The following is a 57,671-nucleotide window of genomic DNA, read 5'->3' on the forward strand; positions in this document are numbered from 1 at the left end:
GGAGTGGTAGTTCAGTTGGTTAGAATACCTGCCTGTCACGCAGGGGGTCGCGGGTTCGAGTCCCGTCCATTCCGCCACTATTTTGAAATAGTCACATTTTAATTGTGTTTGTTTCAATTCTTTCTTTTCGAAATGCTGAGAAGATCGTATAAAAGCTAATCTGCTTAGTGGGCGTGTAGCTCAGTTGGGAGAGCGTCGCCCTTACAAGGCGAATGTCGGGAGTTCGAGCCTCTCCACGCCCACCACTTCTTTTATTGTATATATTCATCCTATGTTTTTGTATTTTAAGAACAAAACATGTATATTCTTTATTTTTAGATTAAATTTTGATCAGTTTTTTTCTTTTTTATAGATTAAGCTTTTTATGGTTATTTTTTCTACGTTATAAAAATAAAAGACAAGGATGGTAGTTGGTGAGAAGTGTTGATGGAGCGCTAATAGTATCTTTATGCCCTGACCCTATTATTGGCGTAGATGGTTCTGGGGTGGTTCGGATTTTTAATCCGGCTGCCGAGGCGTTTTTGGGGTATCGCGCTCAGGACGTCGTGGGTTCTTTGAGTATTTCTAAAATCTACCCTAGCTTAGATGATGCTCGGAAGATAAAGAAACTTATATACTCTGACTCTTATGGTGCGCCGGGGTCCATTGAGGGTTTTGAGGCTACCCTGATTTGTAGTGATGGGCGTATTGTGCCAATCCGCTTGTCTGCTGTTGTAGTTGATGAAATTGAAGGAAGTAGTATTGGCTTTTTCCATGATTTAACTGAACGGCATGATTTTGAGCGACAGCTGCAAATTCTTTCGGTTACTGATGAGCTTACAGGTTTATTTAACCAGCGACATTTTTATAGTGTTATGGCTAAAGAGCTGGACCGTGCTAAACGCTATCAGCGCCCTCTGAGTATTATTTGTTTTGATTTAGATGACTTTAAAGGGATTAATGATTCGTTAGGGCATTTGGAGGGTGATCGAGTCCTTCGGACTATAGGTGAGCTCACAAAAGAAACGCTAAGGCAAAATGATATACCTGTTCGCTATGGTGGGGATGAGTTTATGGTGCTTTTGCCTGAAACAGGGATTCATGATGCAGCCCAAACAGCAGAAAGGATTCGAACGATCTTTAATGCTAAATGCCTATATAGTATAGAAAAAGGGGCTTGTGTTAATGCTAAAGTGTCTATGAGTCTTGGTGTGACAGAAACAAATGGGACTGAAAAGCCTGATCAGGTTGTGCAGCGTGCTGATTTGGCTATGTATGAGGCTAAAAGCTCTGGTGGAAACCGAACGGTTTTGATTAAGCAGAACGTTGGGGATCTGGTTCAGGCTGAGCAGGTATAAAGGCGGGTCTCTATCTCAGGTGATGTTATTGCTCTTCTGCATCATCTGAGTAATCCTCATCATCACATTCATCGATGTTTTGATAAAGTAGTTCTTCTGTATAGTCTTCCATTGTTTTCTCCTCTTTTTTAGTTACTTTACGATTTTTTTATGTCTAATTGATGACAAAAGTACTTCAGTTTTATGACTTTGCGTGGTTGTTGTCCTATGTTTGATCAACTCAATGAATTACCTGTTGTTTCATTAAATATGAAGCAAGCTGAGATGCGCGATGTAGGTGTTCATCTATTAAGGTTGGATCAGATAAACCAGCGAGTAAGTGGGAATAAATGGTTTAAGCTGAAATATAACCTTGAGAAAGCTAAAGTTCAGGGGGGCAAAGCCGTACTGAGTTTTGGTGGTGCATATTCAAATCATATTCATGCCTTGGCTTGGGCGGGTCAAGTGTTAGGGATAAAAACCATTGGTATTATTCGAGGAGAGTCGGATTATGCAAGTAATCCTACTTTAACTGATGCTGCGTGTTGGGGAATGGAGCTCCATTTTGTGACACGTGCTGAGTACAAACAACGAAAAGACGCGGATTTTTTACAAGGGTTAAGAGATAGATTTGGTGATCCCTTTATTGTGCCTGAAGGGGGAAGTAATGCTTTAGCAGTCAAAGGGACGGCAGAGATTGTTAATCAATCCCTAATCCAGAAATATGGCATAGATAATATCGTACTTGCATGTGGGACGGGAGGTACCTTAGCGGGCGTCGCCGCATCCCAGCCTAGTGTTAATATAGTCGGTATACCGGTATTGAAAGGTGCTAAATTTTTAAAAGATGATATTTCAATGCTTTTAGAATCAGCCGGTTATTCAGATGTTAATAATTGGGTTTTAGATTACAACGGCCATTTTGGCGGTTATGCTAAAACATCTCCTGAGCTTCTAGCTTTTATTTCTATGATGGATGATGATTATGATCTCCCCTTAGACCAGATTTACACCGGTAAAATGATGCTGCGATTGATAGAGTTAATTGAAGAGGGTTTTTTTACTGAAGGGAGCCAGATTTTAGCATTGCATACAGGGGGACTTCAGGGGTTAAGATCACTTTAATGTTGTAGGGATGCATAGGCTTTATTATAAAAGCGTATTGAAAAAATCAAGAAAAATGAGTTAGATGAAAATATCTATATTTTGGATGTAACCAGCTGATCCGGAGCAAAAATGGATTACTTTCGTAATATCGGCCTTATTGGTCGTTTAGGTAGCAAATCTGTGATTGATACCTTGAAACATATGATCCGTTTTTTAGGGGATCGTGGTCTTAATTGCATATTAGATGAAAAAATTGCTGAAGTGATGCCAGGGCATGGGCAGCAAACCAGTACTCCTAAAATGATGGGAGAGATTTGTGATTTAGTGATTGTCGTTGGCGGTGATGGAAGTTTGCTGGGAGCCGCACGTTCCTTAGCTCAGTACCATGTTCCAGTTTTAGGTGTAAACCGAGGGAATTTGGGTTTTCTTACTGATATAGCTCCTCATGAGATTGAAGAAAAGGTTGCTGAGGTTTTAGAAGGTAAATATACCGTAGATAGCCGCTTTCTACTTGATGTGATTGTAAAAAGAGATGGCGTGCCTATTGGTGAAGCAACCGCATTAAATGACTGTGTGTTACATCCGGGTAAAGCCGCAAGAATGATTGAGTTTGAACTCTATATTGAAGGTCAATTTGTATATACACAAAAATCGGATGGCTTGATAATTTCTACACCTACAGGGTCAACTGCGTATTCTTTGTCTGGTGGTGGACCCATTATGCATCCTAAGCTTGATGCGCTGGTCCTTGTGCCTATGTTTCCTCATACTTTATCTAGTCGACCTATTGTGGTTAATGGTAATAGTGAGCTAAAGCTGGTTATTAGCCCAAATAATAGTGCTTACCCGACTGTGTCTTGTGATGGTCAAAAAGATATTAGTTGTGCGCCTGGCGATACAGTTACAGTGCATAAAAAACCACATAAGTTGAAGTTACTTCATCCTCTTAACTATGACTTTTATAGTACCTGCCGAGAGAAACTTGGTTGGGGTACTAAGCTCGGAGATTAAAGTGACGAGCGAAGTAAAAGGGTATGATCTCATTGGTGATGTGCATGGCTGCTTTTTAAGTTTAGAGCTGCTGCTGAGTAAGCTCGGCTATTCGAAACGTAATGGTGTTTATTCTAATCCTGGGCGCCAAGTTATTTTTTTAGGCGATATTCTTGATCGTGGGCCCCATATTAGGGAATCACTGCACTTAGTTTATGACATGGTTAAAGCGGGTCATGCTCATATAGTTATGGGTAACCATGAATTTAATTACCTAAGTTATGTCACTCGAGGGCGGGAAGGAAGTGGTTTAAGTTATCTACGTGAACATAATCCTCGTCATCACCGCATTGTTGCTGAAACCTTAGAGCAGTTAGCAAACTATCCCGATGAAGAAGAGATGTTTCTACAGTGGATTAGAGAGATGCCGGTCTACTTAGAGTTTGATCGTTTTCGGGTAGTCCATGCGTGCTGGCATCAGAAGCTTATCGACCGTTTTGAAGCTGAATATCCTAATCATGTCATCGATGATCGCTTTCTTCACCGCTCTTCCAAGCGCGGTACTTTTGAATGGGCGTTAATGGATAGGCTTTTGCGGGGAACTCATTTGCGTCTACCTAATGGTGAGGCGATGGTGAGTAAGGATGGTTTTGAACGCCGATTTTTCAGGACCAAATTTTGGACAGAGGAGCCAGAGCTTTATGGTGATGTTGTTTTTCAACCTGATCCGTTGCCTGAGCATATAGCCAGAATGCCCCTGACAGAGCAAGATTATAATGACCTGTTGTACTATGGCCCTGAAGAGAAGATGCTTTTTATTGGTCATTATTGGCGAGAAGGGACTCCCGCACCCATAACATCAAATATCGCTTGTCTAGATTACAGTGCGGTTAAATATGGGAAATTAGTTGCTTACCGTTTAGATAATGAAAAGGTTATTCAGCCCGATAAGTTTATTTTTGTTGATGTCAGAAAAGAGATTGCGGATGAGCCTAATTTCTAATGATTAAAGTATTTACTGTTCCTCTCAACGAAGACCTGACCGAATTCACTCAGTTCCTTTGGCAGTATGAGGTTCCCCATCGGGTTCTTGAGAAAGGTGATTTTCAAGAGTTCTGGGTTGAGCCAAATGTTAACCCTGAAGATATCTTGGCCCTTTATGAGATGTGGAAAAACGGGGGGGGGCTTTCTCAAATGGAGTTTAGGGCTCAACCAACTCCTGTGTTTGAGCACTCGGTGGCTGTACAGCCTAATTTTTTTGTTTTAGCGCAACGGGCTTGGCTTTCAACCTCATTAATTGTGATCAGTATTGTCCTTAGCTTTTTAATTGGTTTTGGGGAAAATTTTGATCTATTAAGATATTTCACTATCACCGAGTTGTTACAAAAGAGTGATGGAATTTATACCAGTGGTCTTATGGGCACTGTTGAGTCAATGGAGTATTGGCGCTTTATTACACCGATTTTTCTGCATTTTAGTGCAGCTCATATCGTCTTCAATGTTCTTTGGATCTGGATTGCAGGCACGCGAATTGAATCTGCACAAGGTCGTTTATCTTTAGTAATGCTTGTGCTTATTTCAGGTGTTACATCTAACTTGGCTCAATATTGGGTCAGTGGCCCGATGTTTGGCGGCCTGTCTGGTGTTGTTTTCGCCTTTCTTGGTTATTGCTGGCTGTGGGATAGGTTATATTCTCCCAAGCTTCGTTTGCCCCCAGCTTTGATGGGATTTATGGTTTTTTGGTTAGCTTTAGGCTACAGCGGTATTCTGAGTAGCGTTGGTTTTGGTTCTATAGCAAATACAGCTCATCTTGCCGGCCTTGTTACAGGCTTAATTTTTGTGCCTCTTGGTAAACGATTGGCGAAAGCCTGAGGAAAGATAGATGGATGCAACTATGTTATCGCTGGATCTTAAGCAGCGTTATGAGCAGCAGGCTGAAAAGGTTGGCACTCTTGTTCCAAATTTAACCGGAGAGTATGTACAAACACCGTTTGGCCAAGTTTGGGTGATGAAGGCGGGAGTTAATGACGCACCGCCTTTATTGTTGCTTCATGGCTTGCATACGAGCGCACCTTTTTGTATCGAGTTTTTTGCTAAGCTGGCTGAAAAATATCATGTTATTTGTCCTGATATTCCTGGCCAGGCTGGTAAAACGCCGGGTATGGCTCCGGTTTCAAGTAATCAGGCTTACGCTATTTGGTTTGAAGGCTTACTTGATAGTTTAAATATAGAGAGCTGTCCTGCGGTTGGATTATCCTTCGGTGGTGCTGTTTTACTTGATCTTGCCACTCGATCACCCAATAGAATAACGATGGCTTCGCTGGTTGTCCCTGCCGGTTTTTTCCGTCCTATTTGGCGCCCACTAAAAAAACTATTTATGCCGTTTTTGAGTTTTAAATTGAATACGGACCAACTACATTTTGATCAGTTGATGAAACCTTTAATGGGTGATAATTGGCCAGAGCTGGAGTCATATTACTTTGCCGTTTTTCAGGCGGGTATCCCCATGACACTCTTGCCACCGGGACCGTTTGAAAAACAAGATTTACAAGCATTTCAGGCACCGGTACAGCTTATTGTTGCTACTGATGATCTCTACTTTGCGCCGAGTAAAGTAGAAAAATGTGCTCGCACTGTTGTACCTAATCTATCTCAAGTTATTGAGATTGAAGATCTACATATGCCGAGTATTAAGAATAGGGAGAGAATTCAAGATCAAGTACTTGAGTTCATGCTGAAAGAAAGCAGGGTGTGATAAACTTTCCCGCTTTCTGATAAACGAGGTTAGTCCTCGTTTTATGTTATCTATGGATGAATTTATGAATTATGAAGAGCTGATTCAGGCGATGACTCCTGATATGCACCAGTCATTAAAACGTGCAGTAGAATTAGGTAAGTGGCCTGATGGACGTAAATTGACCGCCGAGCAACGAGATATTTGTATGCGCGCAGTGATCGCTTATGATTATGAAAATAAGCCAGTCGATGAGCGAGTCGGATTTATTGATCGCACGAAAAAGGATGGTTCTCAGCATGGGAAAGATCCCTTGCAGCCGGACACTATCAAAATCCTTATAGATGATAAAAACTGATGCAGGAAATTGCGTGCGGCGCATTGCAGAAAATGCGTACAGAACTTTCTGACAAGGTTAGTTACTTTTTGCCTGTAGGTGAGCAAGAAGTTGCGATGAACGAACTTATAGGAAAGCCTATACGTCTTCATTACCAAGGTGCTATCAATTGCACTCATTGTGGGCGGAAAACGAATAAGAGCTTTAGCCAGGGTTATTGTTATCCCTGTTTTAAAAGCTTGCCTCAATGTGATCAATGTATTGTTAAACCGGAACTGTGTCATTTTCATGAAGGCAGCTGCCGTGACGAGAGTTGGGGCGAGCAGTTTTGTTTCCAAGATCACTATGTTTATCTGGCTAACTCCTCGGGCGTTAAAGTAGGGATAACCCGTGGCACACAGATTCCTACACGTTGGATGGATCAAGGGGCGGTGCAGGCTTTACCTATTTTCAAAGTCGCTACTCGCCTTCAGTCTGGTAAGGTCGAACGATTATTAGGTGAGCATGTTGCAGATAAAACTAATTGGCGCAAAATGTTGAAAAACGAAGTAGAAAGCTTAGATTTAACAGAAACAAGAGATCTGTTATTTGAAAAGTGCCAAGCGGGTTTGATCGCATTAGAAAATGAATTTGGTTTACAAGCAATACAGCGATTGCCTGAGGCTGAACAGATAGAGATTAATTATCCTGTTTTGAACTATCCGCAAAAGGTTACATCGTTTAATTTTGATAAAACGCCTGAAGTTAGCGGAGTGCTACAAGGGATCAAAGGCCAGTATCTGATTTTAGATACCGGTGTTATTAATATGCGTAAATTTACTGCTTATCAGGTAATGATATCTGCCTGATAACTAAGGTGTTGGAATGTCACAGGAACCTAAAGCGATCTATTTAAAGGACTATAAAGTCCCTGCTTATCTTTTCGAATCCACTGATCTGCGTTTTGAGCTATTTGAAGATGAAGCCTTAGTTCATGCCGTGTTAACTATTAGTAGAAACCCGGCCTGTACCGAGAGTGCTCCCGCTCTAGAGCTTTATGGCCATGAAACAGTGGAGTTAGTGAGCTTATCTATTGATGACGATCTGCTCAGTGATAAGGATTACGTTCGTGAGGGCGAAATGCTTAAGATAGCATCCGTTCCCGATCGCTTCTGTTTAAAGTCGACGACACGTATACACCCTGAATTAAATACCGCATTAGAGGGGTTATATAAGTCTGGTGGTATGTTCTGTACCCAATGTGAGGCGGAAGGCTTTCGCCGAATAACCTTCTTTCCGGATCGTCCCGATGTGATGTCTGTTTTTAGAACGACAGTTGAGGCTGATAAAGCACTCTATCCAGAACTTCTTTCCAATGGTAACCCTGTAGCGCAAGGGTTAGCAGAGAATAATCGTCACTGGGTGACATGGGAAGATCCGTTCCCTAAACCGGCTTACCTTTTTGCTTTAGTTGCAGGGGATCTGCAGCATATTGAGGATTGCTTTACGACTATGTCTGGTCGTGAAGTGAAGCTGCGAATCTTTGCTGAAGAGAAGGACCTAGATAAACTCGACTATGCCATGCTTTCGCTAAAAAATGCGATGAAATGGGATGAAGAGGTTTACGGCCGTGAATATGATCTTGATATCTATATGATTGTTGCGGTCGATTTCTTCAATATGGGCGCAATGGAGAACAAAGGCCTCAACATTTTCAATACCTCATGTGTGTTGGCTAATGCGGCCACCACTACAGACGGTGGTTTTCAGCGTGTCGAAGCGGTGGTTGCCCATGAATACTTCCATAACTGGTCGGGTAACCGTGTTACTTGTCGTGATTGGTTTCAGCTTAGTTTAAAAGAGGGTTTCACTGTATTTCGCGATGCAGAGTTTTCTGCGGATATGAACTCGCGTACCGTTAAACGTGTTGAAGATGTCAGTCTGCTCAGAACTGCTCAGTTTGCTGAAGATGCGGGCCCTATGGCTCACCCCATTCGACCAGAATCTTTTATTGAGATATCTAACTTCTATACCCTAACTATTTATGAAAAAGGGGCTGAAGTGGTGCGAATGGTGCGTACATTATTAGGTGAAGCTCTTTTCCGAAAAGGGTCTGATCTCTATTTTGAACGCCATGATGGGCAAGCGGTTACCACTGAAGACTTTATTCAAGCTATGGAAGATGCGTCAGGAAAAGATCTCTCCCAGTTTAGAGCTTGGTATCATCAAGCGGGTACGCCAGAGCTGCATATTACTGATGAGTATAATTCTGCGACAGGAGAGTATGTACTGAATGTTAAACAGAGCTGCCCACCAAGCCCCGGTCAAGAGAAGAAATCAGCTTTCCATATTCCACTGGCAATGGGGTTATTAGATGAAAGTGGTCAAGGGATTGAGTTACCTAATGGTGAGATGACGCAAATTCTTAATGTAACTGAGTTTGAGCAGTCATTTACCTTTGGTGGTCTAGCCGCTAAACCTGTTCCTTCTCTCTTACGTGGGTTCTCGGCACCAGTGAAGCTCTTCTATCCATATCAGCGTGATGAGCTAATGTTTTTAATGGCTCATGACACAGATGGTTTCTGCCGTTGGGATGCGGCGCAAAAGCTTGCTGTTGATATTATGCAGGCGCTTATCGCCGACTATCATCCAGATAAAACTATGCAGCTGGATGATCGTTTAGTCTCCGCATTCCGCAGTGTTCTCGATGCTGAAGGGTTAGATAAAGCGATGGTTAGTAAAGTGTTGACCTTACCATCGGAAGCTTACCTTTCTGAGCTGGCTGACAGTGTTGATGTGGATGCGATTTATGCTGTTCGTAAGTTTGTTCGCTATTCCATAGCTGAGCAGCTAGAAGATAAACTACGCTCGGTATACCGAGAGAATGATCTTGATATTGCCTACACTCCCGATGCAGATTCTGTCGCGCGTCGAAGTCTTAAAAACTTATGCCTCTCTTATCTAATGAGCCTAGAAACTGAAGAAAGCCTTCAGTTAGCCAAAGCTCAATATGAAAAAGCAGATAATATGACTGATATGCAAGTGGCCTTAGTTTTGGTTGCCCATTCATCTTTTAGGGATGCGGGGCGTGCACTGCTGGTTGATTTCTATGAGCGCTGGAAGTCGGAAAGCTTAGTGGTTAACTTATGGTTATCGATTCAAGCATCGGACCCTCATCAAGGTGCTTTAGCTCGCGTGCTTGAGCTAATGGAACATCCGGCTTTTGATCGTAAGAATCCAAATAAACTTCGTTCTGTTATTTCTGTTTTTTGTGCACAGAATAGCCTTCATTTTCATGCGTTGGATGGTAGTGGTTATCGCTTTTTAGCTGAACGTATTATTGAGCTTAATAGCCAAAACCCTCAAATAGCGGCAAGAATGCTAACACCACTAACACGTTGGAAAAAATTCTCTGTTGCTAGACAAGAGCTAATGAAGGCTGAGTTGGAGCGAATTAGAGATAGTGGCGACCTATCAAAAGATGTTTTTGAAGTTGTTAGTAAAAGTTTAGTGTAAAAATTTGAATATTCTCCGTCAGCTGGGGGGACGTATGGTTTTCCCTCGGCTATACTCGCTGAGGAGTGTATGCCAAATTTTATATTTGGATTTGGTTTTAAATGAAAATAATAAAATATACGTATGACTAAGGATGCAATATGTCACAGTTATTGTCTGCGGAAGATAAGTTCGATATTCAACAAAATTTCAGACGTTACATGCGATTGAAAGATAGTCATGAATTGGCTAACGATACTTACAAAACGGCTAAAGCGAATCGGATATGGATAGCGGGTATTATTCTGCTTCTTTTTGCACTGTCATCGGAGTTCTTTTTAGGGGCCGCTGCTGGCCTTTTTGGAGTGTATTTTTATAATTTAGTCATGAGTTGGCTTGATGTTAATTCCAGTGATGAAAGTATTGAAGAGCTTGATCGTTGGTTCGCAACAAAGCGCTTAAAGTTTGAAGGGCGGATTTTATATTTTAATAATGATGAGTTATTAGAAAACCCGCTCGATCCATTTAATGAAGCTAGCTTCTCAACTGCCGAAGAATAGTCTTCTATAGAATATTTTATAATTAAGTGCCGAAATGTTAATTCCTTTCGGCATTTTTATGTGAGCATGAATTTAAAATGGTTAGTCTAGCGCATAAGCGTTATTGGATTTTTGATCTTGATGGCACCCTAACTAAGCCTGTGCATGACTTTGTACATATTCGCAATGAATTAGGCTTGGCGCCGAATACCGATATTCTTTCTGCTATAGCCCTCCAGCCTGAAGAGAAAAGGCGCACAATGTTAACGCATTTAGATGAGCTTGAGCGTTATTATGCTGCACAAGCACAACCAGCGGAGGGTGCCGTTGAGTTATTAACTAAGCTTGATAAAAAAGGATGCTGTTTAGGTATTTTGACACGGAATGCTCATGAATTTGCTCTTTTATCTTTGCAGGCTATTGGCGCCGCAGATTTTTTTGCTAGCAAAGATATTTTAGGACGAGATGAAGCGAAACCTAAACCTTCACCTGAAGGTATAAATATTCTTTTAAATCAGTGGGCTGGGGATAATGAAGAAGCGGTAATGGTCGGGGACTTTCATTTTGACCTTCTTTCTGGGCGTGCGGCTTCAGTAACAACGGTTCATGTTGATATGGCTGATCGCCATTGGCCTGAAGAGACGGATGTTAGAGTAAAAAATTTATTTGAGCTATTTTATCGGCTTGATGAATAAGTTGGCCTAGCGTTTGCTTTAAGATAAGTGAGGAAAGCGTTTGCTTTTACTCTTGGCCTAAGCATTAGTGATATCTATCCAGATTATTTTTAATGCAACTTTTGAGACCAAAGTGTTTTTCACTTTGGTCTTTTTTTATCTAAACGAATCTAGCCTGTCGTTTTATTTCCCACTCACCGGTTTGATGTTAGTCATCCGGAGCTACATCAGTGTTGCGCTGCAATATTTTTCTATCTAACCTCGTCTAAATTGATCTTTATCATGCGCACTTGCTCGTTTTCTCTATATTTTATTTATAGTGATCGGCTTTTATGTACCCAAAGATAATACAAGTTGTATGTTCATTTCAGTTTCCTGAGTTGCGTATTACCACGTTTTGTGAGGAGCTTTACTTATGACAATACTTACTGAGTTACATCAAGACCATGTGAATCTTAATAAGTTGCTCGTTATATTAGGACTTAAGATAGACAAACTTAGAGCGGGTGACTCGCCTAATTTTAATTTGATGGCAGATGTTATCAATTATATCGCTTCTTATGCTGATGGTTATCATCATCCGAGAGAAGATAAGCTCTATGACTACTTCTCCGGGCGCTCCGAAGCATTAGACACGCATTTGTTGCACTGTGCTGTAGAGCATCAGAAACTTAAAGCGTCCAGTATTCAGCTTATAGAGGCCATTGATGGGGTCCTTCATGATGCTGTTATGCCTATGACTGAGTTTGTTAATCTCTTAGATGGGTTTGTGATTTTACAAACGGCTCATCTGGATTCTGAAGAGGGGTATCTGTTCCCACTTATTCAAGGTGTAGCTTCTGAGGAAGATTGGGCAATTATTGATGGGTTATTACCGCAAGAGAGTGACCCGCTATTTGGAGAGAATAAAGCAACAGAGTATATAGATATTTATCGTGAACTTATTGTCGATATGAATAAGGCTTAGGTTGAATTTAGCCTTGATCAATTTGGTTATGTGGTGATTCAAGGTCTGGAAATGGCATAAATGAAACTTGGTTTCGGCCAGCGTCTTTTGAACTATAAACAGCTTTGTCTGCGGCTTGGATCAGTTGATAGGCAATATCGTCTAGTTTTACCGATGGGTTTTTCTCAGGATGACATAAAGATACGCCTATAGATGTTGTCATCCTGAAAGGCCTAGATAGTTCGTCACGAAAAATCAGATTAGCTAATTTCTTTCTAAGCGTTTCAGCTATGCTTAAAGCGCGGTCTTTGTCGCAGTTCGGCAATAATATGGCAAATTCTTCACCACCATACCGAGCAACGGTATCTGTTTTACGCAGCTGCTTATTGAGAAACAAGCCTATTGTGCGTAGTACTCTATCGCCTGTTTGGTGTCCGTAAGTATCATTCACCGTTTTAAAGTGGTCTAGATCAATAAATAAACAAGCTAAAGAGTGTGCCGATCGGCTAGCTCGAGATAATTCACGAACAATCTCTTCTTCAAATGAACGGCGATTATGAACTTTCGTCAGCATATCAATACTGCTGAGTCGGTGGAGGTTTTCTTGGTTAATGCAGTTTTCTATACATACGGATACCACAGAGGCTAAGTGTTGAATATAATCATATCTCACATGCTCCGTGTATCGGCTAGCGTCGCAGCTCCCTAAGTGAAGGCTACCTATTAAGCAGTTGTGTCTAACTAAAGGTAATAAAGCGCAAGATTCTACTGGGCTATCTGCGACAGGGAAGGCTTCAGCTTTTAGGGAGGGGCTAAGTGTTCCTACAATCATCCCTTGATTAGGGTAAATTGATTTTAACAGTCGTTGGCTTTGGACAAACCTTAAGGTATTACCTGTTGCCGGAGGTACATATTCATTCAGTAAACTACGTGCCGCATGTTCAGGGTCAAATAAGATCAGATTGACACTGCTTAGTCGGAAGAGCGCTTTAAAATCAACCAAGATAAGATCTAATAATTCAGACAAGCGTCCACAAGAAAGTAAGCGAAGCTCCACTTCAAAAAAACTATTCAGAACCGACTCATTTTGTTCTGCTTTATTGATCATCAGTCGCAGGGTACGTTTGAGTTCCTGATTCTCTTTTTCTAATGGATCCAGCCCCATCTTATTTCCTTTTAAGACATGTGCATAATGTATCGGCCAACTCTAAGATCAATGCAGCTTTTTTTACTAATTTAGTGCGATTAAAATGTGATTAATCAATGTGCGTTAACGGTTGCCTAAATATTGTTCTACAGTGTCCACAACCGCTTGGGTATGGGCATCAATTTCCATATTAACCTTATCTCCTTTTTCAAGATTACCAAAGGTCGTTATTGATAAAGTTTCAGGGATAAGAAATACATTAAACTGATCCTCTAAAACTTCGCCGATGGTCAGGCTACAGCCGTTAAGCGCAACAAAGCCTTTTGGAAATATATACTTTCGCCACTCGGGAGTAATGTTAAACCAAAGAATCCAGTTGTTTTCTGGCTTTTCAATACGATTGATTGAAACCTGTTGATGGACATGCCCAGATAATAAGTGCCCACCTATTTCGTCACCAAACTTTGCAGCTCTTTCAAAATTAACCAAATCCCCTAGGTTTATTTCGCTAAGGTTAGTGACGCGTAAGGTTTCCATAATGAGATCAAAACTGACAATATTTTCTTTAAACGAAGTGACCGTAAGGCAGGTGCCATTGAGCGCAATACTTGCGCCTAATTGGATATCTTTGCAATGTTGTGGGGGAAGCTCTACCTTTAGATGTATAAAATCTGCTTTTTTCTCGAGGGCGCGGATGACCCCTTTGCCTTGCACTATGCCTGTAAACATTTGAGTACTCTTAAAAATTAACTCATAAGACTGCTAATCTAAACAATGCTTAGCATCGTATCAATATTGTAGGCTGAGTGCAGCGCTTATTATTGCAGGATTAAAAGGAGCTCCCATGAAAATATTGATTACCGGAGGCACTGGCTTTATCGGCCAGCACTTCATCCGTAGACGCTTAGCTGTTAATGATGAAATTTACTGTTTAACTCGAGATCAAGATAGAGCCCAGCATCTATTTCAAGGGACGGTTGAGGTTATTAGCGCTTTGTCAGAGTTGGAGGGAATTCCTCTTGATGCGGTGATCAATCTAGCGGGAGAACCTATTTTAGATAAGCGTTGGTCGAAAGAGCGTAAAGAGCTGCTTTATAGCAGTCGAGTGGAGCTAACAAATGATATTGTTAAGTGGTTGGCTCAACTATCAGTTAAGCCCAAGGTGCTAATAAGTGGGTCGGCTATTGGTTATTACGGCAGTCAATTAGATGAAGAGTTAGGCGAGGAAAGCCCATGCAATTCGGGCTTTACTCATCAGTTGTGTTTAGCGTGGGAGAACGCCGCATTGCAGGCTGAGCGCTTAGGTATCCGAGTGTGCTTGTTACGTACAGGCATAGTTTTAGGGGAGGGTGGCGCTTTAGCTAAAATGGAAATGCCGTTTAAATTGGGTTTAGGTGGTGCTATAGGTGCTGGAAAGCAATGGATGTCATGGATACATATTGATGATCAGATTGAAATTATTGAGATGTTGTTAACGCATGAGCAATTTTCTGGAGCGTTTAATTTAACAGCCCCTGAGACGGTAACAAATAAAGAGTTTAGCTCTACTTTAGGCCATGTTTTGCATCGCCCTACAGTTTTGCCTATGCCTGTATGTATTCTGAAGCTTATTTTAGGAGAAGGTGCTGAGTTGTTAACTGAGGGGCAGCGTGTAGTGCCGAAAAATCTTTTAGATAGCGGTTATAAATTTAACTATCCTAAATTGGAGCAGGCATTAGCATCTATTTATCGTAATTGAGTTAAGGGTTTTGATAGCTCAGATGGTTATCGCCAGCTTGCATATCGAGTCTTTTTTGTTGTCGTTTCCGGAGTTTGTCTATAGCGTCAAGTAGTAGGTCTCCTCGCCATAACTCAGGACTTTCACTATATAAATGTTGCTCTAAATCCACTATAAGAAAGTTGAGAGTTTGGTTCTTGGCGTTCTCGCAGACCTGTTCTAGCGAGAGTAGTAGTGGGTCGTTCCAAAAACTTTGTGCCCATTCAATTAATCGTAATTGCGTTATGGCTGGATTGTTCTGGTTACAGGCCATAGATAAGGCTTGAAAGGTATTTCTTTCTGCTATTTCAGTTGCAACCTGTTTGCGCATTGTCTGTTCTTGAGCGAGTTGTTCTTCGTTGTGTTTAGAGATGTTTTGTAATAGTCGTAGTTTATTAAAAGAGTAAATCCAGCCTAATACCGACACTATACTGATAGCAGTAAGTAACCAGATAAGTAGCTCAGAAGTATCTTTAGGTCGATCCCCTTCATTATTAATAGAGTCATTACTTTGTAGCTCGTTTGATACTTTAGGCTTTGCTTGAATACTTGTAGAAATTACTTTTGATGCCAGGCTTGCGGTTTGACCTTGATCAGTTTGAGTGTTCCACCAAGGAATATCGATTGCAGGTAGTGTTACCTCACCTGTTTCTAAGGGGGTAATGAGGAGCTCTTCTGTGCGTTGACTGACTACCCCATGCTCTGTCATCTGCTCTTCTAATACGACATTGAGTAATTTTATATCGGCTAATTCATTTTTGAGAACAGATAATGAAGGTAGAGCTGATGCAGGTATACCCTCAGCTTCCATAGAGATAATCCGAGTGAAGCTATCACCTACTGCAATATGATTAAGGTCGGGCACATTATCTTCAAGATGAACACTCTGTGCTGGAAGCCAAAGAGTATTACTGCTGCTAAAAGTAGGAGGTAGTACAGAAATAATTTGAGGAGGGCTGTTTAGCTCTAATAGATTACCGTTTGTTAATGTTGCGCTTAAAAATAAAGGGGAAATTTCAATGCTTCCCTCTTCTCTAGGAAATATAGCGTAATTATTTTCGGTCACGGTGTAGCGTTGGCCACTCACAACAGTCGAATACTTTTTCTGTTCTTCCAATGGTTTGATTAAAGCATCGATAGATTCAGGTTGGCTCAAATTCATATTGTCAGGAAGAGGCGATAGGTGAAATATCCGAGCACTGAGAATCACTTGAGCATTGATATAAGCTTCATCTTTATCAAGTTCAACGTCTAAATAGATTGGCCGTAATGCACCCTCGCTAGGATGAGGGTTTTGCTCAGCAGGTAACACGAATAGAGAAACTTCAGGGCTAATTTCGGTCCCGACTTTTATGGGTGGGATTATCTTCTCTCCATCTCCAATAGGACGTAGTGAAAGGACCCAGCGATTTTTTGTGATGATGGTATTTGTGCTATGGCTAGACAGGGTGACCTGTTTTGTACTTAAAAGCACATAATCTTTTTGTAATGCACGAAGGTCTGGACGGTCTTGATTCGTTTGATCGGTTTCTATTGTTAGCGTTAGCTTTTCACCTTGATAAATGGTGGACTGATCTAGTTTAGCGGTAACTGCAGCGTGTATAGAAAATGATACAAAAAATAAGACGCTTAACAGTTTTGTTGGGTGAATTAGCAACACAAAGTCCTTTGTTAATACTTCAAAGGTGCAGATCTAAAACCTTAACACGTTATTAATAAATCCCATATTTTCTTGATTATGAGTAATGTTAGTGGCCATAGCAATGATTCTTGAAGGAGAAACATTTTTTTTACGACTACAGTAGGTTTTTTTTTAATAGTGAGTGCCGCTTAGTTAGTATATTAGGAAATGTTTAATAAAAAGCCTGAGCGTATCTTTAGTTTCTATCTATACTGTTGATAAACGGGCTTATTTTTGAGTGTATTATGAATAATTATAGAGTAGATGATAAAGAGAACCTTCTTGCGCTTCTTTGTGAGGAGATAGAAAAGAGATTGATTGCTGAACAAGCAGAAGGTTTGATCGAATTTGCCAAGCTTTATTACTCATCAGCCTCGTTAATCGATCTGAATGAATGGAAGTTAGAAGATCTCTATGGATCAACATTAGCATGTTGGCAGTTCATTCAATGCCGTATAAGAGCGCAAGCTAAAGTCCGAGTTTTTAATCCAGATTATGAACAACATGGTTGGCAATCAACACATACCATCATTGAGGTATTACAAGAGGATATGCCGTTTGTTGTTGATTCTTTACGTATGGAGTTGAATCGAAGAAATTTAACCATACACGCTATTCACAATGCTGTGCTCACTATGAAAAGAGATGATAGCGGTGAGTTGATTGATGCATTTAATAAAGATGATTGTGCTAGCAACCTGCACTCTAAAAACACCCACCGTGAAACATTAGTATCAATCCAAGTGGACCGTCACACGGGAGCTGAAGAGTTAACCTCCTTAGAAAACGATCTTCTGAATGTGCTTGAAGATGTCACTATGGTGGTGGAAGACTTTACACCTATGTTGGAGCAGTGCGACCGGTTGAGTGCTCTTTTCTCAGAACCAGTGAATGGGTTTGAAGAGAGGATTTCTACTGAAGCACATGACTTTATTGTTTGGCTTAAAAGTCATTTCACATTCTTAGGTTATGATGAGTATCAGCTGGTTTCAAAAGAAGGTAAACAATTACTTGAAGCGGTACCCGGTAGTCAGTTAGGTTTGTTGAAGTTTTGTGATGAGCATTGCCGGTCAGCTTTGGTAAATCAAAACTCACGGGATGCAGATGGCTTTGTTCTAATTCCAGATATCCTGTCATTCACAAAATCTAACCATAAATCGACAGTTCATCGCCCGATCTATCCTGATTATATTAGTATTAAGCGTTATGACCGAGATGGGGTTTTAGTAGGTGAGAGCCGTTTTCTTGGTTTGTATACATCTAGCGTTTATATTCAAAGCTCGCGTCAAATCCCAATTATACGCCGTAAGGTCGATGCTATTATGGATAAGTCTGGGTTACATCGTCAGGGACATGATTGGAAAGAGCTGTTACAGATTTTAGAAATTCATCCAAGAGATGACCTATTTCAGGTGAGTGTTGATGATTTGTACCGTACAGTTGTTGGCATCTTGCAGATACATGAGCGTCGGCAGATTCGTCTATTTCTTCGAAGGGATTATTTCGGTCAATTTTATTCATGTCTTATCTATTCTCCAAGAGACATCTACAGCACTGAATTTAGACGAAAAGTTGAATCACTCTTATGTCGAGAACTTAGTTGCGATCAAGCTGATTTCACCACTTACTTTTCTGAATCTATCTTGACGCGAACGCAATTTATTTTGCGTGGTGAAGCTATCGCAGAAGAGGTTGATGAAGCAAAACTTGAGGCCCTGATAAGGCAAGCAGGGAGAAGCTGGTCTGAGGATCTACGTGATGCTTTAGTTGAAGCGCTTGGTGAGGAGAAGGGAACAGCTACCTATAACCTATATGGCGATTCATTCTCTACAAGCTATAGTTCAGATTTTATGCCACGTACTGCGGTAGTAGACCTGCAGCGTATAGCTAAACTTAATAATGAGAATCCGATACAGCTAAGTTTTTATAAGGCCTTTGAGCGGGGTGATGCAAACCTTAATTTTAAGCTTTTCTGTTTAGGTGCCTCATTGCCTCTTTCTGATGTTATTCCTGTACTGGAAAACTTTGGCCTAAGAGTGCTGGATGAACACCCTTATCAGATTGATGGGAAAACCCAACAGATCTGGATTCACGATTTCAGCCTGCAATATATAGGTAATGGAACCGTTTCACCTGATACATTGAAGCACTTCTTTGAAGAGGCTTTTTTACATGTGTGGACAGGAAAAGCTGCCAGTGATGAATTCAACCGTTTAGTCTTAGGTGGTGAAGTTAATTGGCGCGAAGTCTCTATGCTTAGAGCTTACGCTTCTTATATGAAGCAGATTGGCTTTCCTATTAGTCCTGAAGCAATAAGCAACACCTTAAACTCATATGTTGATATCGCGGCTAAGTTAGTCAAGCTATTTACCGCTCGTTTCGATCCTGAAAATCGAGGTGATGAGGAGGTATTAGAACAACAGCTACTCACGAGCTTAGATCAAGTAGTGAGTTTAAATGATGATAGGGTTATTCGAGAATATTTGGCCTTAATTAAGGCTACGTTACGGACAAATTATTATCAGGAAAAAGAGGGGGAATATAAGTGCTATTTCTCTTTTAAACTGGCCCCAGAGCAAATTCCTGATGTCCCGCTGCCAAGACCAAAATTTGAAATATTTGTTTTTTCACCTCAAGTTGAAGGGGTTCATTTACGAGGTGGTAAGGTCGCTCGCGGCGGATTGCGTTGGTCAGATCGTTTCGAGGATTATCGAACAGAGGTGTTAGGCTTAGTTAAAGCACAACAGGTTAAAAATGCAGTTATCGTACCGGTGGGCGCAAAAGGTGGCTTTGTTGCCAAGCAATTATCTGATGGAATGAGTCGAGATGCCTGGCTGGCGGAAGGTATCAGTTGTTATAAAACATTCATTAGTGGATTGCTTGATATCACCGATAACTTAATCGATGGTGAAGTTGTACCACCAGAATCAGTGGTTCGCCATGATGAAGATGATACCTATTTAGTGGTGGCTGCGGATAAAGGGACTGCTGCTTTTTCAGATATAGCGAATGAGATAGCGGAAAATTACGGTTTCTGGTTGGGTGATGCCTTTGCATCGGGTGGTAGCTTAGGTTATGACCATAAAAAGATGGGGATCACCGCGCGAGGTGCTTGGGTATCAGTAGAGCGCCATTTCCGTGAAATGGGTATCAATACTGATAAGCAAAATTTCACGGTGGTTGGCATTGGCGATATGTCAGGGGATGTATTTGGCAACGGTATGTTGTTGTCAAAACATATTCAGTTGGTGGCAGCGTTTAACCATCAGCATATATTTATAGATCCTCAGCCTGATGCCGGTAAAAGTTGGTTAGAGAGGCAGCGGCTTTTTGAATTGTCTCGTTCCTCTTGGTCTGATTATGATTCGTCCCTAATATCAAAAGGGGGTGGGATTTTTAGTCGGAGCAGTAAGTCCATAAAACTTACACCTGAGATACAAGCATTAACAGGAATAACTAGCGCAGCGGTTCCACCTAATGAATTAATCAGTGCTTTGTTAAAGGCACCGGTCGATCTGTTATGGAATGGCGGGATTGGTACTTATGTTAAAGCGACAACAGAGAGTGATGGGGATATAGGTGATAAGACAAACGATGCACTTAGGGTTAATGGTAATGAGCTTCGCTGTAAAGTTGTTGGTGAAGGCGGTAACTTAGGCTTAAGCCAACGGGCACGCATGGAATATGCCCTATCAGGAGGACGGGTTAATACGGACTTTATTGATAATGCGGGTGGCGTTGATTGTTCAGACCATGAGGTGAATATAAAAATTCTACTTAACCAGCTTGTTGATAATGGTGATATGACACGGAAGCAGCGCAACCTGCTATTGGCACAGATGACTGAAGATATTTCTGAATTAGTGTTGCAGAACAACTATCGGCAAGTACAAGCAATCTCTATGGCTGAATCGCGCTCATTAGACAATATGTCTGAATATCAGCGCTATATATCGAATATGGAAAGTGCTGGAAAGCTTAATCGTGCGCTTGAGTTTTTGCCTGATGATGAAGCTCTTAATGAACGTTTTAATATGAAACTTGGGTTTACACGTCCAGAGCTTTCTATTCTGATCTCTTACAGTAAGGCCGAGTTAAAACAAACCTTAAGTGTATCCAGTGTGCCTGATGATCCTTATTTATGTCATGAGCTTAATAGCGCTTTTCCTGAGTTGTTAGTGGAGCAGTTTCCAGAAGAATTAACAGCACACCGTTTAAGGCGTGAGATTATAGGGACGCAGATTGCGAATCATATGATCAATATGATGGGCATCAATTTTGTTGACCGTTTACGCATATCAACCGGCACTGATGATGCCTCAATTGCTCGCGCTTACATTCTCGCCAGGGATGTGTTTGATATAGAACCGCTGTGGCAGCAGATCGAGAAGCTAGATCATAAGGTAAGTAATGAAGTTCAAATCAAAATGATGCATGAGTTACAGCATTTAATCAGGAGAGCAACCCGTTGGTTTGTGCGTAATCGTCGTTTGGAATTAGACTGCAGTGTTGAGGTTGAACGCTTTAGAAGTGAATTGGTAAAAATATTAAATAAACAAGAAAAAATTCTCTCTGGTGACCCCTTAAAGCGTTGGGAAAGTTCAAAAGAGTATTATCAAGCAGAGGGCGTGCCTGTTAAGTTGGCCAAAATGGTATCGGGTGCACGTTTTCTATATTCATCGTTAGGAATTATTGAGGCAGCAGAGTTGACTGAGCTATCTACCGACAAAGTCGCTCAGATGTATTTTGGATTGGGGGAGAGGCTGGAATTAGACTGGCTTTCACAAAAATTAAATACACTTCGTGTTGATAATTATTGGCAGGCGCTCGCACGCGAAGCTTTTAGAGATGATCTTGATTGGCAGCAAAGGGCTATTGTCGCGATTGCTATTAAGGGGCAGCACTCAGGCTGTTCAGTGCAGCATGCAATTGACAAATGGTGTGCTGAAAATGAGTGGTTAGTGCAGCGTTGGGAAAATGTGTTGGTTGAGCTAAAGAGTGCAAAAAAACAAGAGTATGCAATGTACACAGTGGCTTTGAGGGAGCTTTTTGATTTAGCAAAAATCTGCCAATACAGTGCATAAAAATTTGAGCCAATGATGACAGGACTATAAGTTATGTTTTATTGTTGCGCTCTTTGTTTTATAGCTTTTGTTAAGTAGTTATGAAATCTATACTTGTTGACTTACATATCTCTGCTGATAAATATATTTTGATGTATCAAGGTGTTGCGCAAAACGTTTTTGCGCACGCACTTGATGGACGGAGCGTACAGTTTCCCGCCAAAATTTTAAAACCTTTTCTATTGAAAGATGGTGTGAAGGGCCGTTTTCGTATCACCTTTGATGATCAGGGCAAATATAAAGGGATAGATAAAATTAAGTAAAGATAGGTCTTATTCTTCTAATGAAACTATTGTTTTATAACTTTATGTTTTTATTATGAAAAAGCCTAACTTATCAATTTGATCAGCTTTGCCCTATGTTATTCTGATTACGCCTCGCCTATAATCGTGCAAATTTTGTTATTTGGTATCTGTATGTTGTATTCACTGACTCGATCTTTAATGTTTCAGCTTGATCCCGAACTTTCACACAACCTAGCCTTGCATTCAATGAATCTAGCGTCTGCATTAGGTGTGAATAAGTTACTGGGTGCTGAAAAATTATCTGATCCGGTTCAGGTTATGGGTATTAATTTTCCTAACCGTGTAGGGTTGGCTGCTGGATTAGATAAAAACGGCATTGCCGTTGATGGTATGGCAGCGATGGGTTTTGGTTTTGTTGAGGTCGGTACCGTAACGCCTCGTCCTCAGGATGGAAATCCCAAGCCTCGAATTTTTCGTTTACCTGAGCAAGGCGCAATTATTAATCGTATGGGCTTTAATAATGACGGTGTAGATAGATTGTTATCTAATCTAGATAAAAGTCGTTATAAAGGCGTACTGGGCATTAATATAGGTAAAAATAAAGATACGCCTAATGAAGATGCTAATGACGATTATCTTTATTGCTTACGTAAAGTTTATAATCGAGCAAGTTATATAACCGTTAATGTTTCTTCGCCGAATACTCCAGGGTTACGGACACTACAATACGGTGAGGCATTAAATAGTTTGTTAGATGCACTTAAATCTGAACAGGCAAAACTAGCGAAGTTTCATGATCGTTATGTGCCTATCGCCGTTAAAATTGCACCGGATATGACTGATGAGGAGCTAGTTTTAGTTGCGGCATCCCTAAAGTCTTATGAAATTGATGGGGTTATAGCAACGAATACGACCTTATCCCGTGACGGTGTTGAAGGGTTGTCATACGCGGATGAAGTTGGTGGCCTTTCTGGTGCGCCTTTGCGTAATAAATCGACTAAAGTGATTCGGACTCTCGCGAAAGAGTTAGATGGAGCGCTACCTATTATAGGTGTCGGTGGAATTACTGAAGGGTTTGATGCGGCAGAAAAGATAGAAGCGGGTGCAAGCCTAGTTCAAATATACAGTGGGTTTATCTACCGTGGACCTAAGTTAGTAACTGAATCGGTTCGTGCAATAGAGCAGATATCTGCATAAATTATTAGATATAACCCTCCATTATGAGGCTCCCTAGTAGGGAGCCTTTTTAAATAAGTTTAATGAAATGCTGGGTCGGCTTGTATTGCTGATACTCCATCCATGCCGCTCCAGTGAGCTTCTCGTCCCTGTCGCCAACCACTCATCCAGTGACTTCTAAGGTCTGATGTGTTGACCGGGCAGAGATCCCGGGATTTTCCATTTATGCCGGCTTGAAAGCCTCGGTTGAAAAGTGTGTTACTACGATCACGTTTTTGTCTCTTCATGTAGTTGAGCCTCTCTTGATGTTTTAGTTGTGAGAGCAGCGGTTCCTTGAGACATGGTATCCGCTTAAAATCTACCTAGTAGTTATTTGAAATTACATAGTAGACCTCTATTGATAACGGAAAAAACGCAAGAACGCGATTGAATATGTTTATCGAGCGTATAGACTTGATAGTACAACTTATTACGTGGATGCAAAAAAATGAGTGCATTCATCAAGTTAGTTAATGAATAAGCATTTGTGATTGGTAATGATTTTTTTTCATTGCAATCGCAAGTTGAATGAAATACTTACAGAGTAAATGATTGCTATGAAACTGTTTTTGACATGCCCTAAAGGCCTTGAGTTGCTGCTTGAGGAGGAGTTACACCAGCTCGGTGTTGAGGATACCAAGCAAACAGTGGCGGGTGTGCAGTGTCATGGTGATCTTGAAGATGCTTACCGCATCTGTCTTTGGTCGCGTTTAGCTAACCGTGTATTGATGCCTGTTTATCAAGGGGATGCTGAAACGACAGAAGATCTTTATGGTGCCGTCCAGCAAGTGAGTTGGTTGGATCATATGCGTAGTGAAGGCACTTTGTTGATCGATTTTACGGGGCAGACTCGCGCAATTAATAATACCCATTTTGGTGCGCTAAAGGTTAAAGACGCTATTGTGGATCAGATACGTGATTTGACGGGCGCGCGCCCTAGTGTCGATAAGGTTGCTCCGGACTTGCGTATTAACGTGCGTATGCATCGTGGCAAAGTGACGGTGGCAATTGATCTTTCAGGTGATAGTTTGCATCGTCGTGCCTATAGATTACAGGCGGGACAAGCGCCGATGAAGGAGAACTTAGCGGCGGCTGTTTTACTTCGAAGTGGTTGGCCTACGCGTATCGCTGACTTTGATCTCTTACTGGACCCCATGTGTGGTTCAGGGACGTTACTGATTGAAGCGGCAATGATGGCTGCTGATATTGCGCCGGGCTTGCAGCGGAAGCGTTATGGCTTTTCCCGCTGGACGGGTCATCAAAAAGGGATATGGGATGAACTGGTTGCGGAAGCGAATGGGCGAAAAGCTAAGGGTTTATCTCAATTAGAGATCAGCTTAGTGGGCCGCGATGAAGATAAATCTGTATTAAGGTCCGCCCGACAAAATGCGGAACGAGCTGGAGTTGCTGGATTTATCGATTTTGCGGCCTGTCGAGTGGAAGACCTTGAACGCGAACAGTTGCCTCAGGGGGTAGGGTTGTTAGTTACTAATCCGCCTTACGGGGAGCGCTTAGGTGAAACCCAGCAGTTAATGTTTCTCTATCGTCACTTGGGTGACAAGTTAAAAGAGCAGTTTGCTGGTTGGACTGCCGCTATTTTCACGTCTAATCCTGACCTGTGTAAGGTGATGGGGATGCGTGCAGATAAACAATATAAGTTGTTTAATGGTGCGTTAGAAAGTCGCCTGTTTGTTTACCCAATCTCCGAGCATCGACCAGAGCAAAGGGAGCGCGAAGAGGAGGAAGTGGTGCCGTTGAGTGGTGGTGCTCAAATGTTTGCAAATCGTTTATTAAAAAACAGAAAACAGTTAGCTAAATGGGTTAAGAAAGAGCAGATAGAGTGCTACCGGCTCTATGATGCGGATATGCCGGAATATTCGGTGGCGATCGATATTTATGGTGATGAAGTGCATGTTCAGGAATATGTTGCACCGAAAAAAATTGATCCAGTTAAAACCTTCTCACGATTACAGGAAGTGATGGCTGCGATCCCTGTTGCCTTAGATATCCCTGCTAATAAAGTGATTTTAAAGCAGCGTAAAAAGCAGCAAGGTTCAAATCAATATGAAAAACAGTCAGAGACTCATCGTTTTAAAGAGGTGAATGAGTACGGTTGTCGCTTATTAGTCAACCTACATGATTACCTTGATACGGGACTGTTTCTCGATCACCGCCCCATCCGCTATCGTATTCAGCAAGAATCAGCGGGTAAAGACGTTTTAAATCTGTTTTGTTATACCGGCACTGCATCAGTGCATGCTGCAAAAGGGGGCGCAAAAACGACGACCAGTATTGATATGTCTGCGACCTATCTAAATTGGGCAAAGCGCAATCTTGACCTTAACGGCTTTGATCAGGACGCGCATCAACAGGTGCAGGGTGATTGCCTTAAATGGCTGCGCATGCAGCGGCAGCCTGCTTATGATCTTATTTTTATGGACCCGCCTACCTTTTCGAATTCAAAGCGTATGGAGGGGGTGCTTGATGTGCAGCGAGATCATGTGGATATGGTTGATGCTGCAATGCGGTTATTGCGTAAAGAGGGTGTATTGTACTTTTCCAATAATTATAGACGCTTCAAAATAGATCACGATGCGTTAAGTGATTATGTTGTTGAAGATATAACTTACAGTACTTTAGATCCGGATTTTAAACGAAATCAGCGTATACATAGCTGCTTTAGAATTACTCATAAGCTGTAAGCTGTTTTTTAGTGCGATTGATCCTGTTTGGCATACTTAATGCTTTTAAATGGTGCATAAAAGCGTTGATTAATTGGCGACTAATGAGTTGGAAGCCCTGTGAAATAGGGGTTTTAGCTTATTTGGTCATAAATTCTATTCAATTAAAAGTATAAAAAAAATGCTGATCTTGCATTGTATTGGTGCTAGCTAACTTATAGCGCACAGGTGCGGTGCATTTGCCGGATAAAAAACAGGAGACTGTCAGTGGAAAACGTCAATAGCGCTGTAGAGACGCTAGTCCAAAGTTCGAATACTTTATTTATCTTAATGGGCGCGATCATGGTGTTTGCCATGCATGCGGGTTTTGCCTTTTTAGAGGTAGGAACGGTTCGTCATAAAAACCAAGTGAATGCGCTGGTTAAAATTTTGACTGACTTTGCTTTCTCGGCGATGGCCTATTTCTTTATCGGCTATTGGGTTGCTTACGGTGTTACCTTTTTCTCTCCTGCATCTGAGCTGGCAACAAATAACGGTTATGAGCTGGTTAAGTTCTTCTTTTTGATGACTTTTGCTGCGGCTATTCCTGCAATCGTCTCTGGTGGTATTGCAGAGCGCGCTAAATTTTGGCCTTTCTTGTTGGCATCTTCGTTGATTGTTGCGTTTGTCTATCCGTTTTTTGAAGGGGTTATTTGGAACGGTAATTTTGGTTTTCAGGATTGGCTAGAGGCTAGTTTTGGTGCTGCTTTCCATGATTTTGCTGGGTCTGTGGTCGTGCATGGTATGGGTGGCTGGTTAGCGCTTGTTGCTGTCGTGATGTTGGGTATACGTAATGGGCGTTACAAAGGCGGGCGTTTAGTGGCCTTTCCTCCATCGAATATCCCCTTTTTGGCCTTGGGTTCTTGGATTTTATGTATTGGTTGGTTTGGTTTTAATGTGATGTCGGCCCAGACAATGGATGGTATTTCAGGACTGGTTGCTGTAAATACCTTGATGGCTATGGTGGGTGGCATCATTACGGCTCTGATTTTTGGTCGGAATGACCCTGGTTTTATTCATAACGGCCCCTTGGCAGGCTTAGTTGCCGTTTGTGCTGGGTCTGATGTTCTGCATCCTATGGGTTCTTTGGTTGTAGGGGCGATTGCAGGGGTTATTTTTGTGGGTTTATTTACCATTCAGCAGAATAAGTGGAAGATTGATGATGTGCTGGGTGTATGGCCGCTTCATGGCGTTTGTGGTGCTTGGGGTGGTATCGCTGTCGGTATTTTGGGGTCTGAGTCGCTGGGAGGGCTAGGTGGTGTGAGTTTGACCTCTCAAGTGATTGGTACTGGGGCGGGTATTTTGGTTGCTGTTGTTGGTGGTGTTGTTGTTTATGGTGCTATTAAGTTGCTGTTAGGACTTCGGCTGACGCAAGAGGAAGAGTATAACGGTGCAGATTTGAGTATTCATAAGATTGAATCTACGTCTGATGCTTGAGTTGTGTGTGTCGTTCGCTGAGATGTGGTTAATTGGTCTAATTTAGAGTGGCACGTACTGTGTTGAATAAAAAACCGAGCCTAGGCTCGGTTTTTTTGTGTCATCATGATGCTTGTCTCTTTGCTTATCTGTGTCTTGGGTGATGTTGTGATACTAAATCATGTATCGCGTCTTTTGTCAGGGTTGTACTGGGTTTTCTATCGACAGCTTGGCTGTCCATATTGTTCGGCTAGAAAGCAGAGAAGGGTGGCTTGGTGAAGGTGCTGGTGGGTTTGTTGCTACGGGGTGAGCTCTTTTGTGCGTTCGGGTCTATGTGTTGGGGTAGGAGAGTGCGTTGGTTCTGTGTAGATAGTGTAGATACAAAAAAGCCGCATATATGCGGCTTTTGTTAAGTGGCTGTGCGCGTTAGGGTTTAGCCTGGGTATTTGCGCTGCACGGGGCCGGTATATAATTGGCGTGGGCGACCAATTTTGTTCGGGCTGCTGTGGAACTCGCTCCAGTGGGAGATCCAGCCGATTGTACGAGACAATGCGAAGATAACAGTGAACATGTTGGTTGGGATGCCAATCGCTTTTAAAATGATGCCAGAATAGAAGTCTACGTTTGGATAGAGTTTACGTTCTACAAAGTATTCATCTTCTAGGGCGATCTGCTCTAAGCGTTTGGCGATGCGTAGTAACGGATCGTTTTCGATACCGAGTTCTGCAAGTACTTCGTCACATGCTTTCTTCATAACTTTGGCGCGAGGGTCGAAGTTACGGTAAACACGGTGGCCGAAGCCCATTAGGCGGAACGGATCGTTCGGATCTTTCGCTTTAGCAACAAATTCTTCGATGTTAGATTCATCACCAATTTCTTCAAGCATTGTTAGTACGGCTTCGTTGGCACCGCCGTGAGCAGGCCCCCAAAGTGCTGCGATGCCTGATGCGATACATGCAAATGGGTTAGCACCGGATGAGCCAGCAAGGCGAACAGTAGACGTAGAGGCATTTTGCTCATGGTCTGCATGAAGTACGAAGATGCGATCCATTGCTTTTTCAAGGACAGGATTTACTTGGTACTCTTCGCAAGGTGTGCCAAACATCATTTGCAGGAAGTTGCCTGCATAGCTCAAGTCGTTACGTGGGTACATAAACGGCTGGCCATTCGAATATTTGAAACACATAGCTGCGATGGTTGGCATTTTTGCGATTAGGCGGTATGCACAAACTTCGCGATGGTGCTGATTATCGATATCAAGAGAATCGTGATAAAACGATGATAACGCGCCTACAACACCGCACATGATCGCCATTGGGTGGGCGTCGCGGCGGAAACCATTATAGAAATGGTTAAGTTGTTCGTGAACCATAGTATGGCTCTTGACCGTTTTAACAAAAGTCTCTTTTTGCTCAGGTGTTGGTAGTTCACCATTAAGAAGCAGGAAGCACACTTCCATGTAGTCAGATTTTTCTGCTAATTCATCAATTGGGTAGCCGCCGTGCAGAAGCACGCCTTTGCCGCCATCAATAAATGTAATGCTGGAGTCGCACGCTGCGGTAGATACAAAACCAGGATCGTAGGTAAACAAGCCTTTACCGGTCAGTGGACGGACATCAATTACATCAGGACCTAAAGTGCCGGAGTAAACTGGCAATTCAATAGTTCCTTCCATGCCATCGACCGTCAAATGTGCTTTCTTATCAGCCATTAAAAGGCTCCTATCATTATGTTTTAGTTCTATTCTGATTTACTGCTAACCAGATCTAAGAGTCTTGGCCCGATAAATTGGACCCCCACAATATAGAGTGTGAAAAAAGTTTGTCAATCCGATCAAGCGGGATAATTATCGCAATGCAGCAAATTGTAAGCGTTTTTAACAGGAAACGGGTTGTGACTGAATTATCATTTGGTTGTACGACTTTTTATATGCCTGTTTTTGCTAGACAAAAGGCGAAGGTTGCCGTGTTTGCATTGTAATATCGAGGTGAAATGCTTATACTCTCGCCCCGAAGTTTGTCTCTACATTGTACTTCTAGTGGAGTTGATATGTAGGTTTAAGCTTGTGGAGCGAGGTACTTATCTTCAACACTTCCGAGCAACCGAGCCCTGCAAAGGGGCCGCAAAGTGTGAACAAGAGCCGTGAATAAGAAAAGACCTGTAAACTTAGATCTTCGAACAATCAAACAGCCGCTTCCGGCGATTACTTCTATTCTGCATCGTGCAACAGGTGTGGCGCTATTTTTTGGTGCCGTGTTTGCGATCTATGCATTAGGGTTATCCTTGGAATCTGAAGCTGGCTTCAATGAAGCAGTTGATATGTTTGAAAATGGCTTCATTGCGAAGCTTATTGCGTGGGGAAGTGTATCAGCTCTGCTGTATCACTTCTTCGCGGGCATAAAACACCTGGTAATGGACTTTGGCTACTGTGAAGAATTAGACAGTGGTTTATTGGCAGCAAAAGTGACCTTAGGTCTAGCTGCAGCAGCAGTCCTCATTTCGGGAGTATGGATATGGTAACTAGTATTACTAGCTTTGGTCGTAGCGGCCTTTATGATTGGATGGTACAGCGTGTAACTGCTGTAATCCTAGCGTGCTACACCGTATTTATGATTGGTTATCTGGCGTTTGGCGCTGAATTGACTTACGACATGTGGACGGAGCTTTTTCAGTGTACAGCGATGCGTATCTTTACCCTGCTAACACTGTTGTCCTTTGCCGCACATGTTTGGATTGGTATGTGGTCAGTGTCTACTGATTATATTAAACCGACCGGTATGCGTTTTGTGTTTCAGTCTGTTACTGGCCTGCTGACGTTTGTATACGTTGCGTGGGGCATCCAGATTTTGTGGGGTATTTAAACTATGTCTAAACTACGTACGCTTACTTTCGACGCAATTGTTGTCGGTGGCGGTGGTGCAGGCATGCGTGCCGCACTTCAGCTTGCACAGAGTGGCTTGAACACTGCTTGTGTAACAAAAGTATTCCCAACGCGTTCTCACACTGTGTCTGCACAGGGTGGTATTACTTGTGCTATCGCAAGTAATGATCCAAATGATGATTGGCGTTGGCACATGTACGATACCGTTAAAGGTTCTGATTATATCGGTGACCAAGACGCGATCGAATATATGTGTTCTGTTGGCCCTCAGGCGGTATTTGAGTTAGACCATATGGGTCTGCCTTTTTCTCGTACTGAAACAGGTCGTATTTATCAGCGTCCATTCGGTGGTCAATCCAAAAATTTTGGTGAAGGTGGTCAGGCTGCTCGTACATGTGCTGCAGCAGACCGTACAGGTCATGCACTGCTTCATGCGCTTTATCAGGGCAATATGAAAGCAGGTACTACCTTTTTAAACGAATGGTATGCGGTTGATCTTGTTAAAAATGATGACGGTGCGGTTGTTGGTTGTATCGCTATCTGTATTGAAACAGGTGAAACTGTTTATATTAAGGCTAAAGCTACCGTTCTAGCGACCGGTGGTGCAGGCCGTATCTATTCTTCTACTACTAACGCTCTTATCAATACTGGTGACGGTATGGGTATGTCTCTGCGTGCAGGTGTTCCTGCCCAAGACATGGAGATGTGGCAGTTCCATCCAACCGGTATTGCGGGCGCAGGTGTGCTAGTAACTGAAGGTTGTCGTGGTGAAGGTGGGTACCTGATCAACAAAGACGGCGAGCGATTTATGGAGCGTTATGCACCAAATGCTAAAGATTTAGCAGGTCGTGATGTTGTTGCACGCTCCATGATTCTAGAAATTCTAGAAGGTCGTGGTTGTGGTGAAGATGGTGATCACGTTTACCTTAAAATGGATCACTTGGGTGAAGAGGTTCTTCATTCTCGTCTTCCTGGTATCTGTGAGTTGTCCAAAACGTTTGCGGCGACAGATCCTGTTGTTAAGCCAATTCCGGTTGTGCCAACTTGTCACTACCAGATGGGTGGTGTAGCTACCAATATCGGTGGTCAAGCAATTGCGCCGGATGCTGAGGGTAATGACCATATTGTTGACGGTCTTTATGCTTGTGGTGAAGTTGCATGTGTATCTGTGCATGGTGCAAACCGCCTAGGTGGTAACTCTCTACTTGATCTGGTTGTCTTTGGTCGTGCTGCTGGTATGCAGATCGAACAACAGATGCGCGATGGCTATGAAGTTAAGAATGCTACTGAAGAAAATATCGAAGAAGCTATGGCTCGTTTGAATCGCCTGAACAATTCAACAGGTGGTGAGAGTGTTGCTGATGTTCGTAAAGAACTACAGAGCACGATGCAGCTATACTTCGGTGTATTCCGTGATGGCGAAAGTATGCAGAAAGGTCTGAAGCTGCTTGAAGGAATTCGAGAGAAGATCAATAACTTGCATCTTGAAGATAAGAGTCAGGCATTTAATACGGCGCGTATTGAAGCACTTGAATTGGAAAACCTATTTGAAGTTGCTGAAGCTACAGCTATTGCTGCAGAGATCCGTAAAGAATCTCGTGGCGCGCATGCGCGTAACGATTATACTGAACGTGATGATGAGAACTGGCTGTGTCACTCGGTTTATTTCCCGGGTGAGAAAGAGGTTCGTAAGCGTGCAGTAAACTTTGCGCCTAAGACAATGGAACCATTCCCACCTAAAATTCGTACTTACTAAGGAGCTTCTATCATGTTGGTTAGTGTATATCGCTACAATCCTGAGACAGATGATGCTCCTTACATGCAGGATATCCATATCGATATTCCTGGTGGTAAGGACATCATGGTTCTTGATCTTTTGCAGTTGTTGAAAGATAAAGATCCATCAATGGCTTATCGTCGCTCATGCCGTGAAGGTGTGTGTGGTTCTGATGGTATGAACATGAATGGCGTTAATGGCCTTGCATGTATCACGCCGTTGTCTGCTGTTGTTAAAGATGACAAGTTGGTATTGCGCCCACTTCCAGGTCTTCCGGTTATTCGTGATTTGGTTGTTGATATGGGTCAGTTCTACAAAGCATATGAGAAGATCAAGCCTTTCTTGATCAACGATACACCACCGCCAGCAATCGAGCGCTTACAGTCGCCCGAAGATCGTGCTGAGCTGGATGGTTTGTATGAATGTATTCTTTGTGCCTGCTGTTCTACTGCTTGCCCATCTTTTTGGTGGAATCCAGATAAATTCATTGGTCCATCGGGTTTGCTTCAGGCATACCGCTTCTTGGCTGATAGCCGAGATACTGCGACCCGTGAACGTTTGGCTGATTTGGATGATCCGTTCAGCGTATTCCGCTGCCACGGTATCATGAACTGTGTTGCGGTTTGTCCTAAAGGGCTTAACCCAACTAAGGCAATCGGAAAAATCCGGAATATGTTGCTCTCTCAGGCGACTTAAGTCTAAGAAAACGGTGCCATTGGGCACCGTTTTTTTTGTTCAGACAAAAAAATAATATTTTTGTAAAAAAATTACTATATTCGCATAAAGAATTATTAAAGGTTGAGCATAAAAGCTTTACTATAGTACTCCCGAGACAGTAGTTACTGTTTGATCGGGTGAATGAAGGTAACTCAAAGAGGGGCGATATCTCGTCGGATGATCCCGACAGAATCGACAGAGCCTCCAGAGCCAGGGTGATCAAGAATGCAAGAAAGCATCATGGATCTCATGTGGAAGAATGCACATCTATATGGTGGCAATCTTTCCTACGTTGAAGAACTGTATGAAACATACCTAATGGACCCTAATGGGGTTCCTCAGGAGTGGAGAGAAGAGTTTGATCGTTTACCTAAGGTAGGCGATAACCTAACGCAGGATGTACCCCATTCGGCTATTAGGGAACATTTTCTTTACTTATCAAAAAACCAGAAGCGAGCAGCACCGGTTTCTGCGAGTTCAGTGAGTTCTGAACACGAGAAAAAGCAGGTCCGTGTGTTGCGAATGATTAACGCATACCGTGTACGAGGACATCAGATTGCGAACATCGATCCGTTAGGGATGATGCAACGTGAAGATGTGCCCGATTTGGATCTGCGCTTTCATGAGCTTTCAGAAGCAGATTACGACACAACTTTCCAGCTGGGATCTCTGTTCTTCGGACCAGAAGAGGCGCCCCTTAAAGATATTGTTGCGGATCTAAAGAAAACTTACTGTTCAACAGTAGGTGCTGAGTATATGCATATTGTTGATACTCAGGAAAAACGTTGGTTGCAGTCTCGGATAGAACCTGTGCGTTCCCATCCAGAAGCGCCGATCGAAAAGAAAAAGATGATTCTAGAGCGCTTAACAGCGGCTGAAGGTCTAGAAAAGTATTTAGGTTCACGCTATGCCGGGGCTAAACGCTTCGGTCTTGAAGGTGGTGAATCAATGATCGTTGCCTTAAATACGTTGATACAACGTGCAGGTAAGCAAGGCGCGAAAGAGGTTGTTATTGGGATGGCTCACCGTGGCCGTCTTAATACCTTGGTGAACATTTTTGGTAAGAGCCCCTCTGAACTTTTTGACGAATTTGAAGGCAAGAAAACCTTAGATACATCAGGTGATGTAAAGTACCACCAAGGTTTTTCCTCAAATGTTGAGACGGGTGGAGGGGAGGTGCACATTGCGATGGCCTTTAACCCATCCCATCTTGAGATCTCTGCGCCTGTTGTCGAAGGGTCTGTACGTGCACGTCAAGATCGCCGCGAAGACCTTATAGGTAACACTGTTGTGCCCGTAAACATCCATGGTGACCAAGCATTCTGTGGTCAAGGTGTTGTTATGGAGACATTCCAAATGTCTCAGACCCGTGCTTATAAAACGGGTGGTACAATTCACATTGTTGTCAATAACCAAGTTGGTTTTACAACATCGAAGCAAGAAGATTCTCGTTCTACTGAATATTCTACTGATGTAGCGAAGATGATTCAGGCACCTATTTTCCATGTTAATGGTGATGATCCTGAAGCGGTTCGTTTTGTAACTCAGTTAGCGGTTGATTACCGTAACGAATTTAAGAAAGACGTGGTTATCGATCTTTTCTGCTACCGTCGTCGTGGTCATAACGAAGCGGATGAGCCATCTGGTACTCAGCCGTTGATGTATGCACAGATTAAGAAACAAGCGACGACACGTGAACTTTATGCTCAAAAACTTATTTCTGAAGGTGTTGTTACATCTGAAGAAAGTAAAGCATTGGAAAAAGAGTATCGTAAGCTGCTAGAAAACGGTGAGCATACAGTTAAGTCTCTTATTCATGAGCCTAATACTGAGTTGTTTGTAGACTGGAAGCCTTATCTTGGACATGCGTGGTCTTTTGACTGTGAAACTAAGGTGGATTATAAGTTACTGCAGGAGCTGGGCGATAAGATTTGCGTAATTCCTGAAGGCTTTGTGGTTCAGCGCCAAGTCCAGAAAATCATAGATGACCGCAAGCGCATGGCGCATGGCGCTATGGAGCTGAACTGGGGTATGGCTGAATCTTTGGCTTATGCAACGATCTTGGCTGAAGGTCACCCTGTTCGTCTTACTGGTCAAGATGTTGGGCGTGGTACATTCTCACATCGACATGCTGTACTACATGACCAGAAAACGGCAGATACCTTCCTGCCTTTGCAAAACCTTTCTGAAGAGCAGCCTTCATTAACCTTGCATGATTCTTTCTTGTCTGAGGAAGCGGTGCTTGCGTTTGAATATGGTTATTCAACGACTATGCCGAATGCGTTAGTCATTTGGGAAGCTCAGTTTGGTGATTTTGCCAATGGCGCACAAGTTGTAATTGATCAGTTTATTACATCAGGTGAGCATAAGTGGCAGCGTTTGTGTGGTTTGACAATGCTTCTGCCCCATGGCTTTGAAGGTCAAGGGCCTGAGCATTCATCCGCACGTTTAGAACGTTATCTGCAGCTTTGTGCTGAGCACAATATTCAGGTTTGTACGCCAACGACACCGGCACAAATTTTCCATCTGCTACGTCGTCAGGTGATACGCCCTCTACGTAAGCCACTAATTATTATGTCTCCGAAAAGTTTGCTTAGGCATAAACAGGCTACATCTACACTTGAAGAACTTTCCGAAGGTAGTTTCTTACCGGTTATCAGTGAAACAGATTCGCTTGATCCAAAGAAAGTTAAGCGTTTGGTTCTTTGTGGAGGTAAGGTTTATTACGATCTTTATAACCGTCGTGCGGAACTGGAAAAAGACGATGTGGCAATTGTTCGTATCGAGCAGCTATATCCATTCCCTGAAGATGCGTTGAAAGAAGCGATGGCTCCTTTTACAAACCTTGAGACTGCTGTTTGGTGTCAGGAAGAGCCAATGAACCAAGGTGCATGGTACTCAATGCAGCATCATATGCGCCACGTTCTTAATATTCATGATAGTAAATTGCACCTGGAAGGCGTTGCTCGTCCAGCGTCTGCGGCACCAGCAGTTGGATATCTATCTGTCCATGCTGAGCAGCAAGAAGCATTAGTAAATGAAGCTATTAACGGTTGATCAGGCGATTAACCATAATTTTTAATCGCCTGACGGTGATAACGATAAAGGAAAAAATATGTCCATCGAAATCAAAGCGCCGACGTTCCCTGAATCAGTAGCAGACGGCACAATTGCAACTTGGCACAAACAACCTGGTGAAGCGTGCTCTGCTGATGATCTGATTGTAGATATCGAAACTGATAAAGTTGTTTTAGAAGTTGTAGCACCTGAAGATGGTGTAATCGCTGACATCCTAAAAGGTGAAGGTGAGACAGTTTTAAGTGATGAAGTAATCGCTCATTTCACGGCGGGTGCTGCGGGTAGCGCAGCTCCTGCTACTGAAGCAGTAGCTGAATCTACGGGTGATGCAGATAAAGTAGGGCCTGCAGCGCGTAAGTTGATTGAAGAGAACGGCTTAGATGCTTCTGCTATCCCAGGTACTGGGAAAAACGGTGGTATCACTAAAGAAGATGTTCAAAACTTTATGAAAAATGGTGTTCCTGCACCAGCCCCAGCAGCTGCCGCGCCTGCTCCAGCGGCCGCAGCTCCAGCAGCACCAAGCGTGAATGTCGCTGTAGGTGAGCGTGTAGAGAAGCGAGTTCCTATGACGCGTCTACGTGCGACAATCGCTAAACGTCTTGTTGAAGCTCAGCAAAATGCAGCGATGTTGACGACGTATAACGAAGTTAATATGAAGCCTGTTATGGAACTTCGTAAACAGTATAAAGATCTGTTTGAGAAAACTCATAATGGAACACGTTTAGGTTTTATGTCTTTCTTTGTGAAAGCAGCAACCGAAGCGCTTAAAAAATTCCCAGCTGTAAACGCGTCAATCGATGGGAACGATATGGTTTACCACGGATATCAGGATATTGGTGTTGCCGTATCAACTGAACGTGGTCTTATGGTTCCTGTTCTTCGTGATACTGATGCTATGAGCTTAGCTGATGTAGAAAGCACGATTGCCGATTTTGGTAAGCGTGGCAGAGACGGTAAATTGGGAATGGATGATATGCAAGGTGGTACATTCACTATTACCAATGGTGGCGTGTTTGGATCCTTGATGTCTACACCTATCCTGAACCCACCACAGACTGCGATCTTGGGTATGCATAAAATTCAAGAGCGTCCTATGGCGGTGAATGGCCAGGTTGAAATCTTACCAATGATGTATCTAGCTCTGTCATATGATCACCGTATGATTGATGGTAAGGAAGCTGTACAATTCCTAGTGACTATTAAAGATCTCCTGGAAGATCCTGCACGTATGCTCCTGGAAGTCTAAAGTCAGTCCTTAACAAGTATAGAGTGAAGATAGGGTAAAACATGTCTGATAAATTTGACGTTATTGTTATTGGTGCAGGTCCTGGCGGTTACGTAGCTGCTATTCGTGCAGCTCAGCTTGGTTTAAAAACTGCTTGTGTTGAAAAGTGGATAGATGAAAAAGGTGCCGCAGTTTTAGGCGGAACATGCCTGAACGTTGGTTGTATCCCTTCAAAAGCTTTACTAGAGTCTACGCACCAGTTTCATAATGCCCAGCACGCTGATGTGCATGGGATTATGACTAGCGATGTAACCATGGATGTTAAAAAAATGGTTGCGCGTAAGGACTCCATCGTTAAAAACCTAACGGGTGGTATTGCCGGTCTGTTTAAAGCGAACGGTGTTACTGTTCTTCAGGGGATGGGTAAGCTACAGGGCAATAAGCAGGTTGAAGTAACGGCTGCGGATGGCTCTACTAGTACTTATGCCGCTGACAATGTGATTTTGGCAACAGGTTCTGTTCCTGTTGAGATTCCTCCTGCTCCTTTAACAGAAGGTTTGATTCTTGATAACGAAGGCGCACTAAATATCGATGAAACACCTAAACGTTTAGGTGTTATTGGTGCCGGTGTTATCGGTCTTGAAATGGGTTCTGTTTGGGCGCGTTTAGGTACTGAAGTTACCGTACTTGAAGCAATGGATGATTTTCTGGCTCTGACAGATAAAGACGTTGCTAAAGAAGCGGCTAAACTTTTTAAGAAACAGAAGCTAGATATTAAGCTAGGTGCCCGTTGTACAGGTACTGAGATCATTGACGGTAAAGAAGTGAAAGTTAAGTTCGCTGATGCCGAAGGTGATAAAGAGATTGTCGTTGATAAGCTGATTGTTGCTGTTGGCCGTAAGCCTCAGACTCAAGGTCTATTAGCTGATGACTCTGGCGTGAACTTAGATGAGCGTGGTTTCATCTTTGTGAACGAGCAGTGTGAAACGGGTGTTCCAGGTGTTTACGCTATTGGTGACTCTGTGCGTGGTCCAATGTTGGCGCATAAAGCATCAGAAGAGGGCATCATGGTTGCAGATATTATTGCAGGTCATCATGCCCAGCTTAATTATGATGTTATTCCTAATATTATTTACACGCACCCTGAATTGGCGTGGGTAGGTAAAACAGAGCAGGAACTTAAAGCTGAAGGCGTAAAAGTGAAAGTGGGTAAATTCCCATTTGCTGCCTCTGGCCGTGCAATGGCTGCTAACGAAACTGAAGGTTTTGTTAAAATTATTGCATGTGAAGAGACTGATCGTATTTTGGGCGTTCATATGGTTGGCGCTATTGCGTCCGAATTGATCGGCCAAGCGGCAATTGCTATGGAATTCTGCTCTAGTGCAGAAGATCTGCAATTGACTGTCTTTGCTCACCCAACAGTGAGTGAAGCCATTCATGAAGCAGCCTTAGCGGTTGATGGTCACGCCATTCATATGGCGAACCGCAAAAAACGCTAATAATTTAGTGTTTTGACTCGGCTAGCTGCAACGGCGCAGCTAGCTGTTTAGCAATACTTGTTGTTGAACCCAACAGGGCTGTTACGAAAGCGTATTTAGACTTTCGATACAGAAAAATCATATAGTGACAACACAACGGATTAGAGCATGAATCTTCATGAGTACCAGGGCAAACAGCTGTTTGCCGAATATGGTCTGCCGGTTTCTAAAGGAATCGCGGTAGATACTCCGGAAGCTGCTGCGGCAGCGGCTGAGAAAATTGGCGGTGATAAGTGGGTTGTTAAAACGCAGGTTCACGCAGGTGGCCGCGGTAAGGCTGGCGGCGTAAAGCTGGTTGATTCTCCTGCTGAAGCATCTGAATTTGCAGCTAACTGGCTTGGTAAAAACCTTGTTACTTATCAGACTGATGCTAATGGTCAGCCGGTAGCAAAAATTTTGGTTGAAGACTGTACTGATATCGCTAATGAGCTTTATCTTGGCGCAGTAGTTGACCGTTCTTCTCGTCGTATTATTTTCATGGCATCTACTGAAGGTGGCGTTGAAATTGAGAAGGTTGCTGAAGAAACTCCTGAGAAAATCCTGAAAGCTGAAATTGATCCTTTAACGGGTGCTCAGCCATATCAGGGTCGTGAACTAGCGTTTAAATTAGGTCTACAAGGTGACCAGATTAAGCAGTTCGTTCATATTTTTCTTGGTCTAGCAAAAATGTTCGAAGAGAAAGATCTTGCATTACTTGAGATCAACCCTCTTGTTATTACTGATGCAGGTAACCTGCACTGCCTAGACGCTAAAGTAGCGATTGATGGTAATGCTGTATACCGTCATAAAGATCTTCAGGCGATGCATGATCCATCTCAAGAAGATGAGCGTGAAGCACATGCTGCTGAGTGGGATCTGAACTATGTTGCTCTAGATGGCACTATTGGCTGCATGGTTAACGGTGCAGGCCTAGCAATGGGTACGATGGATATCGTTGCGTTGCACGGAGGCTTCCCAGCTAACTTCCTTGATGTTGGCGGCGGTGCGACTAAAGAACGTGTTACTGAAGCGTTCAAATTGATCCTTGCTGATGACAAAGTTAAAACAGTATTAGTTAATATCTTTGGTGGTATCGTGCGTTGCGACCTAATTGCTGAAGGTATTATTGGTGCTGTTAAAGAAGTTGGGGTAAACGTACCGGTTGTAGTACGTCTGGAAGGTAACAATGCTGAACTAGGTTCTAAATTATTAGCTGAATCTGGTCTTGATATCATCGCAGCTACTAGCTTGACTGACGCAGCACAGCAGGCAGTAAACGCAGCGGAGGGTAAATAATGTCCGTTTTGATTAATAAAGACACCAAAGTAATCTGTCAGGGTTTCACTGGTGGTCAGGGTACCTTCCACTCTGAACAAGCAATTGCCTATGGCACTAAAATGGTTGGCGGTGTTACACCAGGTAAAGGTGGTTCTACTCACCTAGGTCTACCTGTATTTAACACGGTTGCTGAAGCTGTTGCTGAAACAGGTGCCGAAGCGTCTGTTATCTATGTTCCTGCTCCTTTTTGTAAGGATTCTATCCTTGAAGCAGCGAATAGTGGAATTAAGCTGATCGTTTGTATCACTGAACATATTCCTGTTATGGATATGCTTCAGTGTAAAGTTAAATGTGACGAGCTAGGCGTGCGCCTAATCGGCCCTAACTGCCCAGGTGTTATTACGCCAGGCGAATGTAAAATTGGTATTATGCCAGGTCACATTCACTTACCGGGTAAAGTTGGTATCGTTTCTCGTTCAGGTACGTTGACTTACGAAGCTGTGAAGCAGACTACAGATGCTGGCTTTGGTCAGTCTACCTGTGTAGGTATTGGTGGTGACCCAATTCCAGGTTCTAACTTCATTGATATTTTGGAAATGTTCCAGAATGATCCACAGACTGAAGCGATTGTTATGATCGGTGAAATCGGTGGTACAGCTGAAGAAGAAGCGGCTGCTTATATCAAAGCAAATGTAACTAAGCCTGTTGTATCTTACATTGCTGGTGTTACTGCACCTGCAGGTAAGCGTATGGGTCATGCCGGTGCAATTATCTCTGGCGGTAAAGGTACTGCTGATGAGAAATTTGCAGCCCTAGAGGATGCAGGTGTTAAGACTGTACGTTCTTTGGCTCAAATCGGTGATGCTTTGAAAGAACTTACAGGCTGGTAAGCTACCTCCTGTCAAGAAAAAGGCAGCTTCGGCTGCCTTTTTTTGTTTTAGCTTATTGCTGTTTAGTTTGACGACTGGATAATTCAGCAACTATTGTGATGTTAACCGTAATTAGACGATTGTTGATTGATGCTTATGAATAAAACTATTGTATTAGGTGGTGTAGCTGCGGCGGCTGTTCTTGTTGCTGCGGGGGTTGGCTTTTATTGCTATATGCTTAAAGCTGAATTGTCAGAGTACAAAAAGCTTGGTGATCTAGCGTCTATGCAGCAATTTAGTCAAGAGAACTATGATTTAACAAAAGAAAATAAAACATTACAGGGCTCGATTGATAAGATCCAAAAAGGGTTTCTTAACTATCGAAAAAACGAGTTGCTTGAGGCTGAGCGTCGTACAGAAAGACGTGTTGAAACGGCTATCGCTTCTTTTACGCCTATTTCAGGACCTTATGTGTTCACGGCTATAGCTGCGTTAGAGCAGCGAGAGTTATGTGCACATACTCAGCAGTTGGTTCAGTTAGAGGCTGAGCTTTTTGAGAGTTCAGATCCAGCTGTTGTGATGCAGCAGAATAAAGTTTGCTCTGTTCGTTTAGAGCGGAAATTAATTCCTTTGTTTAAATATCAAATGCTTAGGGTTCGGGCTGGAATGACTGGATCACTGCAACATTTAAGAATTGATGCAGAAAAGAAATTTGTTAGTGCACGAGAGCTATTATCTAAGTGGCAAATTCCAGTCGAGAAAGAGTTAGACTCCTACACTAAGTTTTAACTGTCTGTATTTTCATATGTCTAAGGAGGAAGATTATTTATAGTCTGATACAGAGAGTTTTATTTCTTTGGTCTGTTTATTGCTTTAATTCGTAATCGAGCTGTTTTGAAAAAAATAGTGATATCAAAAGGACCGGTCTTATGGCGCATGGAGCTTTGAGCAACCCCTATAAAGGGAAAGGCGTTATAACTATTGTTATATGCTTCTTTTTGGTGCTTGATTGCACTGCTTTGGGCATAAATTTCTTCATTACTCAGCAAGTTGAAGATGATGCATTGGCCATAAATATAGCTGGCAGACAGAGAATGTTGTCGCAGCGAATGACGAAAGTTTTACTTTTGATGTCCGATGATCAGATGAGTTCAGTTACCTATAAAAAAGAGTTGGAGTATGTCTATAAATTATTCCTCTCTACATTGGTTGTTTTTGAAGAGGGTGGCGATTCTGTTGGCGGTTTAGGTGATAGTAAAAAATTTCCAGGTTTGTCAGACCCTATTGCTCTGCAGTTTGTATCTGAAACCCGTGGGTTGATTGATAAGTTAGGTTTACATATAGAAAAGCTGCTTGAGAATCCTGAAGATCAAGTCGCTTTTAATAGCGCATTAGAGATCAGTAAAAACAGTAATTTAAAAATGCTGGGTCTTATGAATGCCTTAACTTTTCGTATTGAGCAGATGGCGGCAGAGAAGACAACGAGCCTGCGCTGGGTTCAGGCATTTGCTTTTGTGTTAGCGTTATTGAATTTTGCGATCATTGTTAGGCTCTATAACAAACGTTCGGAAGAGACAGAAATGTTAATGCAAAGCTTCATGCATTTAGTCAATAGTGCTGCAGCTTGTTTGATTGTCTTTAATGAAAAAGGTGAAGTTCAGTTTGCCAATGCTATGAGCTTGGAAAAGTTTGGTTATTCAAAAAAGGGCTTTTTGACGCTGACCGAGAGTCAGCTTTTTCGAGTCGAGAATGATGAAACCTTTGCTATTACTGCAACCGGTGAGGCTATAAAAATTGAATTATTAAAACGTAGCTTTGTCTTAAATGGAAAGAAGTTTTTGATAACGACGATCAATGATATTAGCCACCATATGAAGGTCCAGGAACATTTATCTTATCTTGCCAGCCATGATCTTCTTACGGGGATTGGTAATAGACGAGGCTTGTTAGATAGATTGGAACTCGAGGTGGCTAGAGCTGAGCGATATGAAGGTAAGTTAGGGGTTTTCTTTATTGATCTTGATAAGTTTAAGCCAGTAAATGACCTGTTTGGGCATGGGGTTGGTGATATGCTTTTGAAGAAATTTTCTAATCGATTAAAAAATGCTGTTAGGAAATCAGATTTTGTTGCTCGTTATGGTGGGGATGAATTTGTAGTTTTAATGATAGATGTAAAAGATGATGAGGCTTTTGAAAGTTGTCGTAAGGCGATAGGCGATGTTTTTCAAAGACCTTTTGATTGGGAGGGAGAAGAGATCTTTTTGGATTGTAGTGTGGGTGTATCAACTTATCCTGCAGATTCTAAAGATAGTTACGATCTTCTATTGCTTGCTGATCAACGTATGTATGAATCTAAAAAAAATAAACGCAAAGTTAGTTCAGTATCTTCGTGAATTTCAATTATTGATTTGGGATTAAGTGTTCCAAATTGGTTTAGAGTTAAGTAAGAGTAGAGTTTTATATATGAGCGTTACAGTTTTTCCTTATTTTCAGCCTATTATTGAAACGGCTACAGGGCGTATAGCCGGTTATGAAGCTCTAGCGCGCATGGAGGATGCTGCGGGTAACGTTGTTTCAGCAGGTGGTCTGTTTTCGGATCATACGATTGACGTTAAAGAGCGTATTATGTTGGATAGGGATGTTCGCCTAAAAGCGTTAAAGCAGCTTGAAAATCTTCCGGATGATACGTTTTTAAGCATAAACATCTCTCCCGAATGGCTGCAGTATTTAGAGTCTTTAGATAATCTACCAACCCTTGAGATGATTAAGTCGCTTGCGGCGGATAGCTCAAAAGTTGTTATAGAAATTACAGAGCTTGATGGTGACCTTGATGTGATTGAGCGTTTAGTGGATCGCTATCGTGAACAAGGGTTTAGAGTTGCTATAGATGATTTTGGTACCGGTTTCTCTCAACTTGATCGAATAGCGTTGTTAAAACCCGATATTATTAAGCTTGATATGACGCTTATAAAGAGCGGTGCTGAAGATAATCGTAGGTCATCCATGATACAGATGTTGGGTGAATTAGCGTCTAAACTTGGTAGTAAAGTACTGTGTGAAGGCGTGGAAACGGAAGATGAGTATTACTTAGCATTGAGTTGTAATGCGGTTTACGTTCAAGGTTTTTTGTTTTCAGCTGCCACTGAGAAAATGGAAGCGCCAGATAGTACAGTCGTAAAGGTAAGCAACTTATTAAGCCACTACCGTGATCGTGCTATAGAGGCAACCTCACGTAGTCATTGGCGAGCGGATAAAATAAAAGCGGAGCTATTATCTCTTCGCGAGGTGCTAAGGGCTGCAAATGATGATGGGGGTTTAGAGCATTTTGTTGCTGCAGACCACCTGTTACGTTTTTATCTTTGTGACCGGTTAGGGAATCAGATCTCACCCAACTATGAAAATAGTGATAAAGGTTGGATCAAGGATAATAGCCATAACGGATATAATTGGAGTTGGCGGCCATACTTTTTTGAGCTATTAGGCTCTACTGATACACAAAGTCGTTTGGTTTTTTCTGAACCTTATCAAGATATCCATACGGGTCTTAGAGCTCAAACGGCTGTTTTATTTCTAGATAATTCCAGAATTCTATTGGCCGATTTGAGAGATGAGCAGCGGGAATCAGATCTGTTTAGCCGGTTTAGTGCAATGCCTGCAGGCTGGATTCCTGAAATAGATTAATTAGAGTTTAGCTCTTTCAGTAATAGAGTATAAGCTTTATCTTTTTTCTCTATTTGTTTGAGCTTAATTATTTGATAGTTGAGTTCTGGGGCAAACCAGATGTAGGTTTGCCTTGGGCTGTTTGCTTCACGAACCCGCTTTACTCTAATCGTTTTATAGATGCCTATAGGGGCTTCAATTACCTCTTGGCCATCTACTTGGAATTTATACTCTTTTAAAATACCGCCATCGGCAACTTGATAGGTAAAACTGGTTTCCCCTTTAGCTAGCTCCTGCTGGAGTAGCATTTGATAACTTATTTTATCTTGTACGCCGGGGGTCACATCCATCTGCCAAGGTTTATCGTCTACTTCATTGGTAACACGATTATTTTCCCAGTCAAAGCTGATTTCTGCGTTACGTTTTTTACCAAAAACGCTGCGCTTAAATGTGTAATGAATAGGGGAGAGGGCTTTGTTATTCCATTGAAAGTGGCTTTTTTCGAATATGCTGGCAAACATCGAGTTGGCTTTAGATTCGAACGTCCAACTATCATCGGATGACTTTTTTAGTTGGCGAATTGTGTCTCCACTCACTGAGATAGGCCCATCCCAATCTAATTCATAAGATGCTGTAAAAGGTTTAAATACAGATACGTCAGCATGAAGAGGGGTAGTTAAGAAGAAAAGAGAGGCTAAAAGTATAAGTGGCGTCCTCAATGAAATTCTAAACATAATTATATCCTCTTAATCTAATGGAGCCACTTGATAGCCTTGCGATGGCAGGGTATTACCATCCATAAGTATCCCGCTTTGAGTCCAGATTAACTTATTAGCACAGTATAACTCAACGGCAAGTGGATATATTACATGCTCAATAGCATGTACTTTTTGCTGTAAGCTCTCTTCATTATCATCCATAGTGACACTGACTTTACCCTGAACAGCAAGGGGTCCCCCATCAAGCTCTTCAGTTACAAAATGTACAGTGCAGCCGTGTTCTTTGTCACCCGCTTCAATCGCACGCTTATGTGTATGTAAGCCTTTATACTTAGGGAGTAAGGATGGGTGGATATTAAGCATCCGTCCTTGATAATGACGAACAAAGTCCGGTGTTAGAATCCGCATGAAACCAGCAAGTACAATAAGGTCAGGTTGATACTGATCTATCTCTTTAATCATCGCTTGATCAAAGCTGAGGCGATCTTCAAAGTCAGTATGTTTTAACGTGATTGCTGGAATATTAGCATTTTGGGCGCGCTGCAAGCCAAAAGCCTCGGCTTTATTGCTAAGAACAGCTTCGATACGGCCATTGATCTGGCCTGTATCGATAGCGTCCATTATAGCTTGCAGATTCGAACCACTACCTGAAATCAGGACAACGATTCTTTTGGTCATAGGCTGGATTAAACTCCCATGCCTGCAAGTTCAACCTGTTCTTCGCCATTGTTTGCTTCAGCAATAGAACCTATTACCCAAGCCTCTTCATTGGCATCAGCCAGAATAGAAAGGGCTTCTTCTTGTTTCTCAGCAGGTACACAGATCACCATGCCTACGCCGCAGTTAAATGTGCGGTACATTTCAGTTGTTGCTACATTTCCTTGTTCTTGCAACCATGTGAAAACAGGAGGCAAGGTCCAAGACTGCGTATTAATTACCGCTTTTGCGTTAGCCGGAAGTACGCGTGGGATATTCTCAAGTAAACCGCCGCCAGTAATGTGAGATAGCGCATTAACTTGTGACTCTTTAATGAGCTTAAGCAGAGACTTAACATAGATCCGCGTTGGTGCCATTAAAGCATCAGCCAGAGGTTTGCCATCTAATTCAGCAGTTAATTCAGTGCCGCTTACTTCTAAGATTTTACGAATCAAAGAGTAACCGTTTGAATGGGGACCTGAAGAGGCTAAACCGATCAGTACGTCACCGACTTTAACTTGGCTACCATCTATAATGTCATCTTCTTCTACTACGCCTGTACAGAATCCGGCTAAGTCGTAATCTTCGCCTTCGTACATGCCTGGCATTTCTGCTGTTTCACCGCCGACTAAAGCGGCTCCGGCAAGCTCGCAACCTTTGCCTATGCCTGTTACAACATCTGCTGCAGTATCAACGTTAAGTTTACCTGTCGCGTAATAATCTAAGAAAAGTAGAGGTTCTGCGCCGGCTACAATCAAGTCGTTGACACACATAGCGACTAAATCGATACCAATAGTGTCGTGTTTACCTAAATCCATAGCTAAACGTAGTTTAGTACCGACACCGTCAGTACCTGAAACAAGTACAGGTTTACGATAGCCTTCAGGGATACGACATAATGCGCCGAAACCACCTAAGCCTCCCATTACTTCTGGGCGGGTGGTGCTTTTTGCTACGCCTTTAATACGATCAACTAGGGCATTGCCAGCGTCGATATCGACACCCGCATCTTTATAGCTCAGTGAGCTGCTATCAGAACCGGTAGACATGGATCAGTTAACCTTTCATGTGCAAGGGAAAATATGGAAGAAAATTATTGCGCGTATTCTACCGTTTCTTGGCATTTAATACACTCATATCCTGATGCAAAATTAACAAAATGTCATAAGAAACCATCTAAAAAGCATTATCAGCTTGTGGTACAGTTACGCCATCTTCCTGTTTGCAAATTTTGAGGCAGCTTAATGGACGTCTTGCGGACTTATTGCATTACCTTGCTTGTATTTGTTTTTGCTGTTGTTACACCTGTTGCCTATGCAGGCACTATGAGTAACCTTTACAGCGTCGAACTACCCGTTAACGCAGAAACGCAGGCGCCGACTGATGCACAAATTACTGAAGGTCTAAAGCAGGTCTTGGTAAAAGTATCAGGTAAGCGGTCATTAAATACCCACCCGGCTATTCGTCAGCAATTACAGGCGCCATCGACTTTTTTACAGCAGTTTAGTTTTACGAGTCGAATCATTGCGGGGCAAAATGTTACAAGATTGCTTCTTGATTATAACAGTGCTGCCGTTGACCATTTGATTACCCAAACTGGAGTGAAGCCATTAGGTATTCAGCGTCCTACCTTGTTGGTATGGTTGGTCTCCGATCAGCAGGGTTATCAAGACTTCGTTTCTGCCGACAGCGTTGAGATTAATCTTTTAAATTCAACTGCTCGTGCTCGGGGTCTACCTATCCAACTGCCTTTGTTAGATTTACAGGATCAGACAGCAATACAGGTGAGTGATGTATGGGGGTTATTTGAAGATGCAGTACAATCCTCCTCGACACGCTATCGTCCAGATGCGGTGATTGCTGCTCGGTTGCAAAAATCAACTTCGGGCATGATTCAGTTGAATGCTATCTTTTTAAAGGATGGAAAGGTTGAGCGACTATCCTATTCAGGTAACGCAGAATCTGTCTTGACTCAAATGGTAGATACTATATCCGATCAGTTGTTTAATCCCGTTGTTAGCCATGATTTGAGCTATTTTCAATCAGGGGTTGCTGTTAAGGTTAGTAATATCAATAGTTTAAGTGATTATGTGCAGATAACTGATTTTTTAAAATCCCTTCCGATCGTACGTACACTAAAGCCTGAGAGGGTGATGAGTGGTGACGTTGTTTTGAGATTGGAGCTAGATGGAAGTGAACAGCAGCTGCAGCAAGCAATTGGCGTTGAACCTCGTATTCAAGCGATGGATCAGCAATTAGACCTTAATGGCCTCAATATATTGAGCTACCGTTGGCAAGGTTAAAACAAATAGGTATAGGGATATGACGGAATCACAACGCTGGTTTTTTTTAATAATAGCTTTAGTGCTATCAGGTGTGATCTATCTGTTAGCTCCGATCCTATCACCGTTTTTGATCGGAGCTTTATTGGCATATCTGTCTGACCCTATTGCCGATCGCCTCGAGGCTTCTGGTTTATCAAGAACTGTTTCAGTAGTCATTGTTTTTATCGCTATGACTGCATTAGTTGCACTGTTGTTTCTAATCTTCATTCCGAAAATTGGTTATCAGATTCAGACCTTATTAGAACGGGTTCCTCAAGCAATAGTTTTGTTTGAAGAGCAGATTTTTCCTTGGATTCTGAGTACTTTTAGCCTTGAAGCTTCTGTTTTTGATTTTGCCCATCTTAAAAAACTTTTAGTGGGTGATCTGCAAAAAACGAGCGATATTATGGCGCAATTAGTGGGTGGTATAACGAAGTCCGGCCTAGCTATTGTTGCATGGGTCGCGAATCTCGTTTTGATTCCTGTCGTTACATTTTATCTGTTACGTGATTGGGATGTTATGGTTGATAAGATCAAACATCTATTGCCTCGTAATCTAGAGACAAAAGTCTCTCTATGGGCATCTGAATGCGATGAGGTGTTGGGTGCTTTTATGAAAGGGCAGCTATTGGTCATGTTGGCGCTAGGTATTGTTTATGCGTCAGGTTTATGGATTGTAGGGCTTGATCTAGCGCTTTTGGTTGGTATGATCGCAGGCCTTGCGAGTATAGTTCCCTATATGGGATTTATTATTGGTATTGTTGTAGCCAGTGTTGCGGCTTTTATGCAGTTCCAAGATCCTATGGTGCTGGCTTTTGTGGGTGTGGTATTTATTGTTGGTCAACTATTAGAGGGGATGTTGTTAACACCGCTTCTGGTTGGTGATCGTATTGGATTGCACCCAGTTGCTGTTATTTTTGCTATTATGGCCGGCGGCCAGCTTTTTGGTTTTGTCGGGATTTTATTGGCACTGCCTGTTGCAGCTGTGGTTATGGTGTTACTGCGTCACCTAAATGAAGGGTATAAGAGTAGTGCTTTATACGCGCATGACTCTTCGAGTGATCTTGAACAATCTGAATCGTTAACAAATGACAACTAACCATCCATTTCAAATTCCATTATCCGTTGGGTTGCACGACGATGCTCGTTTTGAGAATTTTTATTCTCAAGGTAACGAATTAATATGTGCCAGCTTAAAAGCTGCAGCTCATGCCGAGGGTGAACAGTTCATCTATATTTGGGGTGGGGAGGGTGTTGGGTGTACGCATTTACTGCAAGCGGTTTGTCATGAAGCTGATCCTGCGGGCACAACGGCTGCTTATCTGCCTCTGGATGAGCTAAAACATATGGGTGGCGGTATTCTTGATGGTATGGAATATCTTGATCTTGTTTGCTTAGATAGTATCGATGTAGTGGTAGGTGACAAGCAATGGGAAGAGGCGTTATTCCATTTCTTCAATCGTATTCGTGAACAAGGCAATATATTAATTATTGCCGCAAGTTCTGCGCCGCGATATTTAGGAATTAACTTACCCGATTTAGCGTCTCGTCTAAGTTGGGGGGTCGTTTTCCAGGTTCAGGCTTTAGATGATGCCACTAAGCTTAAAGCAATTCAGATGCGAGCTACTGCACGAGGGCTTGAGTTCTCTGAAGATGTTGCCCGGTACCTCCTTCATCGTGCAAGTCGTAATATGAATGATTTAACGTCGTTACTTGATACCTTAGATCAAGCCTCGTTGAGTGCTAAACGTAAGGTTACTATTCCTTTTATTAAAGAAGTAACTGGGTTGTAAACTGGCTTTTAGAGCAGGCCACGATTGGTAATTTCCCTCCCCCTTTTTTGCTCTAGCTTTCCTAATTTCTTTCTGGCTTTTCATAAAGCTGTCATTATTATCTGTGAAGCTCCTTTATGTAGAGTTCTAATTTCATTAGGGCGCTTTTCTTGGAGGTTATATGGCGAAGAATCATCTTTCTGAAAAATTGCAGAAAAAGATAGACAAAGAAAAGGTGTTGATTAAAGAGAACAATGTTCGTTTTACGGTGACACACCTGAGTCCTAAAGGAAAAGTACTAGGCCGTGAATGGTATAAAGGTTTTACGGCGGTGACGGATAAGCGTTTAATATTGGTTTCAAATAGTGTTAAGTTTCTCAATCTAAAAGGCGGTGATGATCGTTTTTCTACTGCAAAGTTTATTGAAGATAATGTTGCATGTTTAGAGGTTGAGTATTTTAAAGAGATTGGTAGTCATCGTTGCGTTGAATTTCATATATATACAGATAAAGTCGATAAGTTTTTAAAGCAGATCGAGAAATTATCTTAAGTATTATCTAGGCGGGGTCTCTTCCTGCCTATATTTTCCCTGCTTCCTCAAGTAAACAACTCCCTTCCTTGATAAATATAATCAACTCCCGCATTATTCCGCTTTTTTATGGGGCTTTGCGTGTATCAGATCATTGATCAAACAGACGATCTTCTTGTGATTAACAAATCTCAGGGGGTTAGTGTCCATAAAGACCAGAATGACACTGGTTTAACTATGCAGTTAAAAGATGATCTTAAATTAGATGAACTTTATCTCATACATCGATTAGATAAAGTCACATCAGGCCTTTTGCTCTTTGCGAAACAGGCGAAAGCTGCGGCGGCACTCTCTGCGCTATTCCGGGAGCGTAAAGTCACTAAGTATTATCTTGCGATATCCGCAAAAAAGCCTCGCCGAAAGCAAGGTGCTATCATTGGCGATATGGTCAAGGCGAGACGGGGCAGCTGGAAGCTTTTGTTGAGCAAAGAAAACCCCGCGATTACCCAGTTTTTTAGTACCTCACTAGCTCCGGGGTTCCGTCTGTTTATCATAAAACCATATACAGGAAAGACCCACCAAATTCGTGTAGCTTTAAAAAGTGAAGGTTCACCAATATTAGGTGATCAGCTTTATGCGGGTTTGGAATCTGATCGGGTTTATCTACATGCTTTTAGTTTGAGTTTTAGCTACGACAATCAACAGTATAATTACTCCTGCTTGCCTAACGAAGGAGAGCTGTTTGGCAGTGATTTTAAACGAGTAGTTAGTGATTTTTTCGAGCACCCAGACCAATTAAAATGGCCAAAAATAACGACTAATAAAAGGTAATAATGATGAGTGATAATGAACGCATTGAACGTGATTTTAACCTTCGCGATGAAGATGAGAAAAAGGCTTTCCTTGAGGAAACTTGGTGTGATAACTGCCAAGAGGTCAATCTTGGAATGAAAAATCCAATAGAGTATGAGCAAAACGATATTATCTTTATTGAAGGTAAATGTCGTAAATGTGGAAATATTATTCTGACTGAGATTACAGAAGAAGAGTTTTAAGTTAATTAAGTGTTTGAACTGCGTTTTAGATTTAGCACAAGTTAGGGGAAGATTGTTGTCCAGCGATTTTGAGAATAGATTTGGTGGTACGCGTCGCTTATACGGTACTGATGTTGTCGATATGTTTAGTCGTGCGCATATCTGCGTTATTGGTATTGGTGGAGTCGGCTCCTGGGTTGCTGAAGCGCTTGCACGCACTGCGGTTGGGAAGATAACACTGATCGATTTAGATGATATCTGTATTACTAATGTTAATCGCCAGATTCATGCATTAGATGGCAATATTGGTCGTTCTAAAGTTGAAGCTATGGCTGAGCGGATTAAGCTGATTAATCCTGCATGTCATGTGAATGAGGTTGATGATTTTATTACCCTTGAAAATATTCCCGAGCTGATTACTAGTGATTTCGACTATGTGATCGATGCCATTGATAGCGTGAAAGAAAAAGCCGCTTTAATCTCCCATTGTGGCTATCGAAAGATCCCTATTATTACTGTAGGCGGAGCGGGTGGACAAACAGATCCGACGAGAATTGAGATCTGCGACCTATCCAAAACCAGCCATGACCCACTTGCCGCTAAAGTACGTTCACTATTACGTAGGAACTATCAGTTTAGTAAAAGCGGTAGACGCTTTTCGGTGGACTGCGTGTATTCGACTGAGCAGCTAGTATATCCACAGCCTGACGGTTCCGTTTGTGCACAAAAAAGTATTACGGATGGAAATACCCGTTTAGATTGCTCGGGCGGTTTTGGCGCATCAACCTGTGTGACAGCCAGCTTCGGTTTTGCGGCAGTTGCTAGAGTGTTGGATAAAATGAAAAAACGTTGGGAGAGGGATCAAGCTCGCTTGCATGATGTGTAATGTGAAGGGGTGGGTGAGTTAAAGCGTAGCCCATATTACAAAAGGGGGTTACGCTGGCTTAGATTTTTTGAGTGTTAGATGTTCGGAGCTTATATGCTCTAGGAGTACAGCTTATTCAATAATCTGATCATCACGTAGACGGAATGGATGCCAAGGGTAAGTTCCCATAATACGTACTTCCTTAGCAAAGAAATCTAACTCTTGAAGAGCATATTTCATAGACTCTTGATAAGGGTGTCCTTCAACGTCAAGGTGAAAACTGGTGGCGGTCATCGTATCTGATGCCATATAGCTTTCAAGTTTCAACATATTAACGCCGTTAGTTGAAAACCCTCCTAGCGCCTTATAAAGGGCGGCGGGGATGTTTCTGACGGTAAACATGATTGAGGTCATGAAGCGTACATCTGGTTTTAACTCAGGCATATGACTATCGCGTGCCAAAATCATAAAACGTGTAGTGTTACCCGATTTATCCTGAAAATTATCACGCAGAATATTAAGGTCGTAAAGTTCTGCGGCTAGGCTAGATGCGATGGCAGCTAGACCTTTGTTATTCGGATTTACACTGAGGTCAGCAGCGGCTCCTGCCGTATCAAGGCTGGCAATCGGTTCTATGCCAAGCTCGGCAATATTGCCGTAACATTGTGCGAGAGCTTGGGGGTGAGATGATACCGCTGTAATTTCACTTATTTTGCTGCCTTTGGGCGCAAGCAAGCAGTGATTGACCGGTTCGAAATGTTCACCAACAATGTGAAGTTTCGTTTGTGGCATTAAGCGATAGATCTCTTCTACTCGCCCCGCAGTAGAGTTCTCTAATGGGATCATTGCAAATCGCGCTTTTCCGCTATCCACCATAAACATCGCATCAGCAAAGGTATGGCATGCTTTTGCTTCTAGCTCTGGGTAAGCTTTACGACAGGATAAGTGGGAATAGGCTCCTGGGACACCTTGGTAAGCGATTATTGCTGGTAGATCGGTCATAGTATTTAATCTATCAATGTAAAACGAGGTGCGTATTATTACACAGAGACAAGCTCTCTGTTACTGTTCAAATGGGTTTAATTACGTGTTTCTGTTCCTTTGTATAGGTAAATAGCACAACCTTATGATCGCTTTTAATCTATTATGCCCTTTTATTTTAAATGTATTGGCTAAATCACAATTAATGGGCCATTGCTGTTTATTCTGATGAGTACCTCTTTAATGATACATCGATTACTGATGGCACTAATTTTTCTAGTATTTACTTTATTGTTCACTTGGCAAGTGGTTAATGTGACTCGTGACTGGACGTTACAGCGTTTACATGACCAAGGTTCTGCTGAGTTACTCAAGGTGATTACCGAGCTTCGAGTCGCTTTAGGCGAGTATCGTTACTTACCGTTTCTTATTTCACAAAATGTGAGCGTGAAAGAGTTACTTACTTTTTCTAAATCCGAAAAAAGCGCTGAAGTGAGTTTATACCTTGAGCAAACGAATCTTGTTGCAGGTTCCTCCTCACTTTTTTTATTAAACACTGAAGGTAGGGCGCTGGCTTATAGTCATTGGCGAGATGAAGAGGATTTTTTTCAGCGCTCCCATAATAATCAAGCTTATTTTCAACAGGCGAGTGATGGCCATCGGGGCAGACAATTTAGTTTAAATGTAGATACAAAACGTCCTGCCTATTTTTTGTCTTCCCCTATTTATGAGGGCACCCGTTTTATTGGCGCAGCAGTCGTCCGAATTGAGTTGCAAAACTTAGTGCAAAAGCTTCGTTCGGTTGAAACTGTGCTTATTACTGATAACAAAGGAACCTTATTTTTCTCTACGGGTTCTTTTCAACGTTTTGAAAACCTCCAAGCTCAAGCGCGTATATATCCACATGAATTAAGCAATGGTGTAACTACCACTTTGTGGGAGAAAGAGAAACACCATTGGCTTGCACGCTCTGTCGCACTTGACGACTTAGCGTGGGAGGTGACGGTTTTAAATGATACCGATGTGGTTAATAAAAATATTCGTAATGCAACGCTGTTTTCATTTGGTGGTTGTGTCGCTTTTGGTTTGCTTATGCTGTTGTTTAGAGAACGGCAGTTAAAGCTACGATCTCAGAATGAAACGAGACAAGCATTAGCGCGAAATGAAGCGCAGCAGAAAGCGATTATTAACCATGCTCAAGTTGGTTTACTGTTAATCGATAGTCAGGGTTTAATACGCTTTGCAAATAAAATGGCGTTACAGCAGTTTGCGGTAATGATGAAGGTGATTATCAACCGTCCCATTGCGGAGATGGTGGTAGCTGACGGTGATCCGTTAGTGAATCGGCTTCTGACTAATTTAGATTGGGATAGTTTCTCGCCATTGATTGGCTACGAATCGGTAGGCGTTAGAGGAGACGGTACTGAATTCCCCTTAATGATCTCTGTCCGAAAAATGTTGCCAGAACAGTCTCCCTCTTTACGTGACTTAGCGCTTGAAAAAGATGAAGCAAAGCGGTTTTTGGTAACGGTTATTGATATATCCCGCCGTAAAGGCTTAGAAATGGAACTTAAACGGGCCAATAATTCGTTAGAAACTAAGGTTGAAGAGCGGACAAAGGCCTTAAGCGAAGCGCAAAATGAATTGATTCAGGCCGGAAAAATGGCTGCATTAGGGCGTATGTCCACGGCCGTTGCTCATGAACTTAACCAGCCTTTAACAGCGATTCGGAATTATGTGGCGATCTGTAAGCAGCTGTTGAACCAACCAGAGATGTTAACCGAAAATCTATCTGAAATTGATCTACTAACACAGCATATGGCTCAAATTACCTCCCAATTAAAAACCTATGCTTATAAAAAACCTGAGGATAAAAAGCCGGTTTCTATTCAGATGGTGGTTGAGCATTCATTGCTACTGTTTAAGCAACGTATTGTCGATGATCAAGTTGAATTAACGACGCAACTGCCGGGAAATACATTATACGTCTTGGGCGACAATGCTCGTTTAGAGCAAGTGATAGTTAATCTGGTTAATAATGCTTTAGATGCTATGGGTACAAGCGCTGAGCGGAAGTTGAGTATAGAGGTGACCTATGGCGATAAGGTTATTATTTCGATCAGTGATTCGGGAATGGGTATTGCTGCTGATTTATTGGATAGCTTATTTGATCCATTTGTTACCTCTAAAAAGATTGGTGATGGATTAGGGTTAGGGCTAGCTATTGTGAAATCTATTATTCGTGATCTAGAAGGTGATATAGAAGTAGGGGAGAGCCCGCTAGGTGGAGCCTCTTTTACGGTGAAATTACCTCTTTTCTCGGTTTCGGAAGATCATTAAAAGGTTATGGGCGAAATGAGTGTAAACGGAAATAATTTCAGAGGTACCGTTCTTCTTGTTGATGATGAAGCGATGGTACGCAAGTCAACGGAAAAGTGGCTAACCATGGCTGGCTTTGAGGTGATTGGCTGCGATAGTGGCGCTGAAGCACTTAAACATATTTCTGAATCTTTCCGAGGGATTGTCGTTAGTGATGTGAAAATGCCGGAGATGAGCGGTTTAGAGTTTATGGCATTAGCATTGACTGAGGTGCCAGGTCTTCCTGTCGTGTTGGTGACCGGGCATGGGGATGTAGATATGGCGATCTCCGCCATGCGGAAAGGGGCCTATGATTTTATCGAAAAGCCCTTTAACCCAGAACGGTTAGTGGAAACGATTCAGCGCGCCTGTGAAAAACGGCGCCTCATGTTAGATAATCTTCGGTTGCAGCAGCACTTAGCAAGCTCAACGGGTATAGATAAGCGGTTGATTGGTATATCACCTGTTATACAACGTTTAAAGCAGGAGATTATTACCTTAGCTGATTTAGATACCAATGTGATTATTTATGGAGAAACAGGTACGGGAAAGGAGCTTGTAGCCCAGTCTTTGCATGAGTTTAGTACCCGAAATAAAGCCCATTTCGTTCCTATTAATTGTGGCGCTATCCCTGAAGCGTTAATAGAGAGTGAGTTGTTTGGTCATGAAGCGGGTGCGTTTACTGGGGCGAGTAAGCGCCGTATCGGCAAATTTGAATATGCGAGTGGTGGTACGCTGTTTCTTGATGAGATTGAGAGTATGCCTTTGCATCTGCAAATTAAGTTATTGCGAGCATTGCAGGAGGGCGTGATTGAAAGGCTAGGTGGTAATGCACCTATAGCGGTGGATCTGCGAGTGATTGCTGCAGCAAAAACGGATCTGAGAGTGGATGATAATTTCCGCGAAGATCTATTTTATCGTCTTAATGTCACCCAATTACATATCCCCCCCTTACGGGAACGTTTGGAGGATGCCCCTTTACTGTTTGAACATTATTTGAGGATGACAGCGCAAAGCCATGAGTGTGAGCCGCGTATATTACCAGAGCAAGATATAAGAGCACTGCATAGTTATCAATGGCCTGGTAATGTGCGAGAGCTTAAAAATGTGGCGATGAGATACGCATTGGATAAGCGGGTGTCTGTATCCGCTATATTGTTTCCAGATGATCAGCCTATGCAACTAAGCGAGTTAAGTGGGGATATCTCTCAGCCATTAGCGATTCAGGTCGCAGCTTTTGAGGCCGAAGTGATTAAACGCTCGTTGGCTGAGCATGAGGGTAATATTAAAGCTGTAATGGATATGCTTGATCTGCCGCGTCGTACGTTGAATCAGAAGATGGCTAAATATGGCCTTCATCGCTCCGACTTTACCCCAGATTAATTTTTACTATCTGATTTATAAGGTTATTTTAAATAGGCGGTTTTTTGCTTATTGTGCGTATCTATCCTCTTATTTGATGTGATTTCCATACTTTTGAATTTCTTCCACTTTTACCGATAGCCCCAAGTCAGTGGCTATGCGCCTATTTTTATATGCTTCTACTTGTTTTGCTCTTAGCTTTTATCGTCTTTAACTTAAATAAGCTATTTTTTGCTTATATAGCTTGATTTTGATAAGCGTAATTTTGCCTATTTTAATTGCTCTTAATGTTAATGATTATTAACTTATTGAAAGTTATGGTAAATATTTTGTTTTTTAAGGTGGCATTATGCTTGCTTGTTATAAATCGTGTAATAGATTTAATAATAAAACACCAAATGAAGAAGGGTTACAGGATGACAATAACAAAACGTACTTTTATCAAGGGTATGGGCTTAGCGCTTGCAGCGAGCACTGCAGTAGGAACAGCAGGCTTAGTACAGGCTGCTGATGAGAGACGCTCTTATATATTGGCAACAGCATCAACAGGTGGAACTTATTATCCGGTAGGTGTTGCGCTTGCAACGTTGACTAAAATTAAACTTGAGC

General features: G+C 42.3%; 49 protein-coding genes and 2 tRNA genes (1 of these 51 running past the window's edge). 42 read left to right on the plus strand and 9 right to left on the minus strand.

Going from position 1 to position 57,671, the window contains the following annotated elements; genetic code table 11:
- The 14 genes from A3774_RS10440 to A3774_RS10505 all read left to right on the plus strand — a co-directional run bounded on the left by A3774_RS10440 (position 1) and on the right by A3774_RS10505 (position 12,138).
- Positions 1–77, plus strand: a tRNA-Asp gene (locus A3774_RS10440).
- A gap of 92 nt (positions 78–169) precedes the next feature.
- Positions 170–245, plus strand: a tRNA-Val gene (locus A3774_RS10445).
- Positions 246–413: 168 nt separating this feature from the next.
- Positions 414–1,337 (plus strand): sensor domain-containing diguanylate cyclase, encoded by a 924-nt coding sequence (locus A3774_RS10450; protein WP_067866958.1) that lies wholly within the window; start codon positions 414–416, stop codon positions 1,335–1,337.
- Between the two features lie 207 nt (positions 1,338–1,544).
- A complete protein-coding gene (locus tag A3774_RS10455) occupies positions 1,545–2,441 on the plus strand; it encodes a 1-aminocyclopropane-1-carboxylate deaminase/D-cysteine desulfhydrase (protein ID WP_067866960.1) in 897 nt (298 codons plus the stop codon).
- A gap of 111 nt (positions 2,442–2,552) precedes the next feature.
- Positions 2,553–3,434: an NAD(+) kinase gene (locus A3774_RS10460; RefSeq protein ID WP_067866962.1), complete on the plus strand. Its 882-nt coding sequence runs from the start codon at positions 2,553–2,555 to the stop codon at positions 3,432–3,434.
- Positions 3,430–4,416, plus strand: a complete 987-nt coding sequence (locus A3774_RS10465) for a metallophosphoesterase (protein ID WP_231867969.1) — start codon at positions 3,430–3,432, stop codon at positions 4,414–4,416. Before A3774_RS10460 ends, A3774_RS10465 begins: the two co-directional genes overlap by 5 nt.
- Complete coding sequence (locus tag A3774_RS10470; RefSeq protein ID WP_067866966.1) at positions 4,416–5,285, plus strand: rhomboid family intramembrane serine protease; 870 nt, start codon at positions 4,416–4,418, stop codon at positions 5,283–5,285. The genes A3774_RS10465 and A3774_RS10470 overlap by 1 nt, the downstream gene beginning before the upstream one ends.
- Positions 5,286–5,295: 10 nt before the next feature.
- On the plus strand, positions 5,296–6,168 hold the full coding sequence (locus A3774_RS10475; RefSeq protein WP_067866968.1) for an alpha/beta fold hydrolase: 873 nt from the start codon (positions 5,296–5,298) through the stop codon (positions 6,166–6,168).
- Positions 6,169–6,232: 64 nt separating this feature from the next.
- Complete coding sequence (locus A3774_RS10480; RefSeq protein ID WP_067867084.1) at positions 6,233–6,505, plus strand: YeaC family protein; 273 nt, start codon at positions 6,233–6,235, stop codon at positions 6,503–6,505.
- Positions 6,505–7,332 carry a DUF2797 domain-containing protein gene (locus A3774_RS10485; protein ID WP_067866970.1) on the plus strand — a complete coding sequence of 276 codons (828 nt, stop codon included), beginning with the start codon at positions 6,505–6,507 and terminating at the stop codon, positions 7,330–7,332. The genes A3774_RS10480 and A3774_RS10485 overlap by 1 nt, the downstream gene beginning before the upstream one ends.
- A 16-nt stretch (positions 7,333–7,348) precedes the next feature.
- The gene (gene pepN, locus A3774_RS10490) at positions 7,349–9,979 is read left to right on the plus strand and encodes an aminopeptidase N (RefSeq protein WP_067866971.1); all 2,631 of its coding nucleotides are present in this window, start codon (positions 7,349–7,351) and stop codon (positions 9,977–9,979) included.
- Between the two features lie 140 nt (positions 9,980–10,119).
- Positions 10,120–10,518, plus strand: coding sequence for a hypothetical protein (locus A3774_RS10495; RefSeq protein WP_067866973.1), 399 nt, complete (start codon positions 10,120–10,122; stop codon positions 10,516–10,518).
- A gap of 77 nt (positions 10,519–10,595) precedes the next feature.
- On the plus strand, positions 10,596–11,192 hold the full coding sequence (locus tag A3774_RS10500) for an HAD family hydrolase (protein WP_067866975.1): 597 nt from the start codon (positions 10,596–10,598) through the stop codon (positions 11,190–11,192).
- A gap of 394 nt (positions 11,193–11,586) precedes the next feature.
- Entirely contained in the window at positions 11,587–12,138 is a 552-nt protein-coding gene (locus A3774_RS10505; RefSeq protein WP_067866977.1) for a hemerythrin domain-containing protein, read from the plus strand.
- A 7-nt stretch (positions 12,139–12,145) separates the two neighbouring features.
- Here the strand turns inward: A3774_RS10505 and A3774_RS10510 are convergent, their stop codons facing one another.
- Together A3774_RS10510 and A3774_RS10515 are read right to left on the minus strand one after the other, a co-directional pair.
- Complete coding sequence (locus A3774_RS10510; RefSeq protein ID WP_067866979.1) at positions 12,146–13,282, minus strand: sensor domain-containing diguanylate cyclase; 1,137 nt, start codon at positions 13,280–13,282, stop codon at positions 12,146–12,148.
- Positions 13,283–13,387: 105 nt separating this feature from the next.
- Positions 13,388–13,993 (minus strand): riboflavin synthase, encoded by a 606-nt coding sequence (locus tag A3774_RS10515; protein WP_067866981.1) that lies wholly within the window; start codon positions 13,991–13,993, stop codon positions 13,388–13,390.
- Between the two features lie 115 nt (positions 13,994–14,108).
- On the opposite strand from A3774_RS10515, the gene A3774_RS10520 reads away from it, so the two are divergent.
- Complete coding sequence (locus A3774_RS10520) at positions 14,109–15,002, plus strand: TIGR01777 family oxidoreductase (RefSeq protein ID WP_067866983.1); 894 nt, start codon at positions 14,109–14,111, stop codon at positions 15,000–15,002.
- Between the two features lies 1 nt (position 15,003).
- Here the strand turns inward: A3774_RS10520 and A3774_RS10525 are convergent, their stop codons facing one another.
- Positions 15,004–16,677 carry a BatD family protein gene (locus A3774_RS10525; protein WP_197468055.1) on the minus strand — a complete coding sequence of 558 codons (1,674 nt, stop codon included), beginning with the start codon at positions 16,675–16,677 and terminating at the stop codon, positions 15,004–15,006.
- 269 nt (positions 16,678–16,946) lie between these two features.
- Between A3774_RS10525 and A3774_RS10530 the strand changes: the two genes are divergently transcribed.
- The 3 genes from A3774_RS10530 (at position 16,947) to A3774_RS10540 (ending at position 23,266) form a co-directional block, all read left to right on the plus strand.
- Positions 16,947–21,785: an NAD-glutamate dehydrogenase gene (locus A3774_RS10530; protein WP_067866986.1), complete on the plus strand. Its 4,839-nt coding sequence runs from the start codon at positions 16,947–16,949 to the stop codon at positions 21,783–21,785.
- An 80-nt stretch (positions 21,786–21,865) separates the two neighbouring features.
- Positions 21,866–22,087 (plus strand): DUF2835 domain-containing protein, encoded by a 222-nt coding sequence (locus A3774_RS10535; RefSeq protein WP_067866988.1) that lies wholly within the window; start codon positions 21,866–21,868, stop codon positions 22,085–22,087.
- A gap of 153 nt (positions 22,088–22,240) precedes the next feature.
- Positions 22,241–23,266 (plus strand): quinone-dependent dihydroorotate dehydrogenase, encoded by a 1,026-nt coding sequence (locus tag A3774_RS10540; RefSeq protein WP_197468056.1) that lies wholly within the window; start codon positions 22,241–22,243, stop codon positions 23,264–23,266.
- A gap of 59 nt (positions 23,267–23,325) precedes the next feature.
- On the opposite strand, the gene rmf is transcribed toward A3774_RS10540, so the two are convergent.
- Positions 23,326–23,532: a ribosome modulation factor gene (gene rmf, locus A3774_RS10545; protein WP_067866990.1), complete on the minus strand. Its 207-nt coding sequence runs from the start codon at positions 23,530–23,532 to the stop codon at positions 23,326–23,328.
- Between the two features lie 309 nt (positions 23,533–23,841).
- Between rmf and rlmKL the strand changes: the two genes are divergently transcribed.
- On the plus strand, positions 23,842–25,986 hold the full coding sequence (rlmKL, locus tag A3774_RS10550) for a bifunctional 23S rRNA (guanine(2069)-N(7))-methyltransferase RlmK/23S rRNA (guanine(2445)-N(2))-methyltransferase RlmL (protein ID WP_082792418.1): 2,145 nt from the start codon (positions 23,842–23,844) through the stop codon (positions 25,984–25,986).
- 246 nt (positions 25,987–26,232) lie between these two features.
- Complete coding sequence (locus A3774_RS10555) at positions 26,233–27,441, plus strand: ammonium transporter (RefSeq protein ID WP_067866994.1); 1,209 nt, start codon at positions 26,233–26,235, stop codon at positions 27,439–27,441.
- Positions 27,442–27,853: 412 nt separating this feature from the next.
- On the opposite strand, the gene gltA is transcribed toward A3774_RS10555, so the two are convergent.
- Complete coding sequence (gene gltA / locus A3774_RS10560; RefSeq protein WP_067866996.1) at positions 27,854–29,131, minus strand: citrate synthase; 1,278 nt, start codon at positions 29,129–29,131, stop codon at positions 27,854–27,856.
- 431 nt (positions 29,132–29,562) lie between these two features.
- Between gltA and sdhC the strand changes: the two genes are divergently transcribed.
- The 12 genes from sdhC to A3774_RS10620 all read left to right on the plus strand — a co-directional run bounded on the left by sdhC (position 29,563) and on the right by A3774_RS10620 (position 44,443).
- Positions 29,563–29,940 (plus strand): succinate dehydrogenase, cytochrome b556 subunit, encoded by a 378-nt coding sequence (gene sdhC, locus A3774_RS10565; RefSeq protein ID WP_067866998.1) that lies wholly within the window; start codon positions 29,563–29,565, stop codon positions 29,938–29,940.
- Positions 29,934–30,281, plus strand: coding sequence for a succinate dehydrogenase, hydrophobic membrane anchor protein (gene sdhD, locus A3774_RS10570; protein WP_067867088.1), 348 nt, complete (start codon positions 29,934–29,936; stop codon positions 30,279–30,281). Before sdhC ends, sdhD begins: the two co-directional genes overlap by 7 nt.
- Before the next feature lie 3 nt (positions 30,282–30,284).
- Positions 30,285–32,057, plus strand: coding sequence for a succinate dehydrogenase flavoprotein subunit (sdhA, locus tag A3774_RS10575; protein ID WP_067867000.1), 1,773 nt, complete (start codon positions 30,285–30,287; stop codon positions 32,055–32,057).
- Positions 32,058–32,069: 12 nt separating this feature from the next.
- Positions 32,070–32,774, plus strand: a complete 705-nt coding sequence (locus A3774_RS10580; protein WP_067867002.1) for a succinate dehydrogenase iron-sulfur subunit — start codon at positions 32,070–32,072, stop codon at positions 32,772–32,774.
- A 246-nt stretch (positions 32,775–33,020) separates the two neighbouring features.
- On the plus strand, positions 33,021–35,852 hold the full coding sequence (locus A3774_RS10585; RefSeq protein WP_067867004.1) for a 2-oxoglutarate dehydrogenase E1 component: 2,832 nt from the start codon (positions 33,021–33,023) through the stop codon (positions 35,850–35,852).
- 58 nt (positions 35,853–35,910) lie between these two features.
- A complete protein-coding gene (gene odhB, locus A3774_RS10590; RefSeq protein ID WP_067867006.1) occupies positions 35,911–37,119 on the plus strand; it encodes a 2-oxoglutarate dehydrogenase complex dihydrolipoyllysine-residue succinyltransferase in 1,209 nt (402 codons plus the stop codon).
- 41 nt (positions 37,120–37,160) lie between these two features.
- Positions 37,161–38,597: a dihydrolipoyl dehydrogenase gene (gene lpdA, locus A3774_RS10595; RefSeq protein WP_067867008.1), complete on the plus strand. Its 1,437-nt coding sequence runs from the start codon at positions 37,161–37,163 to the stop codon at positions 38,595–38,597.
- Positions 38,598–38,744: 147 nt separating this feature from the next.
- Complete coding sequence (gene sucC / locus A3774_RS10600) at positions 38,745–39,911, plus strand: ADP-forming succinate--CoA ligase subunit beta (protein ID WP_067867010.1); 1,167 nt, start codon at positions 38,745–38,747, stop codon at positions 39,909–39,911.
- A complete protein-coding gene (sucD, locus tag A3774_RS10605) occupies positions 39,911–40,783 on the plus strand; it encodes a succinate--CoA ligase subunit alpha (protein ID WP_067867012.1) in 873 nt (290 codons plus the stop codon). The genes sucC and sucD overlap by 1 nt, the downstream gene beginning before the upstream one ends.
- Before the next feature lie 135 nt (positions 40,784–40,918).
- Positions 40,919–41,551, plus strand: a complete 633-nt coding sequence (locus tag A3774_RS10610; protein WP_156473698.1) for a hypothetical protein — start codon at positions 40,919–40,921, stop codon at positions 41,549–41,551.
- A gap of 140 nt (positions 41,552–41,691) precedes the next feature.
- Positions 41,692–43,155: a diguanylate cyclase gene (locus tag A3774_RS10615; protein ID WP_067867016.1), complete on the plus strand. Its 1,464-nt coding sequence runs from the start codon at positions 41,692–41,694 to the stop codon at positions 43,153–43,155.
- Positions 43,156–43,225: 70 nt separating this feature from the next.
- Positions 43,226–44,443 carry an EAL domain-containing protein gene (locus tag A3774_RS10620; RefSeq protein ID WP_156473699.1) on the plus strand — a complete coding sequence of 406 codons (1,218 nt, stop codon included), beginning with the start codon at positions 43,226–43,228 and terminating at the stop codon, positions 44,441–44,443.
- Here the strand turns inward: A3774_RS10620 and A3774_RS10625 are convergent.
- From A3774_RS10625 to purM, 3 genes are read right to left on the minus strand one after another with little or no spacing between them, the layout of a single operon-like run.
- Entirely contained in the window at positions 44,440–45,156 is a 717-nt protein-coding gene (locus tag A3774_RS10625) for a DUF3108 domain-containing protein (RefSeq protein ID WP_067867020.1), read from the minus strand. The genes A3774_RS10620 and A3774_RS10625 overlap by 4 nt on opposite strands.
- Before the next feature lie 12 nt (positions 45,157–45,168).
- Entirely contained in the window at positions 45,169–45,819 is a 651-nt protein-coding gene (gene purN / locus A3774_RS10630; RefSeq protein WP_067867022.1) for a phosphoribosylglycinamide formyltransferase, read from the minus strand.
- 8 nt (positions 45,820–45,827) lie between these two features.
- The gene (purM, locus tag A3774_RS10635) at positions 45,828–46,886 is read right to left on the minus strand and encodes a phosphoribosylformylglycinamidine cyclo-ligase (protein WP_067867024.1); all 1,059 of its coding nucleotides are present in this window, start codon (positions 46,884–46,886) and stop codon (positions 45,828–45,830) included.
- Positions 46,887–47,081: 195 nt separating this feature from the next.
- Between purM and A3774_RS10640 the strand changes: the two genes are divergently transcribed.
- The 7 genes from A3774_RS10640 (at position 47,082) to tcdA (ending at position 52,382) form a co-directional block, all read left to right on the plus strand.
- Positions 47,082–48,140, plus strand: a complete 1,059-nt coding sequence (locus A3774_RS10640) for a DUF2066 domain-containing protein (RefSeq protein WP_067867026.1) — start codon at positions 47,082–47,084, stop codon at positions 48,138–48,140.
- A gap of 19 nt (positions 48,141–48,159) precedes the next feature.
- Positions 48,160–49,260: an AI-2E family transporter gene (locus A3774_RS10645; RefSeq protein ID WP_067867028.1), complete on the plus strand. Its 1,101-nt coding sequence runs from the start codon at positions 48,160–48,162 to the stop codon at positions 49,258–49,260.
- Complete coding sequence (gene hda / locus A3774_RS10650; protein ID WP_067867030.1) at positions 49,250–49,954, plus strand: DnaA regulatory inactivator Hda; 705 nt, start codon at positions 49,250–49,252, stop codon at positions 49,952–49,954. The genes A3774_RS10645 and hda overlap by 11 nt, the downstream gene beginning before the upstream one ends.
- Positions 49,955–50,114: 160 nt before the next feature.
- Entirely contained in the window at positions 50,115–50,483 is a 369-nt protein-coding gene (locus A3774_RS10655; RefSeq protein WP_067867032.1) for a hypothetical protein, read from the plus strand.
- Between the two features lie 120 nt (positions 50,484–50,603).
- The gene (locus A3774_RS10660) at positions 50,604–51,293 is read left to right on the plus strand and encodes a TIGR01621 family pseudouridine synthase (protein WP_067867034.1); all 690 of its coding nucleotides are present in this window, start codon (positions 50,604–50,606) and stop codon (positions 51,291–51,293) included.
- A gap of 5 nt (positions 51,294–51,298) precedes the next feature.
- Positions 51,299–51,517: a hypothetical protein gene (locus A3774_RS10665; RefSeq protein WP_067867090.1), complete on the plus strand. Its 219-nt coding sequence runs from the start codon at positions 51,299–51,301 to the stop codon at positions 51,515–51,517.
- Between the two features lie 55 nt (positions 51,518–51,572).
- Complete coding sequence (tcdA, locus tag A3774_RS10670) at positions 51,573–52,382, plus strand: tRNA cyclic N6-threonylcarbamoyladenosine(37) synthase TcdA (RefSeq protein ID WP_067867036.1); 810 nt, start codon at positions 51,573–51,575, stop codon at positions 52,380–52,382.
- A gap of 111 nt (positions 52,383–52,493) precedes the next feature.
- On the opposite strand, the gene A3774_RS10675 is transcribed toward tcdA, so the two are convergent.
- Positions 52,494–53,363 carry a prephenate dehydratase gene (locus A3774_RS10675; protein WP_067867038.1) on the minus strand — a complete coding sequence of 290 codons (870 nt, stop codon included), beginning with the start codon at positions 53,361–53,363 and terminating at the stop codon, positions 52,494–52,496.
- A gap of 240 nt (positions 53,364–53,603) precedes the next feature.
- Between A3774_RS10675 and A3774_RS10680 the strand changes: the two genes are divergently transcribed.
- From A3774_RS10680 to A3774_RS10690, 3 genes are all read left to right on the plus strand, one after another.
- Positions 53,604–55,682 carry an ATP-binding protein gene (locus A3774_RS10680; RefSeq protein WP_197468057.1) on the plus strand — a complete coding sequence of 693 codons (2,079 nt, stop codon included), beginning with the start codon at positions 53,604–53,606 and terminating at the stop codon, positions 55,680–55,682.
- 15 nt (positions 55,683–55,697) lie between these two features.
- Entirely contained in the window at positions 55,698–57,083 is a 1,386-nt protein-coding gene (locus tag A3774_RS10685) for a sigma-54-dependent transcriptional regulator (protein ID WP_156473701.1), read from the plus strand.
- 395 nt (positions 57,084–57,478) lie between these two features.
- On the plus strand, positions 57,479–57,671 hold the start of the coding sequence (locus tag A3774_RS10690) for a TAXI family TRAP transporter solute-binding subunit (RefSeq protein WP_067867092.1). The gene runs 839 nt beyond the window's last position; the window shows 193 of its 1,032 coding nt (coding positions 1–193); it begins with the start codon at positions 57,479–57,481; its stop codon lies off the right edge, out of view.

It is taken from the genome of Neptuniibacter marinus, from assembly GCF_001597725.1.
Taxonomy (GTDB): Bacteria; Pseudomonadota; Gammaproteobacteria; order Pseudomonadales; family Balneatricaceae; genus Neptuniibacter; species Neptuniibacter marinus.

What these genes read in the sequence shown, in the direction of transcription:
- A3774_RS10455 (WP_067866960.1), top strand. Translation starts at nt 1,545, where the DNA reads ATGTTTGATCAACTCAATGAATTACCTGTTGTTTCATTAAATATGAAG.
- A3774_RS10460 (WP_067866962.1), top strand. Translation starts at nt 2,553, where the DNA reads ATGGATTACTTTCGTAATATCGGCCTTATTGGTCGTTTAGGTAGCAAA.
- A3774_RS10470 (WP_067866966.1), top strand. Translation starts at nt 4,416, where the DNA reads ATGATTAAAGTATTTACTGTTCCTCTCAACGAAGACCTGACCGAATTC.
- A3774_RS10475 (WP_067866968.1), top strand. Translation starts at nt 5,296, where the DNA reads ATGGATGCAACTATGTTATCGCTGGATCTTAAGCAGCGTTATGAGCAG.
- A3774_RS10480 (WP_067867084.1), top strand. Translation starts at nt 6,233, where the DNA reads ATGAATTATGAAGAGCTGATTCAGGCGATGACTCCTGATATGCACCAG.
- A3774_RS10485 (WP_067866970.1), top strand. Translation starts at nt 6,505, where the DNA reads ATGCAGGAAATTGCGTGCGGCGCATTGCAGAAAATGCGTACAGAACTT.
- pepN (WP_067866971.1), top strand. Translation starts at nt 7,349, where the DNA reads ATGTCACAGGAACCTAAAGCGATCTATTTAAAGGACTATAAAGTCCCT.
- A3774_RS10495 (WP_067866973.1), top strand. Translation starts at nt 10,120, where the DNA reads ATGTCACAGTTATTGTCTGCGGAAGATAAGTTCGATATTCAACAAAAT.
- A3774_RS10500 (WP_067866975.1), top strand. Translation starts at nt 10,596, where the DNA reads ATGGTTAGTCTAGCGCATAAGCGTTATTGGATTTTTGATCTTGATGGC.
- A3774_RS10505 (WP_067866977.1), top strand. Translation starts at nt 11,587, where the DNA reads ATGACAATACTTACTGAGTTACATCAAGACCATGTGAATCTTAATAAG.
- A3774_RS10510 (WP_067866979.1), bottom strand. Translation starts at nt 13,282, where the DNA reads ATGGGGCTGGATCCATTAGAAAAAGAGAATCAGGAACTCAAACGTACC.
- A3774_RS10515 (WP_067866981.1), bottom strand. Translation starts at nt 13,993, where the DNA reads ATGTTTACAGGCATAGTGCAAGGCAAAGGGGTCATCCGCGCCCTCGAG.
- A3774_RS10520 (WP_067866983.1), top strand. Translation starts at nt 14,109, where the DNA reads ATGAAAATATTGATTACCGGAGGCACTGGCTTTATCGGCCAGCACTTC.
- A3774_RS10530 (WP_067866986.1), top strand. Translation starts at nt 16,947, where the DNA reads ATGAATAATTATAGAGTAGATGATAAAGAGAACCTTCTTGCGCTTCTT.
- A3774_RS10535 (WP_067866988.1), top strand. Translation starts at nt 21,866, where the DNA reads ATGAAATCTATACTTGTTGACTTACATATCTCTGCTGATAAATATATT.
- A3774_RS10540 (WP_197468056.1), top strand. Translation starts at nt 22,241, where the DNA reads ATGTTGTATTCACTGACTCGATCTTTAATGTTTCAGCTTGATCCCGAA.
- rmf (WP_067866990.1), bottom strand. Translation starts at nt 23,532, where the DNA reads ATGAAGAGACAAAAACGTGATCGTAGTAACACACTTTTCAACCGAGGC.
- rlmKL (WP_082792418.1), top strand. Translation starts at nt 23,842, where the DNA reads ATGAAACTGTTTTTGACATGCCCTAAAGGCCTTGAGTTGCTGCTTGAG.
- gltA (WP_067866996.1), bottom strand. Translation starts at nt 29,131, where the DNA reads ATGGCTGATAAGAAAGCACATTTGACGGTCGATGGCATGGAAGGAACT.
- sdhD (WP_067867088.1), top strand. Translation starts at nt 29,934, where the DNA reads ATGGTAACTAGTATTACTAGCTTTGGTCGTAGCGGCCTTTATGATTGG.
- sdhA (WP_067867000.1), top strand. Translation starts at nt 30,285, where the DNA reads ATGTCTAAACTACGTACGCTTACTTTCGACGCAATTGTTGTCGGTGGC.
- A3774_RS10580 (WP_067867002.1), top strand. Translation starts at nt 32,070, where the DNA reads ATGTTGGTTAGTGTATATCGCTACAATCCTGAGACAGATGATGCTCCT.
- A3774_RS10585 (WP_067867004.1), top strand. Translation starts at nt 33,021, where the DNA reads ATGCAAGAAAGCATCATGGATCTCATGTGGAAGAATGCACATCTATAT.
- odhB (WP_067867006.1), top strand. Translation starts at nt 35,911, where the DNA reads ATGTCCATCGAAATCAAAGCGCCGACGTTCCCTGAATCAGTAGCAGAC.
- lpdA (WP_067867008.1), top strand. Translation starts at nt 37,161, where the DNA reads ATGTCTGATAAATTTGACGTTATTGTTATTGGTGCAGGTCCTGGCGGT.
- sucC (WP_067867010.1), top strand. Translation starts at nt 38,745, where the DNA reads ATGAATCTTCATGAGTACCAGGGCAAACAGCTGTTTGCCGAATATGGT.
- sucD (WP_067867012.1), top strand. Translation starts at nt 39,911, where the DNA reads ATGTCCGTTTTGATTAATAAAGACACCAAAGTAATCTGTCAGGGTTTC.
- A3774_RS10610 (WP_156473698.1), top strand. Translation starts at nt 40,919, where the DNA reads ATGAATAAAACTATTGTATTAGGTGGTGTAGCTGCGGCGGCTGTTCTT.
- A3774_RS10615 (WP_067867016.1), top strand. Translation starts at nt 41,692, where the DNA reads ATGGCGCATGGAGCTTTGAGCAACCCCTATAAAGGGAAAGGCGTTATA.
- A3774_RS10620 (WP_156473699.1), top strand. Translation starts at nt 43,226, where the DNA reads ATGAGCGTTACAGTTTTTCCTTATTTTCAGCCTATTATTGAAACGGCT.
- A3774_RS10625 (WP_067867020.1), bottom strand. Translation starts at nt 45,156, where the DNA reads ATGTTTAGAATTTCATTGAGGACGCCACTTATACTTTTAGCCTCTCTT.
- purN (WP_067867022.1), bottom strand. Translation starts at nt 45,819, where the DNA reads ATGACCAAAAGAATCGTTGTCCTGATTTCAGGTAGTGGTTCGAATCTG.
- purM (WP_067867024.1), bottom strand. Translation starts at nt 46,886, where the DNA reads ATGTCTACCGGTTCTGATAGCAGCTCACTGAGCTATAAAGATGCGGGT.
- A3774_RS10640 (WP_067867026.1), top strand. Translation starts at nt 47,082, where the DNA reads ATGGACGTCTTGCGGACTTATTGCATTACCTTGCTTGTATTTGTTTTT.
- A3774_RS10645 (WP_067867028.1), top strand. Translation starts at nt 48,160, where the DNA reads ATGACGGAATCACAACGCTGGTTTTTTTTAATAATAGCTTTAGTGCTA.
- hda (WP_067867030.1), top strand. Translation starts at nt 49,250, where the DNA reads ATGACAACTAACCATCCATTTCAAATTCCATTATCCGTTGGGTTGCAC.
- A3774_RS10655 (WP_067867032.1), top strand. Translation starts at nt 50,115, where the DNA reads ATGGCGAAGAATCATCTTTCTGAAAAATTGCAGAAAAAGATAGACAAA.
- A3774_RS10665 (WP_067867090.1), top strand. Translation starts at nt 51,299, where the DNA reads ATGAGTGATAATGAACGCATTGAACGTGATTTTAACCTTCGCGATGAA.
- A3774_RS10675 (WP_067867038.1), bottom strand. Translation starts at nt 53,363, where the DNA reads ATGACCGATCTACCAGCAATAATCGCTTACCAAGGTGTCCCAGGAGCC.
- A3774_RS10680 (WP_197468057.1), top strand. Translation starts at nt 53,604, where the DNA reads ATGGCACTAATTTTTCTAGTATTTACTTTATTGTTCACTTGGCAAGTG.
- A3774_RS10685 (WP_156473701.1), top strand. Translation starts at nt 55,698, where the DNA reads ATGAGTGTAAACGGAAATAATTTCAGAGGTACCGTTCTTCTTGTTGAT.